The 55,941-nt window shown below is 58.4% G+C and carries 57 protein-coding genes and 1 tRNA gene (1 of these 58 only partly in view); 36 read left to right on the plus strand and 22 right to left on the minus strand.

Annotated features, from left to right (window positions below):
• Positions 1 to 1,085, minus strand: partial view of a cytochrome ubiquinol oxidase subunit I gene (locus BM254_RS15920; RefSeq protein WP_092006028.1) — the 5' portion only. It extends 343 nt beyond the left edge of the window; only the first 1,085 of its 1,428 coding nucleotides appear in the window; it begins with the start codon at positions 1,083 to 1,085; its stop codon lies off the left edge, out of view.
• Positions 1,086 to 1,271: 186 nt separating this feature from the next.
• On the opposite strand from BM254_RS15920, the gene BM254_RS15925 reads away from it, so the two are divergent.
• Positions 1,272 to 1,901, plus strand: a complete 630-nt coding sequence (locus tag BM254_RS15925) for a class I SAM-dependent methyltransferase (protein WP_092006031.1) — start codon at positions 1,272 to 1,274, stop codon at positions 1,899 to 1,901.
• A gap of 74 nt (positions 1,902 to 1,975) precedes the next feature.
• Positions 1,976 to 2,062 (plus strand) — tRNA-Leu (locus BM254_RS15930).
• Between the two features lie 12 nt (positions 2,063 to 2,074).
• Here the strand turns inward: BM254_RS15930 and BM254_RS15935 are convergent.
• The 3 genes from BM254_RS15935 to BM254_RS17800 are packed head-to-tail and all read right to left on the minus strand — an operon-like array spanning position 2,075 to position 3,680.
• A complete protein-coding gene (locus tag BM254_RS15935; protein ID WP_092006034.1) occupies positions 2,075 to 2,947 on the minus strand; it encodes a DMT family transporter in 873 nt (290 codons plus the stop codon).
• Positions 2,948 to 2,997: 50 nt separating this feature from the next.
• Positions 2,998 to 3,540: a nucleoside 2-deoxyribosyltransferase gene (locus BM254_RS15940; protein ID WP_092006037.1), complete on the minus strand. Its 543-nt coding sequence runs from the start codon at positions 3,538 to 3,540 to the stop codon at positions 2,998 to 3,000.
• Positions 3,537 to 3,680 (minus strand): hypothetical protein, encoded by a 144-nt coding sequence (locus tag BM254_RS17800; protein WP_175497289.1) that lies wholly within the window; start codon positions 3,678 to 3,680, stop codon positions 3,537 to 3,539. Before BM254_RS17800 ends, BM254_RS15940 begins: the two co-directional genes overlap by 4 nt.
• A 186-nt stretch (positions 3,681 to 3,866) precedes the next feature.
• On the opposite strand from BM254_RS17800, the gene BM254_RS15945 reads away from it, so the two are divergent.
• Entirely contained in the window at positions 3,867 to 4,658 is a 792-nt protein-coding gene (locus BM254_RS15945) for an enoyl-CoA hydratase (protein ID WP_092006040.1), read from the plus strand.
• On the opposite strand, the gene BM254_RS15950 is transcribed toward BM254_RS15945, so the two are convergent.
• The 3 genes from BM254_RS15950 to BM254_RS15960 are packed head-to-tail and all read right to left on the minus strand — an operon-like array spanning position 4,655 to position 6,858.
• Positions 4,655 to 5,155 (minus strand): DUF192 domain-containing protein, encoded by a 501-nt coding sequence (locus tag BM254_RS15950; protein WP_092006043.1) that lies wholly within the window; start codon positions 5,153 to 5,155, stop codon positions 4,655 to 4,657. The genes BM254_RS15945 and BM254_RS15950 overlap by 4 nt on opposite strands.
• Entirely contained in the window at positions 5,155 to 5,916 is a 762-nt protein-coding gene (locus BM254_RS15955; protein WP_092006046.1) for an ABC transporter permease, read from the minus strand. Before BM254_RS15955 ends, BM254_RS15950 begins: the two co-directional genes overlap by 1 nt.
• A 21-nt stretch (positions 5,917 to 5,937) precedes the next feature.
• Complete coding sequence (locus BM254_RS15960; protein WP_092006049.1) at positions 5,938 to 6,858, minus strand: ABC transporter ATP-binding protein; 921 nt, start codon at positions 6,856 to 6,858, stop codon at positions 5,938 to 5,940.
• 135 nt (positions 6,859 to 6,993) lie between these two features.
• Here BM254_RS15960 and BM254_RS15965 point away from each other — a divergent pair, with 135 nt between their 5' ends.
• Positions 6,994 to 7,452 carry a hypothetical protein gene (locus BM254_RS15965; protein ID WP_092006052.1) on the plus strand — a complete coding sequence of 153 codons (459 nt, stop codon included), beginning with the start codon at positions 6,994 to 6,996 and terminating at the stop codon, positions 7,450 to 7,452.
• Positions 7,453 to 7,457: 5 nt separating this feature from the next.
• Here the strand turns inward: BM254_RS15965 and BM254_RS15970 are convergent, their stop codons facing one another.
• The 4 genes from BM254_RS15970 to BM254_RS15985 all read right to left on the minus strand — a co-directional run bounded on the left by BM254_RS15970 (position 7,458) and on the right by BM254_RS15985 (position 11,167).
• A complete protein-coding gene (locus tag BM254_RS15970) occupies positions 7,458 to 8,021 on the minus strand; it encodes a hypothetical protein (protein WP_139227095.1) in 564 nt (187 codons plus the stop codon).
• 137 nt (positions 8,022 to 8,158) lie between these two features.
• Positions 8,159 to 9,625, minus strand: a complete 1,467-nt coding sequence (locus BM254_RS15975; protein ID WP_092006058.1) for a PhnE/PtxC family ABC transporter permease — start codon at positions 9,623 to 9,625, stop codon at positions 8,159 to 8,161.
• Between the two features lie 16 nt (positions 9,626 to 9,641).
• On the minus strand, positions 9,642 to 10,292 hold the full coding sequence (locus BM254_RS15980; protein ID WP_092006061.1) for an ATP-binding cassette domain-containing protein: 651 nt from the start codon (positions 10,290 to 10,292) through the stop codon (positions 9,642 to 9,644).
• A complete protein-coding gene (locus BM254_RS15985; protein WP_092006064.1) occupies positions 10,292 to 11,167 on the minus strand; it encodes a putative selenate ABC transporter substrate-binding protein in 876 nt (291 codons plus the stop codon). Before BM254_RS15985 ends, BM254_RS15980 begins: the two co-directional genes overlap by 1 nt.
• Before the next feature lie 154 nt (positions 11,168 to 11,321).
• Here BM254_RS15985 and senB point away from each other — a divergent pair, with 154 nt between their 5' ends.
• Positions 11,322 to 12,293, plus strand: a complete 972-nt coding sequence (gene senB / locus BM254_RS15990) for a selenoneine biosynthesis selenosugar synthase SenB (protein WP_245777461.1) — start codon at positions 11,322 to 11,324, stop codon at positions 12,291 to 12,293.
• Here the strand turns inward: senB and selD are convergent.
• From selD to BM254_RS16010, 4 genes are all read right to left on the minus strand, one after another.
• Positions 12,290 to 14,566: a selenide, water dikinase SelD gene (gene selD / locus BM254_RS15995; RefSeq protein ID WP_092006069.1), complete on the minus strand. Its 2,277-nt coding sequence runs from the start codon at positions 14,564 to 14,566 to the stop codon at positions 12,290 to 12,292. The two genes, senB and selD, sit on opposite strands and share 4 nt — an antisense overlap.
• Complete coding sequence (locus BM254_RS16000; protein WP_092006072.1) at positions 14,566 to 15,213, minus strand: helix-hairpin-helix domain-containing protein; 648 nt, start codon at positions 15,211 to 15,213, stop codon at positions 14,566 to 14,568. The genes selD and BM254_RS16000 overlap by 1 nt, the downstream gene beginning before the upstream one ends.
• 41 nt (positions 15,214 to 15,254) lie before the next feature.
• Positions 15,255 to 15,650 carry a hypothetical protein gene (locus BM254_RS16005; RefSeq protein WP_092006075.1) on the minus strand — a complete coding sequence of 132 codons (396 nt, stop codon included), beginning with the start codon at positions 15,648 to 15,650 and terminating at the stop codon, positions 15,255 to 15,257.
• Between the two features lie 165 nt (positions 15,651 to 15,815).
• Positions 15,816 to 17,348, minus strand: a complete 1,533-nt coding sequence (locus BM254_RS16010) for a bifunctional GNAT family N-acetyltransferase/carbon-nitrogen hydrolase family protein (RefSeq protein ID WP_092006078.1) — start codon at positions 17,346 to 17,348, stop codon at positions 15,816 to 15,818.
• Between the two features lie 186 nt (positions 17,349 to 17,534).
• Between BM254_RS16010 and BM254_RS16015 the strand changes: the two genes are divergently transcribed.
• Complete coding sequence (locus BM254_RS16015) at positions 17,535 to 18,095, plus strand: YiiD C-terminal domain-containing protein (RefSeq protein ID WP_092006315.1); 561 nt, start codon at positions 17,535 to 17,537, stop codon at positions 18,093 to 18,095.
• On the opposite strand, the gene recQ is transcribed toward BM254_RS16015, so the two are convergent.
• The gene (gene recQ / locus BM254_RS16020) at positions 18,092 to 19,960 is read right to left on the minus strand and encodes a DNA helicase RecQ (RefSeq protein WP_092006081.1); all 1,869 of its coding nucleotides are present in this window, start codon (positions 19,958 to 19,960) and stop codon (positions 18,092 to 18,094) included. The genes BM254_RS16015 and recQ overlap by 4 nt on opposite strands.
• Before the next feature lie 218 nt (positions 19,961 to 20,178).
• Here recQ and BM254_RS16025 point away from each other — a divergent pair, with 218 nt between their 5' ends.
• The gene (locus BM254_RS16025) at positions 20,179 to 21,357 is read left to right on the plus strand and encodes a 1-acyl-sn-glycerol-3-phosphate acyltransferase (RefSeq protein WP_092006084.1); all 1,179 of its coding nucleotides are present in this window, start codon (positions 20,179 to 20,181) and stop codon (positions 21,355 to 21,357) included.
• Here BM254_RS16025 and glgP (BM254_RS16030) read toward each other — a convergent pair.
• From glgP (BM254_RS16030) to glgB, 3 genes are read right to left on the minus strand one after another with little or no spacing between them, the layout of a single operon-like run.
• Positions 21,354 to 23,906, minus strand: coding sequence for an alpha-glucan family phosphorylase (gene glgP, locus BM254_RS16030; protein WP_092006087.1), 2,553 nt, complete (start codon positions 23,904 to 23,906; stop codon positions 21,354 to 21,356). The genes BM254_RS16025 and glgP (BM254_RS16030) overlap by 4 nt on opposite strands.
• Before the next feature lie 36 nt (positions 23,907 to 23,942).
• Positions 23,943 to 25,400 carry a glycogen synthase GlgA gene (glgA, locus tag BM254_RS16035; protein WP_092006089.1) on the minus strand — a complete coding sequence of 486 codons (1,458 nt, stop codon included), beginning with the start codon at positions 25,398 to 25,400 and terminating at the stop codon, positions 23,943 to 23,945.
• Positions 25,397 to 27,283, minus strand: a complete 1,887-nt coding sequence (glgB, locus tag BM254_RS16040; protein WP_092006092.1) for a 1,4-alpha-glucan branching protein GlgB — start codon at positions 27,281 to 27,283, stop codon at positions 25,397 to 25,399. The genes glgA and glgB overlap by 4 nt, the downstream gene beginning before the upstream one ends.
• A 195-nt stretch (positions 27,284 to 27,478) precedes the next feature.
• Between glgB and glgC the strand changes: the two genes are divergently transcribed.
• From glgC to glgP (BM254_RS16070), 6 genes are all read left to right on the plus strand, one after another.
• Positions 27,479 to 28,744, plus strand: coding sequence for a glucose-1-phosphate adenylyltransferase (gene glgC / locus BM254_RS16045; protein ID WP_092006095.1), 1,266 nt, complete (start codon positions 27,479 to 27,481; stop codon positions 28,742 to 28,744).
• Positions 28,734 to 30,464, plus strand: coding sequence for a glycoside hydrolase family 57 protein (locus tag BM254_RS16050; RefSeq protein ID WP_092006098.1), 1,731 nt, complete (start codon positions 28,734 to 28,736; stop codon positions 30,462 to 30,464). The genes glgC and BM254_RS16050 overlap by 11 nt, the downstream gene beginning before the upstream one ends.
• Positions 30,461 to 31,942 (plus strand): 4-alpha-glucanotransferase, encoded by a 1,482-nt coding sequence (gene malQ, locus BM254_RS16055; RefSeq protein WP_092006101.1) that lies wholly within the window; start codon positions 30,461 to 30,463, stop codon positions 31,940 to 31,942. The genes BM254_RS16050 and malQ overlap by 4 nt, the downstream gene beginning before the upstream one ends.
• Before the next feature lie 100 nt (positions 31,943 to 32,042).
• The gene (locus BM254_RS16060; protein WP_092006104.1) at positions 32,043 to 32,405 is read left to right on the plus strand and encodes a PilZ domain-containing protein; all 363 of its coding nucleotides are present in this window, start codon (positions 32,043 to 32,045) and stop codon (positions 32,403 to 32,405) included.
• Positions 32,406 to 32,425: 20 nt separating this feature from the next.
• Positions 32,426 to 33,196 carry an SDR family NAD(P)-dependent oxidoreductase gene (locus BM254_RS16065; RefSeq protein ID WP_092006107.1) on the plus strand — a complete coding sequence of 257 codons (771 nt, stop codon included), beginning with the start codon at positions 32,426 to 32,428 and terminating at the stop codon, positions 33,194 to 33,196.
• A 37-nt stretch (positions 33,197 to 33,233) separates the two neighbouring features.
• Positions 33,234 to 35,759 carry an alpha-glucan family phosphorylase gene (glgP, locus tag BM254_RS16070; RefSeq protein ID WP_092006110.1) on the plus strand — a complete coding sequence of 842 codons (2,526 nt, stop codon included), beginning with the start codon at positions 33,234 to 33,236 and terminating at the stop codon, positions 35,757 to 35,759.
• Positions 35,760 to 35,770: 11 nt separating this feature from the next.
• Here the strand turns inward: glgP (BM254_RS16070) and BM254_RS16075 are convergent, their stop codons facing one another.
• A complete protein-coding gene (locus BM254_RS16075; protein ID WP_092006113.1) occupies positions 35,771 to 37,183 on the minus strand; it encodes a TrkH family potassium uptake protein in 1,413 nt (470 codons plus the stop codon).
• A gap of 250 nt (positions 37,184 to 37,433) precedes the next feature.
• Between BM254_RS16075 and BM254_RS16080 the strand changes: the two genes are divergently transcribed.
• Genes BM254_RS16080 through BM254_RS16090 form a run of 3 tightly spaced genes read left to right on the plus strand, consistent with a single transcriptional unit; the run spans position 37,434 to position 39,178 of the window.
• Positions 37,434 to 37,973 (plus strand): porin family protein, encoded by a 540-nt coding sequence (locus BM254_RS16080; protein WP_092006116.1) that lies wholly within the window; start codon positions 37,434 to 37,436, stop codon positions 37,971 to 37,973.
• A gap of 33 nt (positions 37,974 to 38,006) precedes the next feature.
• Positions 38,007 to 38,579: an acyl carrier protein phosphodiesterase gene (locus BM254_RS16085; RefSeq protein ID WP_092006119.1), complete on the plus strand. Its 573-nt coding sequence runs from the start codon at positions 38,007 to 38,009 to the stop codon at positions 38,577 to 38,579.
• On the plus strand, positions 38,579 to 39,178 hold the full coding sequence (locus BM254_RS16090) for an ATP-dependent zinc protease family protein (RefSeq protein WP_092006122.1): 600 nt from the start codon (positions 38,579 to 38,581) through the stop codon (positions 39,176 to 39,178). Before BM254_RS16085 ends, BM254_RS16090 begins: the two co-directional genes overlap by 1 nt.
• A gap of 9 nt (positions 39,179 to 39,187) precedes the next feature.
• On the opposite strand, the gene BM254_RS16095 is transcribed toward BM254_RS16090, so the two are convergent.
• The gene (locus BM254_RS16095) at positions 39,188 to 40,138 is read right to left on the minus strand and encodes an MBL fold metallo-hydrolase (RefSeq protein ID WP_217647765.1); all 951 of its coding nucleotides are present in this window, start codon (positions 40,136 to 40,138) and stop codon (positions 39,188 to 39,190) included.
• Between the two features lie 316 nt (positions 40,139 to 40,454).
• Between BM254_RS16095 and soxC the strand changes: the two genes are divergently transcribed.
• The 12 genes from soxC to BM254_RS16155 all read left to right on the plus strand — a co-directional run bounded on the left by soxC (position 40,455) and on the right by BM254_RS16155 (position 49,545).
• The gene (gene soxC / locus BM254_RS16100) at positions 40,455 to 41,786 is read left to right on the plus strand and encodes a sulfite dehydrogenase (RefSeq protein ID WP_092006127.1); all 1,332 of its coding nucleotides are present in this window, start codon (positions 40,455 to 40,457) and stop codon (positions 41,784 to 41,786) included.
• Entirely contained in the window at positions 41,770 to 42,447 is a 678-nt protein-coding gene (locus tag BM254_RS16105; protein WP_092006130.1) for a c-type cytochrome, read from the plus strand. Before soxC ends, BM254_RS16105 begins: the two co-directional genes overlap by 17 nt.
• Before the next feature lie 51 nt (positions 42,448 to 42,498).
• Complete coding sequence (gene soxX, locus BM254_RS16110; protein WP_092006133.1) at positions 42,499 to 42,852, plus strand: sulfur oxidation c-type cytochrome SoxX; 354 nt, start codon at positions 42,499 to 42,501, stop codon at positions 42,850 to 42,852.
• Between the two features lie 19 nt (positions 42,853 to 42,871).
• On the plus strand, positions 42,872 to 43,360 hold the full coding sequence (soxY, locus tag BM254_RS16115) for a thiosulfate oxidation carrier protein SoxY (RefSeq protein WP_217647766.1): 489 nt from the start codon (positions 42,872 to 42,874) through the stop codon (positions 43,358 to 43,360).
• A 24-nt stretch (positions 43,361 to 43,384) separates the two neighbouring features.
• Positions 43,385 to 43,696, plus strand: a complete 312-nt coding sequence (gene soxZ / locus BM254_RS16120) for a thiosulfate oxidation carrier complex protein SoxZ (protein ID WP_092006139.1) — start codon at positions 43,385 to 43,387, stop codon at positions 43,694 to 43,696.
• 51 nt (positions 43,697 to 43,747) lie between these two features.
• Entirely contained in the window at positions 43,748 to 44,587 is an 840-nt protein-coding gene (soxA, locus tag BM254_RS16125) for a sulfur oxidation c-type cytochrome SoxA (protein WP_092006142.1), read from the plus strand.
• A gap of 25 nt (positions 44,588 to 44,612) precedes the next feature.
• Complete coding sequence (locus BM254_RS16130) at positions 44,613 to 44,918, plus strand: hypothetical protein (protein WP_092006145.1); 306 nt, start codon at positions 44,613 to 44,615, stop codon at positions 44,916 to 44,918.
• Positions 44,919 to 45,006: 88 nt separating this feature from the next.
• On the plus strand, positions 45,007 to 46,764 hold the full coding sequence (soxB, locus tag BM254_RS16135) for a thiosulfohydrolase SoxB (RefSeq protein ID WP_092006148.1): 1,758 nt from the start codon (positions 45,007 to 45,009) through the stop codon (positions 46,762 to 46,764).
• 3 nt (positions 46,765 to 46,767) lie between these two features.
• Positions 46,768 to 47,229 (plus strand): DsrE family protein, encoded by a 462-nt coding sequence (locus tag BM254_RS16140; RefSeq protein ID WP_092006151.1) that lies wholly within the window; start codon positions 46,768 to 46,770, stop codon positions 47,227 to 47,229.
• 28 nt (positions 47,230 to 47,257) lie between these two features.
• On the plus strand, positions 47,258 to 47,773 hold the full coding sequence (locus BM254_RS16145; protein ID WP_092006154.1) for a GlcG/HbpS family heme-binding protein: 516 nt from the start codon (positions 47,258 to 47,260) through the stop codon (positions 47,771 to 47,773).
• A gap of 29 nt (positions 47,774 to 47,802) precedes the next feature.
• Positions 47,803 to 48,567, plus strand: coding sequence for a thiol:disulfide interchange protein DsbG (gene dsbG / locus BM254_RS16150; protein ID WP_092006157.1), 765 nt, complete (start codon positions 47,803 to 47,805; stop codon positions 48,565 to 48,567).
• 42 nt (positions 48,568 to 48,609) lie between these two features.
• Entirely contained in the window at positions 48,610 to 49,545 is a 936-nt protein-coding gene (locus tag BM254_RS16155) for an MBL fold metallo-hydrolase (protein ID WP_092006161.1), read from the plus strand.
• A 407-nt stretch (positions 49,546 to 49,952) separates the two neighbouring features.
• On the opposite strand, the gene BM254_RS16160 is transcribed toward BM254_RS16155, so the two are convergent.
• Complete coding sequence (locus BM254_RS16160) at positions 49,953 to 50,309, minus strand: c-type cytochrome (protein ID WP_092006164.1); 357 nt, start codon at positions 50,307 to 50,309, stop codon at positions 49,953 to 49,955.
• 259 nt (positions 50,310 to 50,568) lie between these two features.
• Between BM254_RS16160 and BM254_RS16165 the strand changes: the two genes are divergently transcribed.
• The 8 genes from BM254_RS16165 to BM254_RS16200 are packed head-to-tail and all read left to right on the plus strand — an operon-like array spanning position 50,569 to position 55,929.
• Complete coding sequence (locus BM254_RS16165) at positions 50,569 to 51,033, plus strand: Na+/H+ antiporter subunit E (RefSeq protein WP_281248077.1); 465 nt, start codon at positions 50,569 to 50,571, stop codon at positions 51,031 to 51,033.
• Entirely contained in the window at positions 51,030 to 51,344 is a 315-nt protein-coding gene (locus BM254_RS16170) for an MrpF/PhaF family protein (protein WP_092006169.1), read from the plus strand. Before BM254_RS16165 ends, BM254_RS16170 begins: the two co-directional genes overlap by 4 nt.
• Positions 51,337 to 51,657, plus strand: a complete 321-nt coding sequence (locus BM254_RS16175; protein ID WP_092006172.1) for a cation:proton antiporter — start codon at positions 51,337 to 51,339, stop codon at positions 51,655 to 51,657. Before BM254_RS16170 ends, BM254_RS16175 begins: the two co-directional genes overlap by 8 nt.
• Positions 51,647 to 51,925 (plus strand): Na(+)/H(+) antiporter subunit B, encoded by a 279-nt coding sequence (locus BM254_RS16180; RefSeq protein WP_092006175.1) that lies wholly within the window; start codon positions 51,647 to 51,649, stop codon positions 51,923 to 51,925. The genes BM254_RS16175 and BM254_RS16180 overlap by 11 nt, the downstream gene beginning before the upstream one ends.
• Positions 51,922 to 52,623 carry an MnhB domain-containing protein gene (locus BM254_RS16185; protein ID WP_092006177.1) on the plus strand — a complete coding sequence of 234 codons (702 nt, stop codon included), beginning with the start codon at positions 51,922 to 51,924 and terminating at the stop codon, positions 52,621 to 52,623. Before BM254_RS16180 ends, BM254_RS16185 begins: the two co-directional genes overlap by 4 nt.
• Positions 52,620 to 52,970, plus strand: coding sequence for a cation:proton antiporter subunit C (locus tag BM254_RS16190; RefSeq protein ID WP_092006180.1), 351 nt, complete (start codon positions 52,620 to 52,622; stop codon positions 52,968 to 52,970). Before BM254_RS16185 ends, BM254_RS16190 begins: the two co-directional genes overlap by 4 nt.
• The gene (locus BM254_RS16195; RefSeq protein ID WP_217647767.1) at positions 52,967 to 54,436 is read left to right on the plus strand and encodes a complex I subunit 5 family protein; all 1,470 of its coding nucleotides are present in this window, start codon (positions 52,967 to 52,969) and stop codon (positions 54,434 to 54,436) included. Before BM254_RS16190 ends, BM254_RS16195 begins: the two co-directional genes overlap by 4 nt.
• Positions 54,433 to 55,929 (plus strand): complex I subunit 5 family protein, encoded by a 1,497-nt coding sequence (locus BM254_RS16200; protein WP_092006183.1) that lies wholly within the window; start codon positions 54,433 to 54,435, stop codon positions 55,927 to 55,929. The genes BM254_RS16195 and BM254_RS16200 overlap by 4 nt, the downstream gene beginning before the upstream one ends.
• Positions 55,930 to 55,941 lie beyond the last annotated feature (12 nt).

The following is a 55,941-nucleotide window of genomic DNA, read 5'->3' on the forward strand; positions in this document are numbered from 1 at the left end:
ATCACCCGCAATACCTGCAGGAACCAGGTGGACTGGAAGTAGCGGCCACCGCGACGCAGCGCCAGGCCGGTCAGACCCACCAGGATCATCAGGGTACCGATACCGACCATGATCCGGAACGTCCAGAACACGATGGCTACCGGCGGTTGTTCCTCACGCGGAACGTCCTTCAGACCCGGCACCACCCCATCCCACTCGTGGGTCAGGATCATGCTGGCCAGGCTGGGAATGCCGATCTCGAAATGGTTGGTCTGGGCTTCCTGATCCGGAATGGCAAACAACAGCAGCGGCACGTTGGAGGAGGTCTCCCAGTTGCCTTCCATCGCGGCCACCTTGGTGGGCTGGTGCTCCAGGGTGCTCAGGCCGTGGAAATCACCCACTACCAGCTGGGCCGGGGCGATGAACAGGATTAGCCACAGGCACATGGACAGCGCCTTGCGGTTGGCCTCCACCTCCCGGCCCCGGAGGATGTACCAGGCACTGACACCGGCCACCACGAAGCTGCCGGTGAGGAATGAGGCCAGGCCCATGTGCATGAACCGGTACGGGAAGGAGGGATTGAAGATCGCCTCACTCCAGGAGGTGACGTGGAATACGCCATTAATCAGCTCGAAGCCCGCCGGAGTCTGCATCCAGCTGTTGGCAGCGAGAATCCAGAACGACGAGATGAAGGTGCCGGTGGCCACCATGATGGCCGCGAACAGGTGCACGCCGGCCGGGACCTTGTTGCGACCGAACAGCAGCACACCCAGGAACGCGGCTTCCAGGAAGAAGGCGGTGATTACCTCATAACTGAGCACCGGCCCGAGGAAGTTGGCCGTGGCCTGGGAGAAGTTGCTCCAGTTGGTCCCGAACTGAAACGACATCACGATGCCCGAGACCACGCCCATGCCGAACACCACGGCAAAGACCTTGGTCCAGAAGCCCGAGAGTTTCAGCCACACCGGATTGCCGGTTTTGAAGCCCAGGGCTTCCAGTACCGCAATATAGGAGGCCAAACCGATGGTAAAGACAGGAAAGATGGCGTGAAATGACACCACAAACGCGAACTGGATTCGCGATAGTAAGAGGGGATCTAGTTCCATGGGAACCTCCGGTAAACCCACACATCACAATTAGAGCGAGCGCCACTGTCTCGCCCAGCCGCTGCCTTAGCTCATATTGTTATGTTGTAATTACCGGCAGATGAATACCATGCTACCCAATAGCACGGTAAAACCGATAGGGCAGATTGTCGCACCGCTTGATTTATAACAATTATGGTGACACCAATGAGCTTTTACGAAGACCGGATACTCCCACACATCATAGACAAGGCCTGCTCCATGGGCCAGGTGATGAAGTTGCGAAGCCAGGTGGTGCCACACGCGCGGGGAACCGTGCTGGAAGTGGGCATGGGATCGGCCATAAACCTGGAATTCTACGACACCGACAAAGTCGACCTGGTCTACGGCCTGGAACCCTCGGAAGGCATGCGCCGAAAAGCCCAGCCGAACCTGCAGCGCTCGAACATCAAGGTCGAGTGGCTGGACCTGCCCGGTGAAAAGATCCCGCTCGAGGACAACACCATCGACACCGTGCTGCTCACTTTCACACTGTGCACCATTCCGGACTGGCACGCCGCGCTGCAGCAGATGAAACGCGTCCTCAAACCGGGCGGCGAACTGATCTTCCTGGAACACGGGGAATCCGACCATCACGGCGTAAAGAAATGGCAGCACCGCATTACCCCGGCGTGGAAAAAAGTCGCCGGCGGCTGCCACCTGAACCGACACATCGCCGACCTCATCCGAGAAGCCGGCTTCGAGATCCGGGAACTGGAAAACCTCTACATCCCCAGCGCCCCGAAGATCGCCGGTTACATCTACAAGGGCAGGGCAGTGAAGCCAGCGGAAGCCTGACAGCACCCGGATTCAGAATTGCGTTACGCCACATGGCCTTATACAATTCTGCCCCTCAAAACCTCCCTCCGAATGCCCGGATGGTGAAATTGGTAGACACAAGAGACTTAAAATCTCTCGGCCGCAAGGCCGTGCCGGTTCGATTCCGGCTCCGGGCACCATAATTCTGTGGCTCATGCCACCCGCGTTTTGCGATACCGTTTTACTTCTATCCACCCATGAGCGACCAACGCTGAAAAAACAATAACGCCACCAACCAGACTAAGCCTCGGCGGCACTTCCCCCAAAAACAGCCAAACCAGAAAAGACCCCAACACCGTTTCCAGTAACAGCATCAGGCTGACTTCCGCCGCTGGTATGTAACGCGGCCCGATCTGAATCAGAATGCAGGCCATGGGCAGGAACACCAGGCACAGCAGGCCGATGAAAAAGGCGTCTCTTGCTGACAGGAGCTCGGCGCCGCCCATAAATGCCGCAACAATGGCCAGCGCCAGGGCACCAAACATCAGCATCACGCTCATGTCGCAGTCTGGGCGGGAGCGGGCGACGTTTAGGTTGGATGCGAGGGCGGTGGCGGCGATGCCGGCCATGATCAGGCCGAGTGGGTCGCCTTTACCCAGTTCGCCGACGGCCATGAAGGTTGCGCCTGTGACGCATATCAGGATAACAATCCAGGTTCTCCAGGGCAGGGTTTCCTTCCAGATCAGCCAGGCAATCAGGGCGGCGATCACTGGCGCGGTGTTGAGGATGACCAGTACGTTCCCGGCGGCTGTGTTTTTCATGCCTACGACAAAACCGAGGGTACTGATGGCGAAGGCTCCCGCGCAGAAGATGCCTTTCCAGCCGCAACGCCTGATTTCTGTTGTCAGGCGGTCACGGTACCTCAGCCAGCTGATCAGCCAGAAGCTGAAAGCCAGGAGCAGGCCTCGCCAGAACAGGAAGACTATCGGCGGTACCGAGGTGATTTTTACCAGCAGGGCGTCCGGGACAATAAACAGGACGCCCAGTGCGGCAATGGTCAGGCCTTTGATCCGCGTGGTCTGCACGAGGCTATCCTTTACTGCTTTTCGATGGGGTCTTTAACCATTATCCGGCTTCAGTTTTCAAGCGCCCGCGCGCACTTCTCAAACAGCTCCGCGTCAAAGAACTCCAACTCGGACCGGTGCTCGGCCACAAAAAGCTGGCCACCGGATTCGACGATTCCGCATTCAATCATCAGGTTATCCGCCAGGCCAAAATCCTCGATGGCATGGCCCAGGTCGTCATGGGTGCGGTTTCCGGCCCGGTGCCGATAGGTGAGGGGATTCAGGCTGTAGCCAATCGCCGGTTTACCCTGGCCGATCATGTATCCCACTTCGAACACGGTGCCGGGGTCGGCGCTGATGCCGCGAAAAGGCGTGAGATTGGCAATCATGGCATCGCAGCTGTCCATCAGCTCACGGTTGGCGTTGTAGATCCGGAAGCCGCGTTGTTGCGGGGATTCGGTATCGCCGAATTCCAGTTCGGTATCCAGGGGATCCACGCCTTCCCAGCCCAGTTCCCGGAGGATCCGTTTCTTCTCGGTCACGATGGTGTGGTGTTCGGTTGCCGGGAAGAAGACCTCCGGGCCGGCCAGGTAGACGCGTTTGGGTTGGGTCATGGGTTATCCTGTTCTGGCAGTGGCTGAATGCTGTTGATGTCGCCGGTGGGCGGCCGTGGTTCGTCTTTCATTATGACGAAAATTCCGCCACCGATGATGGCAATAGCCACGATGATCCTGAGAATCAGTGATTTGGACATCCGGTCCTCCTCCCGTTTTTAACGAGTGTCTACCTGTAATCCTGTGGATGGAAACAGCATTTGCAACCGTTAGCGGGTTAATCAGTGCCATCCGCGAATGAATCCGACCAAAGTCCCTTCGACAGAGCTCTACTCCTGGCTGATACTGAATCAAAAGAATGACAACACGTTCAGGAGGTTAATGTCATGACCGAGGTTAGCGATGCGTTGGTAACGCATTATTCGGAAAACGGTATCACTACGCTCACGCTGAATCAGCCGGAGCGCCGCAACAGCCTTTCCATGGCCATGCTGGAGGCCTTGTCGGAGGAACTTGAGCGGGTAGCGGATGATCCGGAGACCCGCGTCGTGGTTCTGGCTGCGCGCGGTAATGTGTTCTGCGCCGGGCACGATCTGAAAGAGATCCGGGACCAGTTCGACAGTCATGATTTCCAGCTGGGTCTGTTCAACCTCTGCAGCAAGGTGATGCAGCAGATTGTGCATCTGCCCAAGCCGGTGATTGCCCGGGTAGCAGGGGTCGCGACTGCGGCCGGGTGCCAGCTGGTGGCATCCTGTGACCTGGCCGTTGCCGCGGATACCGCGCGCTTTGCCACGCCGGGTGTGAACATCGGGTTGTTCTGTTCCACGCCGATGGTGGCCCTGTCCCGGAATGTCTCCCGCAAGCATGCGATGGAGATGCTGCTGACGGGCGAGCTGGTCAGCGCGCCGAGGGCGGAGCAGATGGGGCTGGTCAACCGCGTGGTGGATGAGCAGGTTCTGGATGAAACCGTCTATAAGATGGCGCGCACCATTGCGGAGAAATCCGGCCACACCCTGAAGATTGGCAAGAGCGCATTTTACCAGCAACTGGAGATGCCACTGGCGGAGGCCTACGAATACACCTCAACGGTGATGGCGGAGAATCTCCAGGCCAACGACGCCCAGGAAGGGATCTGTGCGTTCCTGGAAAAGCGCAAGCCCGAGTGGAAGGACAGTTAGTCTTCCGTCGGGCACTTGTCCCCATTGAGGACCAGCCGGTCACCCACGTCGATGCCGTTGGCGAGATAGAAGCCGGCATTCATCTCCACGGCGGACCAGTAAGGCACGCCTGCCGGGTAGATGGGGCAGCTCCTGCCTTGTGAGGCGGAGCAGGGCACCATGGCGCGGATATTGCGGATGGTGCCTTCCCGGTCCAGAAAAGCGATATCCAGGGGAATCAGGGTGCGGTACATCCAGAAACCGTTCCTTGGCTCCCTTTGGTCCTCATACTGGAAGAGCATGCCGTGGTTTGTCGGCAGTTCTGTTCTCCCCATGAGTCCTACCTGTCTCTGTTCCGAAGTGCTGGCCACTTCCAGTACTACGGAAACAGAATCCGAATCGGTCACGAAGCACGCATTGGTTACGGGCAGATCCGTCTGGGCCGGGGTTGCGCTTACTCCGCATCCGGTAACCAGGGCAAACGCCAGCGCAAGGCTGGCCCATCGAAAAGCGACCATCAGGAGCGCAACCGGTAGCCGGTTTTGAAGATCCACCAGACGGCGGTCATGCACAGGGCCAGGAACACCATGGTCATGCCCACGCTGATGCCCACGTGCACATCAGACACCCCGTAGAACGCCCAGCGGAAACCGCTGATCAGGTACACCACCGGGTTGAACAGGCTGATGGTCTGCCAGATCTCCGGCAGCATGTCGATGGAGTAGAAGGTGCCGCCGAGGAAGACCAGGGGCGTGACGATCATCATGGGCACGATCTGCAGTTTCTCGAAGCCATCCGCCCAGATGCCGATGATGAAACCGAACAGACTGAAGGTTATTGAAGTGAGCACCAGGAACGACAGCATCCAGAATGGATGCAGTACGGTGTAGTCCACGAACAGTTTGGCGGTGGCCAGGATGATCAGGCCAAGGATCACCGACTTGGTTGCGGCCGCACCGACATAACCGATGACCACCTCCACGTAGGAGACCGGTGCTGACAGCACCTCGTAGATGGTGCCGGAGAATTTGGGCATGTAAATGCCGAAAGACGCGTTGGAAATGCTCTGCATCAGCAGCGACAGCATCACCAGGCCCGGAATGATGTAGGCGCCGTAACTGATGTTGTCGATATCGCCCATGCGTGAGCCGATGGCCGAGCCGAACACCACGAAATACAGGCAGGTGGAAATCACCGGTGACAGTACGCTCTGCATCACCGTGCGCTTCATCCGGGCCATTTCGAACTTGTAGATTGCGCGGATACCGTAGAGGTTCATTCAATTCTCCGTCAGGTCGGGCTACTCGTGAACGAGCCCGACAAAAATCTCTTCCAGGGAGCTTTCCCGGGTTTGCAGATCCCGGTACTCGATGCCGAGGTCGCCCAAGGTGCGCAACAGCCGTGCCACACCGGCCTGCTCCTGCTGGGAATCGAAGGTGAAGATCAGTTCCCAGCCGTCGTTGGCCAGCTCCACCGGTTCCAGGGTGAGTTCCCCGGGCACCTGCTCGAGCTTGTGCTGGAGCTGGAGGCGGAGCTCCTTCTTGCCGAGCTTGGTCATTAGCTGAGCCTTGTCTTCCACCAGGATGATTTCCCCCTGCCGGATCACCCCGATGCGGTCCGCCATTTCCTCGGCTTCTTCGATGTAGTGGGTGGTCAGGATGATGGTGACGCCGTTCTCCCGCAACTTGCGTACCATCTCCCACATATCCCGGCGCAGTTCCACGTCCACACCCGCGGTCGGCTCATCCAGGAACAGGATCTGGGGTTCGTGGGAGAGTGCCTTGGCGATCATCACGCGCCGCTTCATGCCGCCGGAGAGGGACATGATCCGGTTGTTGCGCTTGTCCCAGAGTGACAGTGCCTTGAGGGTTTTCTCGATGTGGTCCGGATTCGGTGCCTTGCCGAACAGCCCGCGGCTGAAGGACACCGCATCCCAGACCGTCTCAAAGGAGTCGGTGTTCAGTTCCTGGGGCACGAGGCCGATGGTTTCACGGGCTTTGCGGTAATCCTTGACGATGTCGTAGCCGGCGGCCTTTACCTCACCGCTGGTCAGGTTGACGATGCCGCAGATGATGCTGATCAGGGTGGTCTTGCCGGCGCCGTTCGGGCCAAGCAGGGCGAAGATCTCGCCGCGTTCGATCTCCAGGTTGATGTCTTTCAACGCCTGGAAGCCATCACCATAGGTTTTGTTCAGGTGCCTGACGGAAATATCCGGTTGCACGGGCGTGTCCTGTGTCAGAAGGTGGAACCATAAGTTAGGAGGCGCAGTATTTTCTCACGACTGGCGCCTGTTTAGAAACCTTTGCCTTGGCAGGGGAAATACCCATAATGCGCCTTTGGCAAAAAGAGGTGGCTAATGATACGGGCGATTGCGGTTACAGGTTTGATTATCGGGTTGGTGGCGTTACTGGTATTTGGCCCCCGTTTCCTGAGTTCTCCCGAACCGGGTGAAGTGTCAGGCGCTGATCAGCCCCGCTGTGATCTGCTGGAGCGGGATTGCCAGTGGGAAGGGGAAGAGGGCAGCTGGCTGGTAGCACTGGAGCCACTCGGCGAAGGGGACCAGGGCACGGAGTTCCAGCTCACGGTAAATGCGCCTGAAGCTCCCAACCGTTTTCTCGCGGTATTGCGGGGTGAATCCATGTATATGGGCGAATACCCGATTCCCCTAAAGCACCAGGAGGGTGACATCTGGACTGCCCGGTTCACCGCACCGTTCTGTACCACCGGCTCCGAGATGGAATGGCGGATTGACCTGCAGAGTGCCGAAGAGCCCGTCGGTGGTAACCCGATGAAACTTACCTTCTGGGCCCGTTAGTTTCCCTAGATGAACGTGTGACCGGCAATCAGTTCACAAAGACCGGATTGACCGGGCACATGGTTGTGCTCCCGCCAGTGTCTGGCGCCGTCCAGACCGCCTCGGAAGCAGGCAAGATGGACACCGCTGGCCGTCAGTTCCTCGATGACCGAAAGAGCCTCTGCCCGGTCGATGCCGGTTTTCCGACTGACAATGTGCGCAATCAGGCCAGCGAGGGTTTTAGAGTGGCGATCGGATTCGTCGCACAGGGCACAACCGGCACCGTAGAGCCACGCAGTGGCGCAGGAACCGACGATCGCAGCCATTTCCGGCCGGTCGAAGCCCCGGTTCCGGCATTCCCTTTCCTGCAGTGCGGCCAGGATGTGTAGCTGCGTGAAAAGTTCCGTGCGATACCGACTATTTGAAGTCTTTCCGGCCTGCTCCCGATTATTCCCGGGAGTCCGGATTGGCTCATCGCTAACGCCCTCGACCAGCGCGCCCTCCCGTGACAGCCGGAACATCTGAACCCCGAGCAAGAGCAAAAGTGCAAACAAGCCCGCCTGTGTGAACGACACCAGCCAATACGACATATCCTCGACCACCTTGATTATCTCCCTGAACGAAGCGATTGTAACAATCTGTAACGACGGAAAACTGCCAACGGTTCAGCAATTTATCGAGGGTCGGGCAAAGGTTTGCCAACTTGTGACGCCGGTCTCAGGCGGCGTCAGCAGGTGGGCATGGTCTGCAGGGCGAGCTTACGGCGGATATAACGGCCCAGGGCATCAACGCCGATGTTAAGCAGCGCCGTAATCAGGATGAGTACCATGGCACGGTCAAAGCGGATGTTCTGGATGGCGCTGTCGACATAGAAACCGAGGGTGTAGATACCCAGGATCCCCAGGATGGCGGTTTCCCGCATGATGATTTCCCAGCGATAGAACAGGAAGGCCAGGAACGATCGGTAGACCCGCGGAACCAGCTCCCAGGTGTAGCGGTTGAAGCCGGTGATTGCATCGGGACGCAGCCGCAGGGTGTTGGTCTGACGGCCGATCAGGTGTCCGATAATGCCGCCATTATGGAGGGCCAGGGCAACCACGGCGGGCAGCATCGAGGGCCCCCAGAGTTGGAGCAGGATGTAGGCTAGGATGTATTCCGGGGTTGAACGGGCAATGACCAGGAATACGTGGCCACTGGTCCGGCGCACCGGCCCACCGAAATGATTGGAGATCAGGGGGAACGCGAGCAGCGCCAGGATACCGGTGGCAACCAGGGCAATCTGGGTCAGCAGGACGGTATTCCAGATTCCGGGCATCGCCTCGTTCACCATCAGGTCACTGAGCCAGGGCACCATCCCGGCCATACCTTCACCACTGCGGAGAGGCGCGGGAATGATGTCCTCGGTGAAGAAACGCTCCACATTGCCCCAGACAATGGGCAGGCCTTCGCCCAGGAAGAACGGTGCCGCCAGGATATAGATTGGCAGCAGTTTCGGGCGCACCCACAGGGGAATGGTGGCGATCAGCACGTAAAACAGGATCAGCATGGCCCCGGCATCAGAGTAGAGGCCTTGAGAGAATGAAGCCTCAAGGTAAAAACCAAGCGTGGGCAGGCCCACGAAACCGAGAATGGCACTGGAGCGCAGGCCGCATTCCAGGCGATAGGCGGTGTAGGTGCGCATCTGGTCCCAGACATCCGGGATGCGGGCATACAGGAACGCTGCAATCATGCCAGTGCCAGGCGGCAACAAGCGCCGTGGCTCCGGGTCGGCTTCTTCCAGGATCTCCGAGTAGACCTTGGCAAAGATCCCCGAATAGGGAATGGCAATGGCGAGCACCCCGGTCAGCGGGTGAAAGCCGAAGAATTGCAGGAATATCAGGGCCCAGAACAGCTCATGGATCGCCCGGATAAACGCACAGAAGATCCGTACCGGGAGGAGCCGATACACCAGTGCCAGCAGGAAGCCAAAGAAACTGCCCAGCGCCACACCCACGAAGGCAAAGGCCACGGTGCGCAACAGGGCGGTTAATAGCCCCTCGGAGCTGAAGAAGTTCGGCGTGACCACACCCAGGAAAAAGTTGCCCAGGTCCCGCCAGGGATTGGAGGCGGTGATGGCTATATCCGCAAACAACAGCCCTACGACCGCGACGGCAACAAAAATCAGGCTGGCTCTGACCGTGGGATAGGAAAGCATGGATCCGCCGATAACCTCAGTACAGGGACATGATGTCGGATGACGAGAGGCGGTCGCTGGGTTCGTCCAGCTCCACCAGGCCGTCCTGGATGCCGACAATCCGGTTGCAGTACTGCAGTGCCAGTTCTACATCGTGCAGGGCAATGACGCTGGTGGCAAACCGATCCCGAAGCAGTGACATCACCTGATGGGCCCTGGGGCCGTCCAGTGCCGAGACTGGTTCGTCCGCCAGCAGCAGACTTTCATTCCGGTAGATTGCCCGGGCGATGGCAACCCTTTGGCGTTGCCCGCCGGACAGGGACGCTGCGGGAATCCAGAGTTTCTCGGCCAGGCCGAGATCGTTCAGCAGGTCCTTCACCGCAGCCCGGTCGGCGGCGAAGGGCCGGATCAGGGTCAGGGTGTTGTACCAGGTGGAATGCTTGTCCAGTTGCCCCATGAACACGTTATGGAAAACGGGCAGGGCGTTGACCAGACCGAGATCCTGGGGAACCAGTGAAGAATTGCGGCCCACCTGCTCGTGGATCAGGCGGATCAGCGTGGATTTGCCCGCGCCGCTCTTGCCGACAAGGGCAACCTTTTCCCCTTCCCGGACACGAAGGGAGAGCGGCCCGAGGACGCGCTCTCCCCCGAATGAGGCCTTGAGGCCCGAGAGATCAAATCCGGACATCAATCAAGGATTCCAATCTCTTCAGCAGTCTTGCGGATGGGCTCATAGTCCTCGTTGGAAGCGGGGATAAAGCCGGAACGGGGGAAACTCTCCAGGAGTTCCTGATCATCCAGCGCCAGCAGGGCTTCCTTCACGCGTTCCTTGAAGCCATCGCCAAAGCGCTCATTCACATCGCCACGGATGGTCCACTGGTAGTCCGGATAGGCCGGGGTTTCCCAGATCACCTGGACGGCGTTGGTATCAATGTTGCCGTTCTCCAGTTCCTTTTCCCAGACCTGGAAGTTGAGGGCACCGACTTCATAGGTGCCGGCTTCGACCAGGCGCAGGGTTCGTGTGTGGTTGCCGCTGAAGCCGACCCGGGCGAAGAAGTCTTCAGGGGCCTCCTCGAAGGTCTCGCGGATATGGAATTCGGGCATCAGACGGCCAGAGGTGGAGCCCTTGGAGCCAAAGGTAAAGGTCTTGCCCCGGAGCTGGTCCTCAAGGGAGGCCAGATCTTCCGCCGGGTCAATGCCGGTGCTGGTGTTGGCAATGAAGTAGGTCTGGAAAGCTTCATCTTCCACGCCCTGAGCAATGGCCTCGGAACCGGGAACCAGACGACGGGCCTGAACGCCCGACAAACCACCGAACCAGGCCAGCTGAACCTGATTGTTCCGGAAGGCAGAGACCGCTGCTGCATAGGACTTTACCGGGATGTAGCGGACATCCACGTCCAGTTGCTCGGAGAGGTAGTCGGCCACGCCACGAAAGCGCTCGACCAACCTGGTCTCGTCTTCATCGGGAATCGCCGTGAACACAAACGTTTCTGCACTTGCAGAAGCGGCAGTTACGAACAGAAGGCTGGAAGCCACAAATTTCCGTATAAGTTTCAAAGCCATTTGAAATCCCTGTTTTGGTTGGATTGGTAGGGTAGTCAGGATACCTTGATTTACCTGAACTCTGAACAGCTATACGATTGACAGGCCCTATCGGCTCAGCCAAAAACTTCTTTCTTTCAGGTGATTACCAATACCGCAACCGATGAAAATAATAATGATTACTCCCGCCGCTCGGGGTTCCCGGGCCGGCAACCGCGCGACGGCGGAACGCTGGCAAAGATTACTTGAAAATGCCGGCCACCGGGTGGAGGTCGTTGCGGACTATCAGGGCGAATCCTGTGACCTTTTCATTGCGTTGCATGCCTGGCGAAGCCGCGAGGCGGTTGCTCGTTTCAGGGAGCTCTGGCCCAACATACCGCTGATCGTGGTGCTGACCGGCACCGACATATACCGCCATCAGATCGAAGTTCCAGAGCCAACCCTCGCGACCATGGACGCCGCTGATGCCCTCATTGGTCTGCATGATCGCGTGGCAGAAGACATTCCCGCCCGTTTTCGGGCCAGACTGGTCACCCTCTACCAGTCCGCCATTGCGCCACCTCCGGCGCCGCAGCACTCGATCGACCACTTCCGGGTCAGCGTTATCGGCCATCTGCGGGAGGAGAAGGATTCCCTGCGGGCAGCCCGGGCCGCCAGGCTGCTGCCTGAAGAATCCCGAGTCCGGGTGATTGCGGCAGGCAAGGCTCATAATGCTGAATGGCAACAAATGGCCGAACAGGAAACCGCCGAAAATCCACGATTCCAGTGGCTCGGGCAACTGGACGAGCAGGGTACCCGGGAATTGCTGACCGGCAGCCGGGTGATGGTTATCAGTTCGGTGATGGAAGGCGGTGCGAATGTGGTTTCCGAAGCCTGCCGTGCTGGTGTTCCGGTGCTCGCCAGCGACATACCCGGCAACCGGGGCCTGCTGGGAGATGACTATCCGGGCTATTTTCCGGTCCGGGACGAACACGCGCTGGCCACTCTCATTCACAAGGCCGAAACCGATCCCGAGTTTCTTCAGGACCTGGAATCCCGGGTGGCACGACTTGCTGCCCGTTTTACCCCGGACAGAGAGCAGGCGAGCCTGGAACAGGCGCTGGCGCTTGCCTGCCAGCGCTGTTCCGAACGAGTGGGTACCGGTTAATCTTTCAGACTGATCGGCTCGATAGGCCCGGATTCGTCCTGGGGCAGAACCCGGCCGATGATCGCGGTGTGCGGATAACCGAGAGCTTTCAATTCCCGTACGCAGGCCTCGGCCTGGTCAGCGGCAACGCTGGCGAGCAGGCCGCCGGCGGTCTGGGGGTCGAAGATCAGCGGGTAGCGGGGATGGTTCACCCATTTCTCCTGGTCCCGGATGCCGCGACGCAAACGGATGTTGGCCGGTTGCAGGGAGCTCAGGATGCCTGCGGCAGCCGTCTCTTCTGCCCCAGGTAATACCGGAATGGCGGAAAGGTCGAGTTCCGCATCCACGCCGGAGGGGCGGGTCATTTCCACCAGATGGCCCAGCAAGCCAAAACCGGTGACATCCGTGCAGGCCCTGGAGCCATAGCGCCGCAGGCACTCGGCCCCAAGCTTGTTGGACTGGATCATGGAGGCGAGGGCGGAATCGATCCAGCGTCCCTTGGCGGCAAGCCGGGCGTGGGCCGCGAACAGGGTGCCGGTGCCGATTGGCTTGGTAAGGATCAGAACATCGCCGGCCCGCAGGCCGCCCTTGCTCATCACTTCTTCAGGATCGATCAGGCCATTCACCGCGAACCCGAGTGCCAGTTCCTTGCCTTCGCCGGTATGACCGCCTACCAGGGCGCAGCCGGCCTCGTTCAGCACTTCCACGGCGCCGGACATCATCTGGTAAACAACGTCCTCCACCTTGGATTCGATACCGTAGGGCACCGTTGCCACGGCGGTCGCACTTTGGGCTTCCGCTCCCATGGCGAAAACATCGCCCAGGCTGTGATTCGCGGCAACCTTGCCGAACACGTAGGGATCGTCGATAAACGCCCGGAAGAAGTCCACGGTATGGACCACAGCCTTGCCGGGCGGTACCCGCAGAACGGCGGCATCATCCGGAGCGTGCAGGCCGATGATGATATCGTCCCGTTCAATGGGTTTGAGTTCATTCAGGGCGCGGGAGAGAACCGTACTGCCCACCTTGGCGCCGCAACCGCCACAACGCATGGCCACGGCGGAGATGGCCTGGGAGGCTTCCTCGGGGCTCTGGGCCGCTGCGGTATCCGGTAGTTTGGTGGACTCTTCCATGGCAGGAAGGTCACTGAAGTTGCGCATGAACCGCCGGTCAATCCAGTCTTTCCAGCGCCAGACCAGGCGGCCGTGGAATTCCATGTCACCCCGGGAAGCCACGGCGTACTTGTCGCCGGTGCTGATCAAGGCCAGCCATTTCTTCTGGGGATAGAAGTTGCGTGTGTCCTTGCCGGTGGCCAGTCGTTTCAGGTTGTCAGCCAGGGGCGGCCCCTGGCGCACGGCGAACACGCCGGCCTTTTCCCGGGGATGATTGATCACGTTCGCAATATCACCGGCGGCAAAGATGCTGTCGTCGTTTTCGCTCTGCAGGGTGTCCCGTACCCGGATGAAGCGGCCCTCGTCCAGTGCCAGGCCGGTTTCCTCCAGCCACGCCGGTCCACCGGCGCGGGTAACCCAGAGCACTTCGTCCACCTGCAGTGTTTCGCCAGATTCCGAAGTCAGTAGCCCCGACTCGACCCGGGAGACCGGGGAACCGAGATGCACCTTCACACCCCGTTCCGACAGTTTGCGCTCGAAGACCGAACGAACTTTCTCATTGTGAGTGGGGAGAATCTGGTCAGCGGCATCGAACAGATGGAAGTGCAGCTGATCCGGATCCTTGCCACGCAGTGAGAGCTCGTTCCTGAGCCGGAACTGCATAGCCAGGGTCAACTCCACGCCTCCGGCTCCGGCACCGACCACTGCGACTGACATTGGGCCCTCATGGTTCTCGATGCGCGACAGCAGCGACAGCCACCGCTGGTTGAAGCCGTTAATGGGCTTCACCGGTACGGCATGCTCCTCCGCTCCCTCAACTTCGCCCACCCGGGGCGAGGAGCCGATGTTGATGGAGAGAATGTCGTAGGGCACATTCGGCCGGTTCCGGCACAGGATGCGCTTGTTTGCCCGGTCGATACCGATGGCTTCGTCCCGGTAGAACCGGGCTCCGGCGTATTCCGCAAGCCGGCTCAGGTCGATATGCACATCGTCGTAGCTGTAATGGCCGGCCACATAGCCAGGCAACATTCCGGAGTAGGGGGTGTGGGTGTCGCGGCAGATGAGGGTCAGGCGCACACCGGGGACCGGGTTCATGGCGAACCGCTTGAGGACCCCGACGTGGCTGTGCCCGCCGCCAACCAGGACAATGTCCCGTAAAACAGGCTGGTCAGGCGTTTGCATCAGATAACTTTCTTGGCTTCGGCGGTCAGCTGGTCAAATCCCTTGATACTTTTGAAGGCTTTCAGTTTCTCGCTGTCAGCCGCCGACGGATTGGCGATCTGGTCGATGGAGGTGATGCCCGCGTCCTTCATCTTTTTCGCCGTTGCCGGGCCGATACCCTTCACCAGGGTCAGATCGCTCTTGTCCACGGGCTTGGCCGCCTTTTTGGCCGAAGACCGGGCCGGTGCCTTCTTGGCCGTAGTCGTGGACTTTGCCTTCGCAGTGCTTTTCTTTGAAGCAGTCTTCTTGGGCGCGGCCTTTTTGGCGGCAGCCTGGGCTTCCTTGTTGACTTCATCTGTCAGCTGCTTGACGTCGGAGCCGGCTTCTTTGGCTGCCACGCCGAGGCGCTCGAGAATGCTGCTCTGAAGCTCGTGGAACTCGGCAAGGCGGCGCTCGAATTCCTCGTTGAAGCGTTTCATTTCCCGTTCCCGGAGCTCGTTCACTTCCTTGAGCAGTTTGCGCACCGGCTCTTCGATCTGGGTCTGCAGGCTGTCGAACTGCTTCAGGGCATCGTTGACGAGCCCTTCAATCTGGGACGAGGTTTTCTCGAATTCCTTGTTGACCTTCTTTACGATCTTGTCGACGCTCGGTTTGGCTTTCTTCGCCATGAAATGTCTCCTTACGGATGGGTTGGAACGGACAGTAACGATCAGGCCATTTGCCGGAAGCCGGAGATGGACCCTGAGGATGTACGGCGGGATTTCAGAGACAGTTTTCTGGACAGCACTTCGCGAATCCGCTTGAGCTTGTCGCCGTTCGGCGATCCAGGTTCAAACTCTGAAAAATCAATAGAGTAGAAGAAATTGCTACAGTGCTTTCTACGCTCGGTCACCAGGCCGGACACGCTTTCGGCACAGATTTCTTCAAAGGGCATATCCATGACCAGGTCCAGGGTCAGGCTGTCGCCGGGCTCGAAGACCTTGTCGGTTTTCATCACGCAGCCGTAGCTGTCGAGTTCAAAGACGGAGGCCTCCACCAATTCCTTGCGGAAGAGCCCCTGCTTGATCCTGAAACGGGCAATAAGATCCGGTAGTGCTTCGTTCATGAATCCTGTTCTCTGCTAATATCCCTATCCACTGCGACCTGTCCACAGATCGGACAGGCTGGATAATGATTAAACAATAGACACTGTTTACGGTATTGGCAATTCCATCAGTGTCCTACGTTAACCCTCTCAGGCACTTCCTTAATAGTGAGAGGGCACGATTTTTTATTGGTCCGTGGATTTCACCCGAACTTCGTACATATCTTCCCGGCGGTCCTTCAGATTGTTTACCGACCCTTCGTTACGAACCAGTGTCAGTTTTTCCAGATCCATGTCCGAGAACATGATCATCTCGGTGTTGGGGGTGGTTTCGGCCATGACCGCATCGTGCGGGAAGGCAAAATCCGACGGCGAGAACACCGAAGACTGGGCGTACTGGACGTCCAGGTTCTCCACCTTGGGCAGGTTGCCGACACTGCCGGTAATTACGACGTAACATTCGTTTTCGATCGCCCGGGCCTGGGCACAATGACGTACCCGGAGATAACCGTTCTTGGTATCGGTCCAGAACGGTACAAAGATGATATCCACATCCTGGCTGGCTGCGATCCTTCCAAGCTCCGGGAACTCGATGTCGTAACAGATCAGGATAGCAACCCGTCCGGCATCGGTTTCGAACACCTCGAAGGTGTCGCCGCCCTCGATGACCCAGTCGCGACGCTCATGGGGCGTGATGTGGATCTTGCGCTGCTCGTCCACCCGGCCGTCCCGGTGGCACAGGTAGGAGACGTTGAAGAGGCGATCGTTCTCCAGCAGGGGCATGGAACCGGTGATGATGTTGATGTTGTAGCTGACCGCCATTTCCGACATCTCATCCCGGAACTGTTCGGTGAAACCGGCCAGGAAACGGATCGCACGGGTCTGATCCATCTGGTCAGTCAGGCCCATCAGGGGCGCGTTGAAAAACTCCGGGAACAGGGCGAAGTCGCTCTTGTAGTCGGAGAGGGCGTCCACGAAGTACTCCACCTGCTTGAGCACCTCATCCACCGAGGTGAATTCCCGCATCTGCCATTGCACGGCACCAAGGCGAACCTGGGTTTTCCGGACGTCCAGCACCGGGGAGGGCGGTGTATAGAGAATATTCCGCCATTCCAGCAGGGTGGCATAGCCCATGGATTTCTCGTCTTCCGGCAGGTACTTGTGCATCAGCCGGGTGACCTGGAAATCGTTGGAGAGCTGGAAGCTCAGGATCGGATCGTAGATTTCCTTGCGGTCCACCCGCTGGATGTACTCGGCCGGGGAGTACTGGTCCTTGTACTTGTAGTAGCTGGGAATCCGACCGCCGGCCAGGATGGCTCGCAGGTTCATGGAACGGCACAGCTCCTTGCGCGCCTCGTACAGACGCCGGCCAAGACGGTAGCCCCGATATTCCGGGTGGATGAAGACATCCAGCCCATACAGGGAATCGCCGTTGGCGTTGTGCCAGATCTTCTCGTTACGCAGGATCAGGTCGTCGTAGGTATGCGGGTTACTGAAACGCTCGTACTTCACGGTTACCGTCAGCGCGACGGCAACCAGTTGGCCGTTATCCTCAATACAGATCTGCCCGTCGGGAAACTGTTCGACCAATGCCTTGATTGTCTCTTTGGGCCAGGCCCCGCCAATGTCGTCATAGACCAGGTCCATCAGCTCCTGAAGCTGTTCGTAGTCGTCAAGCGTCAGGTTGCGGAGATTGAGATGCAGCTCATCATGGGGCATTCAGAGAGGCTCCCGTCGTCAGAAAAGAGTGAGTTTTGAGTCAGGCCAGTCGGCTTTTTCAGGAGTTTAACAGAAGGTGTGACAGACGTCGCAGATCGCCGCCCGGTTGTTGAAAAACTTTATCCGGGCTTGCGGTTCCGCCGGGTGATTGCAATGATCCGGTCAACCGAATCACAGGATACCCTTATGGCATTGATAGATAACATCATCGGAGCCACCGGCCAGTGGGTGGCATCGACGGACCCAAAAGCCACGCTCGCGCACCCCCTTGAATGGCTCAAGAAAACCGGAGGCTACGCGGCGGTCAACCGGATCATCGGCTTGTCCATTCCCTTTGCGCCCCGCAATGGCTTTCGCGTGGAAGAGGTCCGGCCGGGTTATGTTCGCGCCAGGATCCGGCTCAAGGGTAACAAGAACCACTTTGGCAGCCTTTATGCGGGCGCCTATTTCCTGGTGGCCGAGATTCCCGGTGGTGTTCTGACGCTATTCGATCTGGGCCCGTCCTACACGCCGATTCTTAAGGAAATGACCCTCCAGTTCCTGCAGCCGGCCAACTCGGATGTCACGGTGGAGTTTTCCCTGAGCCCGGAACAGGTAGCGGCCATCCGTGCCGATGCCGACGCCACCGGCCGGGCGAAGTTTACCCTGGAAGGCATGCTTACCGATCAGGAAGGCAATCACGTGGCGACGTCGATCGCCCATTATCGGGTCCGTAAAAAGGGCTTCCAGGCCGAAGGCAAGGCCTAAAGAGTCTCCAGTTCGGCGACGGCCTTGAGGAAGGTCTCGCCGTACTTCTCCAGCTTGGCGGCACCGACACCACTTATTTCGCCCAGTTCCTCGATGGTGCGGGGCCTGCGCTCCATCATTTCGAACAGGGTGGTGTCGTGAAAGATCACGTAGGGTGGCACACCCTGATTGTCGGCCAGGGCCTTGCGGCAGGCGCGGAGATGATCCCAGGCAGCCTGATCCACGATCTGGTCGGCCGCGAAGCTTTTGCGTCCTGAGCTACTGCGGCCGGAGGATGTCTTTTTCTGCACCGGGTCCTTACGCAGCCAGACTGTCTCCTCGCCCTTGAGCAGCGGGCGGCAGCGTTCGGTCAGCTGCAAGGCGCCGTAGCCTTCGGGGTCGGCCCTGAGGTAACCGTTGGCCACCAGTTGCCGGAACACCGATTTCCACTCGTTGGCGCTGAGTTCGGTGCCAATGCCGTAGGTGGACACCCGATCGTGGCCGGATTGCAGGATACGCTCGTTCTCCGAGCCCCGCAGTACATCAATCAGGTAGGTCACACCGAAGCGCTGACCGGTACGGTAGACGCAGGAAAGCGCTTTCTGGACTGCTACGGTGCCATCCCAGGTCTCGGGCGGATTCAGGCAGGTGTCGCAGTTACCACAGGGCTCTTGCAGGTCGTCACCGAAATAACGCAATAGCACCTGGCGCCGGCAGCTGGTGACCTCACACAGGCCGAGCATGGCATCGAGCTTCTGGCGTTCGACCCGCTTGAACTGGTCATTGCCCAGGGAGCCCTCGAGCATCTGCCGCAGTTTGATAACGTCCTGCAGGCCATACACCATCCAGGCGGTGGAAGGCTTGCCGTCCCGGCCGGCCCGGCCGGTTTCCTGGTAGTAGGCTTCCAGGCTCTTGGGCAGATCCAGGTGTGCCACGAAGCGGACATCGGGTTTGTCGATGCCCATGCCGAAGGCGATGGTGGCGACGATGATGACGCCGTCTTCGCGCAGAAAACGTTCCTGGTGCCTGGCCCGCTCCTCGGCATTGAGACCGGCGTGGTAGGGCAGTGCGGTGAAGCCCTTGTCCGCGAGCATGCGGGCGGTGGAGTCCACCTTGTTACGGGACAGACAGTAGACAATGCCGCACTCGCCATCGTGTTCGGCCCGGATAAAGTCCAGCAGCTGCTTGTTGGCGTTGGTTTTGGGAGCTATCCGGTACTGGATGTTCGGGCGGTCGAAACCGCTGACAAAATGCCGGGCTTGGGTCAGTGACAGCCGCTCGGCAATTTCCTTGCGGGTGCGTTCGTCGGCGGTGGCTGTCAGCGCAATGCGGGGAATACCGGGAAACTCTCCGGCCAGCATGCTCAGTTGCAGGTAATCCGAGCGGAAGTCGTGTCCCCATTGGGAGACGCAGTGGGCCTCGTCGATGGCGAAGAGTGAGATCGAGGCATTGTGCAGCAGCTCGATGGTCCGGGGCTGGATCAGCCGCTCCGGCGCGCAGTAGAGCAGGTCCAGTTCGCCGGTGGTGAGGGCGTACTCGGTAGCACGGGCCTGCTCCATATCCATGGTGGAATTCAGGAAGGCTGCTTTGACGCCAAGCTCCCTTAGTGCCGCGACCTGGTCCTGCATCAAGGCAATCAAAGGGGAAATGACAATCGCCGTACCGGGCCGCACCAGGGCCGGTACCTGGTAGCACAATGATTTGCCGCCACCGGTGGGCATCAGGACCAGGGCATCTCCGCCATTGACTACTTCGCGAACAATGTCACCCTGCAGTGGCCGGAACGATTCGTAACCGAAAACCTCGTGCAAAACCTGCTCGGGGTCTCTCCGGGTCGCGGTGGGCCTTTCTGTGGCGAGCTGTTCGAAATCCTGGTCAAGTTGCATAGCAAAGCCGTGTGTGTCGTCCGTGATGGGAAATAAAGATGACAGGGAGATGGCGCCATGTCCGTGGCGCGGATGGGATGATACCAGAATAATCCGGCAGGTTGGTCAAGGCGGCTTTCGGGTGAGGCAAAGCTGCCTCAGAAACGCTACAATACCGCCGTTTTTGAACCAGACATTTCCCGGCGTAATCCGTTAGATACGATAACAACAGGGTTTCAATGCAAGAATTTGATGCCATCCGTCCGTATTCGGACGAAGAAACCGGTCCGGCCATCCAGCGCCTGGTCAATGACCGGGAGTTTCTCGACATGGTCGGGCGTTTCAAGTCGCCCACTCTGGAGCGCTGGGCGCCTGCGGTACTGCGGTTTTTCCTCCGCCGCTGGCTGATCAGCAATTTCGGCCATTTCACCCGCGTGGATGACTTGCAGGCCAGACTGTCGTCTTATGTGGGTGAGCTGGTTGAGGGCACCACTACCCGGGTCACCACCAGTGGCCTGGAGAACCTGGACAAGCACAGCGCCCATCTGTTCATTTCCAACCACCGGGACATCGTGTTCGATCCCATGGTGGTCAACTACCTGTTGTTCCAGAACGGTTTCTACACCACGCGCATCGCGATTGGTGACAACCTGCTCCAGAACCGGGTATTTGCCGAAATGATGCGGCTCAACAAGAGCTTCGTGGTGCGCCGGAACATGACCAGCCCGCGGGAAATGCGGGACGCGTACATGACGCTATCCGCGTTCATCAATCACAGCATCGACACCAACCACAGCATCTGGATCGCCCAGCGGGAAGGTCGCGCCAAGGACGGTCTGGACTACACCGATCCGGCCATCATCAAGATGTTCTACATGAGCCGCAAGAAGAGCGGGCTGAGCTTCGGTGAGGCGATGAACCGCCTGCATATCGTGCCGGTATCGATTTCCTACGAGTACGACCCCTGTGATGTGGACAAGGCCAAAGAGCTGGAAACCCGGGCGCGGACCGGCAGCTACACCAAGACCGAGGGAGAGGACAGCGAGCAGATCGTGAAGGGCCTGACCGGGTTCAAGGGCCATGTGCATGTGCACTTTGGCGCGCCGATCGCGGATGCTCCGGAAAACCCCAAGGAACTGGCGAGCCGGATCGATCATGAGATGCACGCCAATTACCACCTGCATGCCTCGAACCTGGTAGCCTACCAGCAACGGGGACTCCATCCGGACGCCCACGCTACGCCGGAAACGGTGACCGAGTCGGTCGTGACTGCGGAAACCTGGTCACCGGCAGATATGGCAGCCGCAGAGGCAGAGATGGAACGGCGGCTGGAGGCCTGTGAGCCCGCCATCCGGCCCTACCTGCTGGATATGTACGCCAACCCGGTGGTCACCGCACTCCAGGCCAATTCCCGCTAGACCCAGAGCATTGAGCCCATCTCCAGCAGGTGGGTCAGGGCCGGGTGATAGGGATACATGCGCAGCCGGAGCGTCTGCAGGCCGGGATAGGGCGGTGGAACCCGTGTTGCAAACACGGTTTTACCGTCCTGCACGCTTTCCATGGTAAGCAGGAAGCGATCGGTACCGGGCGCATCGTGGCTGCCGGTGCATTCCGGCGTAACCAGGCATTCCACCCGGACATCCTCGGCGGTCAGGCCATTGAGCACCGCCTCGACCCGTAATTCGACCGTCTCATCATAGGCACACCGGCACTCCACGCAGCCAACGACAGAAATTGACACGCCCGGCCAGGCCTCGCGCACCCTCGCTTTCCACTCTGCCAGTTCACGGGCCGTGCTGGCGCCATCCGCCAGTAACCTGCGGCCCTGGGCGGAGGCCGGTTCGTAGTAGTTTTCCACATAGTCCATCACCATGCGCTGGCTGTTGAACCTGGGGGTTATGGTCTTCATGGAGGCTTTGGAGCGGGCTACCCAGCCCTTGGAATAGCCCTGGGAGGCGCGGTCGTAATACAGCGGGATGATCTCGAACTCCAGCAGGTCCAGAAGGTCCCGGGCTTCCTCCTCATTACGGAATTCCGGATCCAGACCAGTATCCCTGGGTGTGATGGCCCAGCCGTTGGTACCGTCATAACCTTCACCCCACCAGCCATCGAGAACGCTGAGATTCAGGGCGCCGTTGAGGGCCGCCTTCTCGCCGGAGGTTCCACTGGCTTCCTTCGGGTACTCCGGGTTGTTGAGCCAGACATCGACACCGGCGAGCAGGTAGCGGGCCATGGCCTGGTCATAATCCTCCAGCAGGATGATATGGCCCATCAGGGCGGGACGCATGGAGAGGTCGTGTATGACCTTGATCAGCTGCTGCCCGGGATTGTCTTTCGGGTGTGCCTTGCCGGCGAAAATCAGCACCACCGGATGATCCGGATCGGTCAGCAGGCGTTCGAGCCGTTCCAGGTCTGAAAAGATCAGGGTGGCGCGCTTGTAGGTGGCGAACCGCCTTGCAAAGCCGATCACCAGGGTGTCTTTTTCCGGTGAAACCAGCTGCCGCGTCATCCGTTCGGTTACCGAGTGGCCAGTGCCGTTGCGTTCGTGTTGCCGCGCCAGCTGCTCCACCACGAATTCGCCCATTTGCTGCTTCAGGGCCTTGTGCACACTCCAGTAGTGATAATCGGGAATGTGATCGACAAAATTCCAGAATTCAGGATTACGCAACTCGCTTTTCCAGGTGGGTGCCTGGATGTCGAACAGGCTTGCCCATTCCGGCGCCAGGAACGTGGGCACGTGGACGCCGTTGGTGATGTGACCGATCGGATTCTCGTTCGGTGGTACCTGAGGCCAGACATACCCCTCCATTTGCGATGCCACGCCACCGTGGATTCGGCTGACACCGTTGTGGAAACGGGAGCCCCGCAGCCCCAGGCTGGTCATGTTGAAGTTGTGGCCGCCATCCCGGGAACCGAGGGCAAAGACCTTGTTCATGTCCAGACCGGACTCTTCCAGGTAGGTGCCGAGGGCATGCTGGACCAGTTCCCGTGAAAAGATGTCGTGGCCGGCCGGTACCGGTGTGTGGGTGGTGAACAGGGTTGAGGCGGCAACGGCTTCCAGAGCCGCCGCGAATTCGATGCCTTGCTGCAGCAACTGCCGACACCGCTCGAGGATCTGGAAGGCGGCATGGCCTTCATTGATGTGCCAGGCGGAAGGTTGCAGACCCAGCGCCTCAAGCACCCGGGTACCGCCGATGCCCAAAAGCATTTCCTGGCTGATCCGGGTGGATTCGTCGCCGCCATAGAGCTGGAGTGTCAGGTTCTGGTCTTCGTCATTGTTTTCCGGGGTGTGACTGTCGAGCAGGTAGAGGCGGATGTGGCCGACCCGGGCCTCCCAGACCCGCGCGGTAACGGTCCGACCGGGGAAGGGCACGCTGACCTTCAGCAGTTCGCCATTCACCTCAACGGGCGAGATCGGCAGTTCGTCACTGGAATGGGATTTGTAGCGGGCGATCTGATGCCCCTGGGCGTCTATGGTCTGGATAAAGTAGCCTTGCTGGTACAACAGGCCTACGGCCACGAAGGGCAGGCCCAGGTCGCTGGCCGCCTTGCAGTGATCCCCCGCGAGAATCCCGAGACCGCCGGAGTAGATCGGGAAGCTCTCGTGGAAACCGAACTCGGCACAGAAATAGGCCACCAGGTCCCGCGTGGGATCCAGTATTTCGGTCACTTCAGGCCCTGGTTCAGACTCCACGTAGACATCGTAACTACTCAGAACCTGGCGGTATTCTGCAAGGAACGCCCGATCCTGTGCGGCATCATCCAGTCGCTCCTGCGCTACCCGGCGAAGGAACAGCTTCGGATTGTGCTCGACGCGCTGCCACAGTACCGGGTCAATTCGGGCGAACAGGTTCCTGACGCCGTGATCCCAGCTGTAGAACAGATCGTTGGCCAGCTCTTCCAGTCGTTCAAGACCTTCCGGAATCCTGGGGCGTGCTTCAAGCCGGAACTCAGTGGCCTTGCTCATGGTCGTCCTCCTGTAAAGGAACCTGCTGACGTGGCGTCAGTTTCGTTTGCATTGTTCGGTCAGAATCGACTGGTACAGGGCCAGATATTCACGGGCCCGGTACTTCCAGGAATAATCACCCGCCATGCCGTTGCGCTGCAGGTGTCGCCATTGTTTGCGGTTACTGTAGTACTCCAGAGCCCGGTCGATCGCATGCAGGAAGGCATCCTCGTTGGGGCGCTCGAAGCAGAAGCCGGTTGCGCGGGTGCCAGCTGCCTGGCCTGGATCCACCACGGTATCTTTTAGTCCGCCTACAGCATGGACAACCGGAATCGTGCCGTAGCGCAGACTGAACATCTGGTTGAGGCCACAGGGTTCGAAACGGGAGGGCATCAGGAACATGTCGGCTCCGGCGGTGATCCTGTGTGCCAGCGGCTCGTCATAACCCACGGTCAGGGACACCTGCTCCGGATGCTCCCGCGCCAGGGTCCGCAGGGGATCGGTATATCGCGCCTCGCCTGAGCCAAGAATGGCAAACTGGCAGCCCTTTTCAAGCAGCGGCGGAATGACAGCCAGCAGCCAATCGATGCCTTTCTGCTCCACCAGCCGTCCGATGGACCCGAACAGGGGCGCACCGTTCACTTCGAGCCCGAGCTGTTGCTGAAGGCGGGCCTTGCACTGGCTCTTGTTGCTGAGGCTGTCCGGCCCGTAATGAAAGTCGAGATACCGATCATCCGAGGGATTCCAGATCCGGGTATCGATGCCGTTGAGGATTCCGGAGAGGCGATCAGAGCGGTATCTCAGCAGGCCATCCAGACCATACCCGAACTCCGGGGTCTGGATCTCACGGGCATAGGTGGGACTGACCGTGGTGATCCTGTCGGCGTAAACCAGCCCGCCCTTGATAAACGACAGCTGGTCGTGGAATTCCAGCCGCTCAAAGCGCCAGAGTGAGTCCGGCAGACCCATCGCCCGGAAGGTCTCCTGGGAAAACAGACCCTGGTACGCCAGGTTATGGATGGTGAATACGGTGCCGGGCCGGTTGGGAAGATGATCCAGGAAAACCGGCACCAGGGCGGACTGCCAGTCGTTGCAGTGCACGATGTCCGGCGCCCAGCCAAGTCCCAGCTGGCCGCTGGCCATCATGGCCGCGACCCGGCAGAACAGCTGGTAGCGATGGGCGTTGTCCCACCAGTCCTGGCCTTCCTCGTTCTGATAGGGATTGCCCGGCCGGTCAAAAAGCGCGGGGCAGTCCACCAGCCAGAGGCTTACGGCGGTGCCGGGCAGCCGGGTGCGCCAGAGCGTTACATGGTACTGACCAATACTGAGTCGTGCCTTGCGCCGGCTGCCGGCGGTGCGTGCGGCCTCAAGAGCAGCCGGGTACCCGGGCAGAATTATCTGGATATCACAGTCCTGACGGCTCAGAGCCTCAGGCAGGCTGGCCGAGACATCCGCAAGGCCACCGGTCTTGATAACCGGATAGACTTCACTGGTAACGAAAAGAACCCGTTTCATGATTCCGGCCTGAGAACGACGGCTGCCAGCGGCGGCAGCGTGACTTCGAGAGAACAGGGGCGATCCATCCAGGGCACCTCACGGGCTTCCAGGCCGTATGGATTGCCGACATTGCTCCCTCCGTAGTATTCCGAGTCGGAGTTCAGCACCTCTACCCAACGCCCTCCGTACGGAACGCCGATTCGGTAGCCATAGCGGGGCACCGGGGTGAAGTTGATCACCACCACGGTGACCTCGTCCCCGGCACGGCGCAGGTAGCTGATGATCGACTGGGGTGAGTCGTGGCAGTCGATCCATTCGAAGCCATCGCCGTAGTAATCGCGGGCGTGCAGGGAAGCCTCCCGCCGATACAGGCCGTTGAGGTCCTGCACCAGTTTCTGCAGACCGCGGTGTTCCGGGTATTGCAGGAGGTACCAGTCCAGCTCGCGGGATTCGCTCCATTCCCGTCGCTGTCCGAATTCCCCGCCCATGAACAGCAGCTTGGAGCCGGGGTAAGTGAACTGGAAGCTGAACAGCAGGCGGAGATTGGCGCGCTGCTGCCAGTCGTCACCGGGCATCTTGTTGAGCAGGCTGGCCTTGCCGTGGACCACCTCATCGTGGGAGAGCGGCAGCATGAAGTTTTCGGAGAACGCATACAGCAAGCCGAACGTGAGCTTGTCGTGGTGATACTGGCGGTAGATGGGATCCTGCTGCAGGTATTCCAGGGAATCGTGCATCCAGCCCATGTTCCACTTCAGATTGAATCCCAGTCCACCGATTTCCGGCGGGCGCGTTACCCGCGGCCAGGAGGTGGATTCCTCGGCGATCACCAGTGTGCAGGGGAACCGGCTCTGACAGGTCTGATTCAGGCTTTTCAGGAAGTCGATGGCCTCAAGATTCTCATGACCGCCATGAATGTTGGGCAACCACTCGCCGGGATTGCGGGAGTAGTTGAGGTAAAGCATGGAGGCGACTGCATCCACCCGCAGGCCGTCGATATGGAAAGTGTCCAGCCAGTACAGGGCACTGCCGATGAGGAAGTTGCTAACTTCGTGGCGACCGTAGTTGTAGATCAGGGTGCCCCAGTCCTTGTGTTGTCCCCGGCGCGGGTCCTCATGCTCGTACAGCGCGGTGCCATCGAATTTGGCCAGAGCATGTTCATCTTCGGGAAAGTGGCCGGGCACCCAGTCCAGGATCACGCCAATGTCATTGCGGTGGCACTGGTCGATCAGGTAACGCAGATCGTCGGGCGTGCCGAAACGGCTGGTGGGGGCAAAGTAGCCGGTGGTCTGGTAGCCCCAGGATTCGTCCAGCGGGTGTTCTGTAACCGGCAGCAATTCGATATGGGTGAAGCCCTGTTCCCGGACATAGGGAATCAGCTGGTCCGCCAGTTCCCGGTAAGTCAGCCATCGCCCTGATCCATGGTGTTGCCAGGAAGCGGCATGCACCTCGTACACGGAGACCGGCGATTTCTGCCAGGCCCACTTGCTGCGCCGGGACAGCCAGTCGCCATCCCCCCAACTGTAACTGCCGCGTTGCACCACCACGGCCGCAGTGGAGGGGCGAAGTTCGAAAAACTGGCCGTACGGATCGGTCTTGAAGACTTGCTTGCCGGACCGGGTAGTGATGGCGAACTTGTACTGGCTACCGGCGCCGGCACCCGGAATGAACACGGACCAGACGCCGGAGGCCCCGTGAACGGTCATGGGGTGGTGCCCGGGAGTCCAGTCATTGAAGTCGCCAACAACGCTGACCGCAGTGGCATTGGGTGCCCAGACTGCGAACCGCACACCCTCGGTACCGTTCCGGGTTTGTATGTGGGCTCCCAGCACGTTGTAGATGTGCCAGTGGCGGCCTTCGCCAAAAAGGTATAAATCAAATTCGCTCAGGGTCGGGCTTTCCATAGACCACGCATCTTCCTTACCGGGTTCCCGGGTATTGAACGCCCGTATGCGCGTTCAAAAAATGACCTGTAACAATTCTACGTCATAATCCCGTGATATTGTTCTAATATTATTACGGCGGTAAGAAGACTGTCGATGTGCCGCAAAGGCTCACGGCAGTAAGCATCAAGCACGATGGCTTGCAGGGAAGGATTCATGCATACGGCTCAGCGTTTTGTCAGTCGCCTCACTCGCCAGACACTTGCTCTGGTACTCGCCGGGGGAAGGGGCTCCCGGCTTTACGATCTCACCAAATGGCGCGCCAAGCCCGCCGTTCCCTTCGGCGGAAAGTTCCGGATTATTGATTTTCCACTGTCCAACTGCATCAATTCGGGCATAGGGCAGGTCGGCGTAATCACCCAGTATAAATCCCATTCACTGATCCGCCACATCCAGCGCGGCTGGAGTTTCCTGCGCGGAGAGCTTGATGAGTTTGTCGAACTGTTGCCGGCACAACAGCGGATCGAAACCTCCTGGTACGAGGGTACCGCTGATGCGGTGCTGCAGAACCTCGACATCATTCGCAGCCACCATCCGGAATATGTCCTGATCCTCGCAGGCGACCACATCTACAAGATGGATTACGGCACCATGCTGGCCGCTCACGTCGAAAGCGAGGCGGACATTACCGTGGGCTGTATCGAGGTGCCGATCGAGGATGCCTCGGCCTTCGGGGTCATGGATGTGGATGAGGAGATGAGGATCCGTGAGTTCGAAGAGAAACCCGAGAAGCCCCGGCCCATGCCCGGCAGGCCGGGGAAGGCGCTGGCATCCATGGGAATTTACGTGTTCAGCACGCGGATCCTGTTCGAGGAACTGATCCGGGACCATCAGTTACAGGGCACGTCCTCCCATGATTTCGGGAAGGACATTATCCCGTCCGTGATTCGGCGGTTACGGGTCATGGCGTTTCCGTTCCGGGACCCGGTGCAGAACGGGCCGGCATACTGGCGTGACGTGGGCACCATTGATTCCCTGTGGCAGGCCAATCTGGAGCTGATCGGGGTGAGCCCGGAACTGAATCTGTACGATTCCAACTGGCCGATCTGGACCTACCAGGAGCAGCTGCCTCCGGCCAAGTTCGTTTTTGATGACGAAAACCGCCGGGGTACCGCTGTGGATTCGATGGTTGCCGGCGGCTGCATCGTTTCCGGAGCCATGGTAAAGCATTCGCTCCTGTTCTCTCAGGTAAGGGTGCACTCGTTCAGCGAGGTATCCGATTCGGTCATCTATCCGGATGTTGAAATCGGGCGGAACTGCAAGATCCAACGGGCCCTGATCGATCGAGGCTGCAAGATTCCGGAAGGCACCCATATCGGATTTGACGAGGAAGAAGATCGCAAACGATTTCACGTTTCCCCGAAAGGCGTTGTTCTGGTGACACCCGAGATGCTCGGACAGGACTATCCCCATGGCCTCTGATGCAAAGACGCCGGTGGTGCTGTGCTGGCACATGCACCAACCGGGCTACCAGGACCTGAAAACCGGCCAGTTCCTGTTTCCCTGGGTGTATCTGCATGCCATCAAGGATTACAGCGACATGGCCGCGCACCTGGAGGCGCATCCAAAGGCCCGGGCCGTGGTGAACTTTGCGCCGGTGCTGCTGGAGCAGATCGAAACCTACCTGGTCCAGATCGAGCGGTGGCGGCACGGGGCCGGGGCCATCGGCGATCCGCTCCTGGCGGCGCTGGTTGCCGAAACCCTGCCTGAAACCGGCAGCCCGGCCTTCCAGGACCTCATGAACAAGGCGCTGAGGGCCAACCCTGATCGGATTATCAAGCGTTTTCCCGCCTATGCCCGTCTTGCCGACCTGGCCGAGTTCTACCGCTCCAAACCGGACATCCAGCGTTATATCTCGTCCACCTTCCTGACCGATCTGCTGGTCTGGTATCACCTGGGCTGGATGGGAGAGATAGTTCGCCAGCGTAACGCCTGTATCCAGAGTCTCCAGGAAAAAGGGACCGGGTTCACCCTGGATGACCGGATTGCGCTACTGGATGTGATATTCGAGGTGATGGCCGGTATCGGCCCGCGTTACCGGCATCTGGCGAAGACCGGGCAGGTGGAGCTCTCCGTCAGCCCCTATACCCATCCGATCCTGCCTCTGCTGCTGGATCTCGAATCGGCCCGGGAGGCGATGCCGGATATCGCCTTGCCCTCACATTCCCGTTATCCCGGCGGAGACTTGCGGGCAAGCTGGCAGTTGCAGCAGGCTCGGGAAACATTCAAACGGTTTTTCGAAATCGATGCCAAGGGCTGCTGGGCATCCGAGGGCGGTCTCAGCCAGGCAACCCTGGCACAGCTTGGGAAACACGGGTTCCAGTGGACGGCGAGTGGTGATTCCGTCATTCACAACAGCATGAACCTGGCCCGGGAAAATGGGCAGCTACCCGAGCAGGCCGGTATTCATCAGCCCTTCCGCTTTGGCGACAACGAGGTAACGGTATTTTTCCGGGACGATGGCCTGTCCGATCTGATCGGATTCAACTACGCGGACTGGCACGCCGAGGATGCAGTGGGGGACCTCGTTCACCACATGGAAAATATCGCCGGGCATGCCAAGGGAAAACCACGGCCGGTCATTTCCGTCATCCTGGATGGTGAGAATGCCTGGGAATACTACCCGGAAAACGGCATCCATTTCCTCGACCGGCTTTATACGGTGCTTGAGGATCACCCGCGGCTGAGGCTGGCGACCTACAGTGAGCTGCTCGAACAACCGGTCACCGAACCGGTGCAGCTTCCACACCTGGTTGCCGGGAGCTGGATCTACGGCACCTTTTCCACCTGGATCGGGGATCCAGACAAGAACCGTGCCTGGGACCTGCTTTGCGAGGCAAAAACCCATTACGACCGGGTCATGGATAACGGCAGCCTGAACTCCGAAGAAAAGCACGCGGCGCAACGACAACTCGCATTGTGTGAAGGCTCTGACTGGTTCTGGTGGTTCGGAGATTATAACCCGGCGCAGATCGTCCAGGATTTCGAGCGTCTGTACCGGCGGCACCTGGTCAATCTGTATGAAAGGATTGGTTATCCGGCGCCACCGTCGGTGTTCCAGCAACTGAGCCAGGGTGGCGGGGAACCGGCGCGCGGCGGCGCCATGCGGCCCGGCCATGACAAAGATGCTGAGGCGCCATGAGTACGGAGGAGATATCGCAACGTCTTTTCGAGGCACGTCGCGCCGGGGTTTTGCTGCATCCGACAGCACTCGAGGGGCAGTATGGCATCCTTGGTGCCAATGCCCGACGCTTCGTGGATTTCATGGTGAAAAGTGGTCTGAGCGTCTGGCAGACCTTGCCGGTGGGCCCGACGCACAGTGATCTGTCACCCTACCAGTCGCTTTCCGCCCACGCCGGTAATCCGGATTTTATCGATCTCTCTGAGCTGGTCACGCTTGGTCTGTTACGGCGGGAGGAGCTAGACCCTTCCGCCGACAGGAGCAAGCGAGAACTGGTGAAACTGGCCGCCAGGCGTTTTTTCGACGGGGAAGGGCAGCTGGGCCACCAGGATTTCGAAGATTTCTGTAATAAACAGGATGACTGGCTCGAAGACTTTGCGATCTTTTGCGGCATCCGGGAGACGCTGCCGGGTATAAGCTGGCCCGAATGGCCGGCACCATTGCGTGATCGGCATCCCGAAGCGCTTGCGCAGTTTGTCCGGGAAAATGCGGAATCGGTGCAGACCATCCGGTTCGAGCAGTTCCTGTTCCACCACCAGTGGCACTCGCTGAGGGACTATGCTGCCGAGCGCGGCGTTCTGCTGTTTGGTGATATTCCGATCTTCGTGGCCCACGACAGCGCCGATGTCTGGGCGAATCGTCACCTGTTCAAGCTGGATGGCGAGGGGAACCCCACCGTAGTCGCCGGTGTGCCACCGGATTACTTCTCGCCTGACGGCCAGCACTGGGGCAATCCGCTCTATGACTGGGATGCCATGGACGAAGACGGGTACCAGTGGTGGCTGCAACGGCTGGAAAGCCAGCGCCAACTGTTCGACCTGATCCGGATTGACCATTTCCGGGGCCTGGAATCGTTCTGGGAGATTCCTGCAACAACCCCTGAACCACGGTTCGGCTACTGGGTTGCCGGCCCTGGCCGCAGGTTCCTTGAGGCCTGCTTTGAGCGATTCCCCGGATTGCCGCTGGTTGCGGAAAACCTGGGCATCATCAGTGACGAGGTCGAGCAGTTGCGTCGGGAGTTCAGGCTGCCCGGAATGACCGTCATCCAGTTCGGGTTTGATGGCAGCCCGGATAATCCGCACCTGCTGCATCGGCACGAACCGGGTGACCTCGTGTATACCGGCACCCACGATAACGATACCAGCCTTGGCTGGTACCTGAGCCTGGATGACCACACTCGGGATTACGTGAACCGGTATCTGGGTACCGATGGTACGGGAATGCCCTGGCCAATCGTGGATGCAGCGTTCCGCTCGGTGTGCTGGTTGGCCATGGTTCCGATGCAAGATTTTCTGCAGCTCGGCTCGGAGGCGCGGTTCAACACGCCGGGCACAATAGAGGGTAACTGGGTCTGGCAACTGGAACTGTCACAGTGCACGGACGAGCTTGCGGAAAAAATCCGGGAAGAGATCTCGAGGCATGAACGAATTCGGTTCTGATTGGTCATATGTTGACCAGTGTCAACATGCTGTCATCTTCGCTGGTGTATAAAAAACAGGCAATTCTTGATAGACGTCAAACCTGTTCAGGGAGGACCAAATGGAACACAGGCTTAGTAAACGCGTCCCGGGTAAACTTTCACTCCTGGTCTATAAACGTGGAATGCCGGTCGCCACCGGTCAGGTCCGCAATGCCTCACGCAGAGGCGTATTTGTCTCCACCGACTATGATGATGTAAATCTGAACCAGACCCTCGAACTGGAACTCTGCTACCCGGAGAAAACCGAAAAACCCCTTCGCAGGCTCAAGGCCCACGTCGTCCGGAAATCCGCCAAAGGGCTGGGCCTGGATTTTGACGGCGCTGACAATGATGCTCTGGGTATCTCCAAACTTCTCAACTGGCTGGCAAGCCACCACGCAACTTTCAACTACGATTCGTCCCCGAAATATCGGGTCTACTGATTGATTCTTCTGGAGTTGTTATGGATAGACTGAAAGGCAAGGTCGCCGTGATCACCGGCGGCTCACACGGTATTGGCGCTGCGGCGGTTACCAGGATGGTAGAGGAGGGCGCCGCGGTGGCGATCCTGGATTGCCTGGACGATGAAGGAAATGCCCTGGTGAAGAAGCTCTCCGGGGAAGGCCACCAGGTTGCCTACTGGCATTGCGATGTGGGTGACGAGGAGAATGTGAAGACTGCCATCAACGAGGCTGCGGACAAATTCGGCCACATTGATGTACTGGTGAACAACGCAGGCATCTCCGGCCCGAACAAGCCGACCCACGAATTGACCGAGGAGGAGTGGGACCTGGTCCAGAGGGTTAACGTTAAAGGCGTATTCTTCTGTACCAAGCACGTTATCCCCCACATGAAAAAGGCCGGGCGCGGCAGCATTATCAATATGTCTTCCATTTACGGCTTGGTCAGTGCGCCGGATATACCTCCTTACCATGCTTCGAAAGGTGCGGTACGGCTGATGACCAAGACCGATGCCATGCTCTACGCACCGGACAACATCCGGGCGAACTCCATCCACCCGGGCTTTATATGGACCCCGATGGTGGAAGGCCACCTGAAAACTACGGGGGACGACCTTGATGCCGCCAAGCAGGCAACAGCGGGGCTCCATCCGCTGGGACACATGGGTGAACCGGACGATATTGCCTGGGGTGTCGTGTTCCTCGCTTCCGAGGAATCCAAGTTCATGACCGGCAGTGAGCTGGTGATAGACGGCGGCTATACAGCGCACTGATTAATTGGCAAACAGCGACAAAGGGATTTGAACACCAATGACGTTAGCGGCCTACCGGCCAAGGCAGTTGCCTGAGGCCCTTAATGGTTTGTTCTCCCTTGCCCTGGACCTTAGATGGAGTTGGCATCACGGCAGTGACGTGCTGTGGCGTACTCTGGACCAGGAAACCTGGGACAGTACCCGGAATGCCTGGCTGGTGCTCAACAGTGCCTCGGGAGAGCGCCTGGACGAGCTCAGCCGGGATCCGGAATTTCTGGCCCGATACCGGGAACAGATGGATGCCCACGAGCTGTTCGTTCGCGCCAGAACCTGGTATTCCGAGCACTGCCGGGACGAACTGGACCGTGGCATCGCCTTCTTCTGCATGGAATACGGTCTGAGCGAGTCACTTCCGCTCTATAGTGGTGGTCTCGGCGTACTCGCCGGGGATTACCTGAAGGCAGCCAGTGACCTTGGCGTTCCTGTCACTGCTGTTGGCCTGCTTTACCAGCAGGGCTACTTCCGGCAGGCCATCAGTACCGATGGCGAACAGCTTGAATTCTATCCCTACAACGACCCCACCATGTTGCCGGTTTCACCACTACGGGATGAGGATGATCAGTGGCTGCGGGTGATTGTACCTTTGCCGGGTCGGGATGTGCGTCTCCGGGCCTGGGTCGGGCAGGTAGGGCATTGTGAGCTATTGCTCCTCGATAGCAACGACCCCCGCAACGAACCCGGAGATCGCGGTATCACCAGTGAGTTGTACAGTGGTGATCCGGAAAAAAGGCTGCAGCAGGAGATGGTCCTCGGCATTGGCGGCTGGCGTTTGCTCCGGGCCCTGGGACGGGACCCAGTTGCCTGCCATATTAACGAGGGCCACTGTGCGCTGGCCCTCCTCGAACGTGCTTTCGGGTGGGCCCATGACAACGAGCGGGACTTTGATACCGCCCGCATGGCAACCAGGGCAACCAACCTGTTCACCACCCATACCTCTGTGGCCGCCGGCTTCGACCGTTTTCCGAGACGGCTGGTGCAACTCTACCTGGACCCCTGGTTGGCCGGGCAGGATCTGACCGTGGACCAGTTGATGGACCTGGGGACCCACAACTCGGATCAGGACACCACCGGCGATCCGTTACTGAACATGGCTTGGCTTGCACTGAACATGAGCGGGCGCGTCAACGGCGTCAGCAGGATTCACAGAAAGGTCTCCCAGACGATTCTTCAGGACTTCTTCCCCCGCTGGCCTTCCGAAGACATTCCCGTGGAATATGTTACCAACGGTATTCACACGCCAAGTTGGGATTCCCCGGAGTCTGACGAACTGTGGACCCGCGCCTGCGGCAAGGATCGCTGGCGTCGACCGATGCAAGCCACTTGCCCGATGAGCGAGATATCCGATCAGGATTTGTGGAACATGCGCCTTTCCCAGCGGAAACGCCTGATCCACTACCTGCGTCGGCGCCTGGCGAGCCAGCACTGTGAACATAATCCGGGCAACGACCCCGCGGCGGCCTGCGGCCTGCTCCTCGACAACGAAACCCTGACCCTGGGCTTCGCCAGGCGCTTTACGGACTACAAGCGGCCAAATCTGTTGCTGAGTGACCCTGACCGTCTCCTGGCGCTGCTCAATCACCGGGACAAACCGGTACAAATCGTGCTGGCCGGCAAGGCTCACCCTTATGACAAGTCGGGCAAGGAGCTGATCCGGCGCTGGAAACAGTTTTCGAGAATGCCGGAAGCCGAGGGCAAGGTGGTGTTCATCGAGGATTACGATCTGGGCGTCGCGAATCAGCTGGTCCAGGGCGTGGATGTCTGTCTCAATACCCCGCGCCATCCGTGGGAGGCTTGCGGCACCAGCGGCATGAAAGTCCTGGTCAATGGTGGGCTGAACCTGTCCCAGTTTGACGGTTGGTGGGCGGAAGCCTGGAACCCGGATGTGGGCTGGGCAATCAGACCCGGTGCGACCTTCGAGGAACTCAGCCATACCAATGATCACGACGAATCCGATGCCCGGGAACTGTTCGATCTTCTGGAACAGCAGGTGGTTCCTGCGTTCTACCGGGTTGACCAGGAGGGTCGGCCACGGGACTGGATCACCATGATCCGGGCCAGCATGGACCAGTTGACGGCGCACTATTCCGCCAATCGGATGGTTCGGGAATACGTGGAGGATTTCTACCGACCGATGGTGGCGCTGGGCAGGCAGAGGGATCCGGATACCGCACACGCCCTGGTCCAGGAATCCCGCGAGATCAATGCTCACTGGTCCCGGCTCCGGTTTACCTCGATCGAGGTTGAAGAACAGGACCAGCAACAGACCTTCACGGTGGATGTCTATCTGGATGGAGTGCCGGCAGAACACATCGGGGTTGAGCTGATTGCGGAAGCCTCCGAATACGGACCAAGGCAGGTTCATCCCATGGAGCGCAAACAGGCCATGGAGGGTTCGGCCCGGGGCTGGATCTATCAGTGCACGGTTCCTGCCCGTCCGGAAGGCCACTACACGCCCAGAATCCGGGTGAGGGATGATCGCCTGAACCTGCCCCTGGAAAACGCCTCGGTGCTCTGGCTCCGTTAATCCGGTAGGGATCAGCCCCGCCAGAACGCCGGCGAGAGGACAATAATCACGCTGAGGATTTCGAGCCGGCCCATCAGCATCCCGACAGACAGGACCCACTTGGCTGCATCCGGCAGCGGGCCGAAATTGCCCGCGGGCCCGATGATCTCGCCCAGGCCCGGGCCGACATTGGTCAGGGAGGTGAGCGCGCCGGACAACGCCGTTACAAAATCGAGCTGCATCGCCGCCAGGGCGACGGTGATCAGAAGTAGACACAACAGGAATATGAAGGTGTAGGCGATCATCGAGGAGATGATCTCGTCACTGACCGAGCGGCCATTGTAGTTCCTGGTCAGCACCGCGCGGGGGTGCAGCAGGCGCATCAACTGTTCCCGAAGGATGATCAGGGACAACTGGAACCGGAATATCTTCATACCGCCGGCGGTCGAGCCGGAGCAGCCGCCCACAAACATCAGGAAGAAGAACAGCACGAACGCCAGCGGCCCCCAGGCACTGTAATCCTCGGAGGCGTAGCCGGTCGTGGTGACGACGGACGTAACGTTGAACAGGGTGGCGGCGTAATTGTGAATCGGATCGAACGGAACCGGCGAAACCCACCAGCGATAAAGTGTCAGCAAGGCTGGAACGATCAGCAGGATGGCCAGGAACATGCGCACCTGTTGGTCCCGGAACAACACCCCGTGCTGACCGTGCATTTCCCGTACGAACAGGAAAAAGGGCAGACTGCCGATAATCATGAAGAGCGTGGCTTCCATGAGGATCAGGTCATTGAACTTGCCCATGGAAAGATCAGAGGTTGAGAATCCCCCGGTTGCGATACTGGTCAACCCGTGGTTGAAGGCATCAAACAGGGTCATGCCGGAGGCCCAGTAGGTCAGGACCGCGATCACCGAAAAGGTAACGTAGACGACCAGCAGCCCCCGGCTCAGGGTTTTCATTCTCGGCAGGGCTTTGTCCGTCCACTCGGAGGATTCAGTGGCAAAGAGGCGCATCCCGCCCACCCGCAGGAACGGCAATACGGCAACGAACATGCCGATAATCCCGATACCGCCTATCCATTGCAGGATCGAACGCCAGAGCAGCAGATCCCGATCCATGTCGTCCAGCCCGCTTAAAACCGTTGCACCGGTCGTCGTTATGCCGGAGGTGCCTTCAAAAAAGGCATCGGCCGCTGAAATCTGCAGGTCGCTCAGGTAAAAGGGCAGGGACGAAAAGAGGGCGATGATAAACCAGCTGGAGACGGTGAGCACAAACATGAAGCGGGGCTTCAGATCCCGAGGCTGCTTATAGGTGGTGACAATACCGAGCACGCCGAGACCGCAGACAATCGCTGCCGATTCCGCAAACGCCATGGCATTGGGCGCTTCGGACCCGGCAAGAAAAATCACCGGTAACGTCATGAATATGCTGAGAAGCACAAACATAACGCTGACAATAAAGATGACAGGGCTTAGGTTTCTCAAAAGGATGCTCTAGCCAGCTGAACCGGAAGTCCGCGCCAGAATACCTGCAGGCCCCGTCTTCCGCAAGGCAGTCAAGGCCTTAGCATGCGATGAAGCCGAAATTAAATCGGCGTAAATAACAGGTAAATTCGGATCTTTACTATGGCAAACAGCGTGGGGTTGGTGCATTTTCAGTGATGAACACCGAAGAATCGGTTAAGGAGAACAAGCTATGACTCGTACAAAATCACTTGCACTGGCGCTGGCAACCCTTTCTGGCGGACTCCTGGCAACGGGCGCGGCCCAGGCTCAGGACATGTACAAATCCGGTGTTGGCGGGCTGTATGCCGGCTTGAATTATACCTTCATGAGCGCCGAGCTGGGGCCTTACGATGCTGATGTGGGCACCCTTTCCGGCAAGGTCGGGGTTATGGCAACCCCCTTCCTCGGCATCGAGGCCCGTGCCGGCTTTGGCGTTGACGACGACACGATCAACGGCGTAGATGTCTCCGTAGACAACTTCTATGGAGGCTACGCCACGTTCAACCTGGCCAATGAATCCCCGGTAACGCCGTATGCGGTCCTGGGTTTCACCCGGGTTGAGGCTGAAGTTGGTTCAGTAGAAGACGATGACTCCGATGTTTCCTACGGTATCGGCGCCAACATGGAGTTCGCCCCGAACCTGTCCGGTAACCTGGAATACATGCGTTACTATGACGACGACAATGTTGAGCTCGATGGCCTCGGCGTAGGCATCCAGCTTAATTTCTGATCGTTTCTCTGAGTTAGCGAATCGGGAGTTGATTTGAACCATCTTGCCCACGTATTCCTCGCACCGGATTCCCCGGAAGCCCGCGTGGGCAGCATTCTCGGTGACTTCACCCGGGGCGTCGAACTATCGGCGTTACCAGGCGAAGTTCACCGGGGAGTGCGGCACCATTTCTCGGTGGATACCTTTACCGATCGCCATCCCCAGGTTCTCGCTTCCAAACGGCTTTTCTCGTCACAGCGCAGACGGTTTGCCGGTGTCGCGCTGGACATACTCTACGACCATTTCCTGCTGAAACACTGGTACAGGTTCAGTGATCATGATTGCGACCGGTTTATCGAGCGCACCTACCGGGAGCTGAATGAAAATCGCCATCTGATGCCGCCACAAATGGCGCGCGTAACAGCGAGGATGGTGGACTACGACTGGTTCGGAGCCTATCAGGACCTTGAGAATATAGGACAGGCGCTGGACCGGGTCGCCTCCCGCATCCGGTTTGCCAACCGGTTTGAGGGGATGATTGAGGAAATCCACGATCACCGACCGGAGCTTGAAGAGCGGTTTCTTGAATTTTTCCCAGATCTTCAATCTATTGCGAAGGGATTTTAATGCGGTTTCTGACTACTGTTCTGCTGATGTTATCGCTGGCAGCTACGTCTGCCATGGCTGAGGAAAAAACAGGTAACGGCGACCGGGTTCCCGAAACCCTGGGGTTCGTCGAGTGGGTGGTCATGAAAGATACTCGCCTGAGACTCAAGGCCCGGCTCGACACCGGGGCGAAAACATCGTCTCTTCATGCGGTGAATGTCGAGGAATTCACCCGTAACGAGGAACGGTGGGTGAGCTTTGAAATTCCCTTGGGAGATCATGAGGATCAGCCAGCTGAGGGCGAGTTCAAGCATGACGATGTGGTGATCGTGCTGGAACGCCCGGTGCGCAGGACGGTACTCATCAAACGCAAGGGCGCACCATCCCAACGCCGCTATGTGGTCGATCTGGAGTTCTGCATCGCAGGAACAATGCACACTACCCAGTTCTCGCTGACCGATCGCGGTAAGTTCTCCTATCCCGTACTCCTTGGCCGCCGCTTCATGCGCGACGACAACATTCTGGTGGACTCATCCGACGGCTTCATCGCCAGTAAGGAGTGCGAGTACAGCACCCTGGAAGAGGTAGCCGCCGAGGAAGAGGCGAGAGTGGCTCGCTGATTCCAGGGCCTAGCTGCCGCCAAGTGCCGCTTTCTCCATTTCAAGGTAAACACGATAGGCGTTGGCCTTGTTGGATGCGTCAAAGGCCGGCAGGCCCTCGTAGCGGGACCAGTCGGTTGCTGCATAGGCTTCCTCGAACTGAACCCAGTTTTCAACTGCCGCGCCCATCTGCTCCCGCACATACGCCAGATAGTCGTAGGTGAAGTTGAGGGCTTCCATGGCATTCTCAGAAGCCTTGCCATGGCCTGGTATCAGGATTTTGGGATTCATCTCCCGAACCTTATCGATGGCTTCCATCCAGTTTCTGGTATCGACTTCGGAACTGGCGAGGTAGGGCACCCGCCCGTTCTGGATGATATCTCCGGAAAACAGTACACCGGCAGGCTGCACCATCATCAGGCTGTCATCGGTCGAGTGGGCGGGGCCGGCGTGTACGATGCTGAAGCTGTAGCTACCCGATTCCACCGACGTTTCGTCCTCGAAGGTTACATCCGGAGCGACAACTCTGGTGTTGTCATCAACCCAGGGTGAAAGTGCCTGTTTGCGTTGCTCAAGACGTTGCCCGGCATCGGGGCTATTGATATAGACACTGGACGTTTCCTGGGCAATAACCTGGGCATCGGTCAGATCCTTGAAAGCCTGGAGCCCATAAACGTGGTCTGCATGATAGTGACTGATCACCACGTGGGAGATAGGTAATTCCGTTTGTTCACGTATTTTATCGATCATCGCGGCGCCAAGGCTTGGTGTCCCCAGGGCGTCAAACACCACCACGCCGTCCTCGGTGATGACAAACCCAGCATTGGCGGTAAAGCCCTCATTCTGCTTCCCGGGAACCCCGGACTGGCCGGCAAAATAATAAACGTTGTCCACGCTGACCGGTTCGGCTTCGAACGGAATCGAGAGCGGGGCATAGCCGGAAGCAGATTCGGCGGCCATTGATCCGGACGCAATCATCATTGCGCTTACTAATCCCGCATTTTTGATAACTATTTCAAATTTTCTCGTCCTCATTTCGACACTCCTTTTATTGTTTTTGCCTGCCACGTAAGTGCCTGTATTCGCATTGATTCACGTCAATTCGATGGCAACTCAAGTAGCGTTTTTACGACGAACGTCCAATGAACCCGGATTCAAAAATCACTTGTAACGTCAAAAATACGGGTTTATAACTAAATTATATCCTTATAACAGAAACAACAAGACCGCCCCTCAGTCCCGCACTGATAGTCGGCCGACTGCCACCGAGAAGGCATCGAAGGAGGAGAAAAACAATATGCTCGGCAAACTCCGCCGACTCAACCAGGATGCGTCCAAAATAGCCCTGGAAGAGTCAGAACGCTTACCCTCAGAAGAACGCAGACGTTTTCTCAGAAGCGGACTGTTCACCGCAGGCGGTGCCATGGTTGGAGGTGCTCTGGCGGGCATCGCCCCGAAGGCACTGGCTTCGACACAGTTTCCGCCCGAGATTCCGCCGTGGACCCGCACCCTCGGGCCAGGTGTGGTCACCGATCCCTACGGTGTACCATCCCCGTTCGAGAAAGATGTCATACGCCGGAACGTACCCTGGCTAACGGCAGACAAAGTTTCTTCCATCAGCTTTACCCCGCTGCAACACCTCAAAGGCATCATCACTCCAAATGGTCTTTTCTTCGAACGGCACCACGCCGGTCGGCCTGAAATCGATCCCCAGCAACACCGCCTGATGATTCATGGTCTTGTTGACCGGCCGATCATCCTCTCCATGGAAGATCTGCAGCGATTCCCCAGTGTTTCCCAGATTAACTTCATCGAGTGCCCCGCCAATGGCGGCATGGAATGGCGTGGCGCCCAGCTCAATTCCCTCCAGTTCCTGCACGGCATGGTGAGCTGCGCGGAGTGGACCGGTGTCCGGCTCTCCACGCTGCTCCAGGAGGTTGGAATCAAGCCGGAAGGCAAATGGCTGCTCGCCGAAGGCGCTGATGGTGCCGCCATGACCCGGAGTATTCCTCTGGAGAAGGCTCTTGACGACGTTATTGTCGCCTATGCCCAGAACGGTGAGGCATTGCGACGGGAGCAGGGCTACCCCATCCGCCTGGTAGTGCCGGGCTGGGAAGGTAACACCCATGTGAAATGGCTGCGCCGACTGGAAGTGGGGGACAAACCCTGGATGCAGCGGGAGGAAACGTCCAAGTACACGGACCTGATGCCCGACGGCACCGCCCATGGCTTCACCTGGGTCATGGAAGCCAAATCGGTCATCACCTCGCCATGCCCTGAAATGCCATTGAAGAGCAAGGGGGTTTGTCAGATCGAAGGTCTCGCCTGGAGCGGCCGCGGCAAGGTGAAAGCTGTCGACGTTTCGGTTGACGGCGGCCAGAACTGGCAACAGGCGCAATTGCGTGAGCCGGTGATGTCCAAATCCCTGACCCGGTTCTCCCTGGAGTGGAAGTGGGATGGCAATCCCGCACTGCTGCAATCCCGGGTCATTGATGAGACCGGATATGTGCAACCGACGCTGGCCCAGCTAAAGCAGGCCCGCGGCACCAATTCGATCTATCACAAGAACGCGATCCAGACCTGGAAAGTCAACGGAGACGGGAGTGTGGTCAATGTTCAGCTTTCATAAAACACCACGCCTGCTCGCCAGTACCTGTTGTGGTGTGATCCTTGCCTCAGTGCCCATCCTCGGTGCGGCCGAGCAGACCGGATATTACGGCTATGGCGAACCTGCAACCGATGAACAGATTGCAGCCTGGGATATCGATGTGCGTCCAGACGGCATGGGGCTGCCTGAGGGCAGTGGCAGTGTCGATGAAGGCATGGCTGTTTTCGAGACCCATTGTGCCTCATGCCATGGCGCCTTTGGTGAGGGTATGGGCCGGTATCCCAAGCTTGCAGGCGGGGATGGCAGCCTCACCGAGGACCGTCCGGAGAAAACCGTGGGCAGTTACTGGCCTTACGCCTCCACGCTCTGGGACTACATCCACCGGGCCATGCCGTTCTTCGCGCCGCAATCCCTGACGGATGACCAGGTTTATGCCGTAACGGCCTATGTATTGAACCTCAACTACATAGTGGAAGCCGACTTCGTGGCTAACAAGGAAACACTCCCGCAGGTGGAGATGCCCAATCACGATGGCTTCATCTGGGAAGACCCGCGACCGGTGGTGAACAACGAGCGTTGCATGGAGAACTGCAAAGAGGAGGTCACTGTGTCCGAATCCGCTGCGGGCAAGAACCTGACACCAAGCACAACCGGGCCCCTCGACGAGGGGATTACAGAATAAGAAGGCTGAACCGGAGCAACAGCTCCAAAGAGTGCCGAGGAGGAATGCGTGATGCGAAAAGGGTTAATTTCCGTGTGCTTGACCACACTCGCACTGAGCGCCACAGCGCCGGTGTTCGCCGAACCGACCCAGGCTGATATCGATCGGGGCAAAGAACTCGCATACAGCCGGAAGGACGGCAACTGCCTGGCCTGCCACAAGATGGATGACGGCAAACTTACCGGGAACATCGGCCCTGAACTTGCCGACATGAAAGCCCGTTTTCCCGACCGGGAAATGCTGTTCAAACGCATCTGGGACGAGACCCAGTTCAACCCGATGACGGTCATGCCGCCATTCGGACGACACATGATCCTGAGCGAACAAGAAATCAACCGGATCATCGATTACCTGTACACGCTTTAAATGCGGAGGAGGAGTTACCGTGACTGACCAAAGGCGAAGAGGCTTTTTGAAGGGAATGCTGGGTGTCGGCGTTGCCGGCTTTGCACTGGGTTCCGGCATTGTGCCACTGCGAGTCGAGGCTGCGACTGCACCTGATGCATCTGAATGGCCGGAGAAGGCGTTCAAGACCCCCGGGGTGGATGAGACCATTGCCGAACTCTACGGAATGGAGGCCACTGAATCCGACCAGATCACCATGGATCTGCCAACGATCGCGCAGAACGGTGCAGTGGTACCGGTGAGCGTCGAAACCACACTTCCGAACGTGACTGGCATCGCGTTGCTGGTAGCCAAGAACCCGAATGCCCTGGCGGCCTATTTCGACGTTCCCGAAGGCACCCTGCCGTTTGTGTCCAACCGCCTGAAGATGGCAGAGACGACAGATGTGGTAGCGGTCGTTATTTCTGACGGCAAAGCCTACAAGGCCACCCAGAACGTGAAAGTCACCGTTGGCGGCTGCGGCGGCTAACAGTAAAAGGACAGGAGAACAATAATGGCGTCCAGTATCAGAGTACGTGCAGTAGAAAATAATGGTGTGACATCGCTGAAAGCCTTGGTCCGACACCCCATGGACTCAGGGTTTGTAAAGGATTCGGCAGGCAATGTCATTCCTGCCCACTTCATCAAGGTTCTGACCATTTCCCACAACGGCAAGAACGTGTTTGTTGCCAACTGGGGCCCGGCGGTATCCAAGGATCCATTCCTCGAGTGTCGATTCAAGGGAGCCAAGAAGGGTGACGAGCTCACCATCAGCTGGATCGATAACGAGGGCGCAAGCGATTCAACCACCGCAACGATCGCCTGAAGATGGTCGGCGGACAGGAACCTCCTGAGCCGCCGAAAAGGAGGATTGGACATGCTTAAAGCGAAAGTCATTCTGGTCGCTCTCGGGGCGGCGCTCGCGGTGCCCCAGGCACTGGCGGGAGCGACACCTGAAGAAGACCGGAAAGAAACGGTTGAATACTTCAAGCAGATGTTCCCGGATGTGCCATTCGAGGAATTCGTGAACGGCCAGTACGCGCTGAACGACGACCGCCGCAAACAGTGGGAATCCATGCAGGATTTCCCACCCTACGAATTTGCGGTAGCCGAAGGGCAGGAGATGTTCGAAACGCCGTTCGCCAATGGCAAGACCTACGCCAGCTGTTTCGAAAACGGTGGCATCGGTATTCGCCAGAACTATCCCTACTTCGACACAGAAAAGAACGAGGTGATCACGCTTGAACTCGCCATAAACCGGTGTCGAGAGGCCAATGGTGAGGAGCCCCTGAAATGGAAGAAAGGGGCCATCGCGTCGATTTCCGCTTACATGGCATCCACCTCCCAGGGCAAGCCCATCAACATCAAGGTACCGGATGATCCCGATGCGTTGGCTGCCTACCAGGATGGCAAGGAGTTCTATTACAGCCGGCGGGGGCAACTGAATTTCTCCTGCGCAAGCTGTCATGTGCAGAATCCAGGCAAGTGGATTCGGGCGGATTTCCTGTCACCAACCGTCGGGCAACCGGCGAACTTCCCGGTACACCGGGCCAAGTGGGGTGAGCTGGGTACGCTGCACCGGCGTTTCGCAGGATGCAACAACAACGTTCGTGCGGATCCGTTGCCGGCACAAAGTGAGGAATACCGCAATCTCGAGTATTTCCTGACCTACATGAGTAATGGCCTGCCAGTCGTCGGACCGGCAACACGGCCATAGTCAGGAACGCAGAGGGAGAAACGCAATGAAAAAACCTTTACTCGCAATCGGTATCTCGCTTGCTCTGTCTGTTCCGCTGGCCGCCCAGGCGGGTCCGAAAGAGGACTTTCAGGAGGTTTACTCGAAGGCCCAAAGCACCCATCAGGATGCCGGAACCTTTCAGTGGACCATCACCGGCGACCGTCTGAAAGCCGCGAAATCCGCGGCTGACAATGGCGATTATGAAAAGGCCATTGCCATGGCCGATGAGGCTCTGAAGCTTGCCGAGGAGTCCGTCGCCCAGCGTAAACAGCAAAAGGAGGCGTGGCGCCATGTCGCCATAGGTAACTGACGCCGTGAGCCGAACCTGACCGGCTTCCCGTTCAGTGACCCGGGGAGCCGGTCCCTCCAATAACTACAAAGAATGAAAGGAGAGTGCAGTGACAATTTCCCGCAGAGACTTCCTGATGGCAATGCAAGCGGCAGCCGTAGCCGGGCTTGCGCCGAAACTTGCTTTGGCAAAAGGCGGCGAGGGACTGTACAACGCACCGAAGTTCGGCAATGTCCGACTGCTTCATCTCACCGATATCCACGCCCAGCTGTCACCGGTTCATTTCCGCGAACCCAACGTGAACCTGGGGATTGGGGCCAACAAAGGCAAAGTGCCGCATCTGGTGGGACAACACTTCCTGGATCATTTCGGCGTTCCTCTGGATAGCCGTCGATCCCATGCCTTTACCTATCTCAATTACACTGAAGCCGCGCAGGAATACGGCAAGCTGGGCGGCTTTGCGCACCTGAAAACCCTGATTGACCAGCTCCGGGAGCAGGCCGGTGCCGGCAACTCCCTGTTGCTTGACGGCGGTGACCTCTGGCAGGGCTCCGGTACAGCCTACTGGACCAACGGCGAGGATATGGTCGAAGCCAGTAACCGTCTTGGCATCGATATCCTGACCGCGCATTGGGAATTCACCTATCCGGAAGAGCAGATCCGCAAGAATCTCAGTGCCTTCAAGGGCGAATTTGTGGCCCAGAATGTTTTCCTCTCCGATGAAGCCATGTTCATGGGCGCAGAGGCCTATGACGAGGCTAGCGGCCGGGTCTTCAAGCCATACACCATCCGCGAGCTCGGTGGTAAACGTGTTGCCATCATCGGCCAGGCCTTTCCCTATACACCGATTGCGAACCCGTCCTATTTCATTCCTGACTGGCGCATGGGCATTCGTGAGAACGAGATGCAGGCGCTGGTTAACGAAATCCGTGAGAACGAGAAGGTCAATGCGGTCGTGGTGCTCTCCCACAACGGCATGGACGTTGACCTGAAGATGGCCAGCCGCGTTACCGGCATCGATGCCATTCTGGGCGGCCATACCCACGATGCCGTGCCGCAGCCGACAGAAGTCAGCAATCCGGGCGGCAAAACGCTGGTCAGCAACGCCGGCACCAATGGCAAATACGTTGCCGTGCTGGACCTGGATATCGGCAATAACGGAGTTCGGGGCTATGAATACAAACTGCTGCCGGTTTTCTCCGATCTGATCAAGCCGGATCCCGACATGGTCAACTTTATCCAGGAAGTCCGGGCGCCATACATGGACAAGCTCGGTGAGAAGCTGGCCATCGCGGACGAGCTGCTGTACCGGCGGGGCAATTTTAACGGCACCATGGACCAGGTGATCTGTGATGCCCAACGCAAGGTGCTCGATGCCCAGATTGCCCTCTCGCCCGGTTTCCGTTGGGGGACCACGGTGCTACCGGGTGATCACATCACCATGGATGACGTGATGAACGCCACCGCAATCACCTATCCGGAAACCTACGTCCGGGAGATGTCCGGGGCGGATCTGAAACTGATCATGGAAGATGTGGCCGACAACCTGTTCAACAAGGATCCCTACTACCAGCAGGGCGGGGACATGGTGCGCGTTGGTGGCATGGATTACACCTGTGATCCCACCAGCTCCATGAACGGCCGTATCTCTGATATGCGTCTGGACAATGGCGAGCCCATCGAGGCCAACAAGATGTACAAGGTTGCTGGCTGGGCCACCGTGAACTCAAGGGCACCGGGCCGACCGATCTGGGATGTGGTCGCCGATTATCTGCGGTCAGAGAAGACCGTGAAAATTGACAAGTTCAACACCCCGAAGCTCAAGAATGTGGAGGGCAATCCGGGGCTTGAAGACTACGCAGGATAAGCCATGAACAGGAATTTCTTCGCCGGATCCAAGGCAGCGGTGCTGGGCCTGATGCTCTGTGTTGCCGCGGGCATACTCCACGCGGAACCGGTAAGCGAGAGCAAGCCGTTTGCCGAGAAATTCCTGCTCATGCAACTAAGTGATGGTGAACCTGAAAAGCAGAACAAGGTACTGAGCGTTGCCGCAAACCTCCTCGAATATTATGGCCCGGATGCGATTGATATCGAGATAACCACCTTTGGGCCCGGTGTTCGTCTGATGTACGCAGACAACAGCCGCCAGGAAAGAATTAACAGCCTCATGGCCCAGGGCGTCCGGTTCACCGTCTGCATGAACACAATCAACACCATCGAAAGGGAGTCGGGAACACGACCCGAACTTCATCCTGAAAGCATCCCGGTCGACGTGGGAGTTGCCCATATCCTGGACGTGGTCGAAGAAGGCTATGTGCTTGTTCGCCCATGATCGTCCCTCTATATAAAGGAAGCATGTCATGAAGACCAAGCTGTCAAAATCCCTGATGTTCGTCTCAGCCCTCGCCGCCAGTGGTATTGCCGGCGCCCAGGGCAGCGACCAGCCGGTCATGGTCGAGATCAAGAAACTGTCCATGGATACCGCCCTCACCATCGCAAAAACGGCTATCGATGCATGCCGGGAGGAGGGCGTTCAGGTTTCGGTAACAGTCGTTGACCGCGGCGGACATCCCCAGGTGGTTCTGCGGGATGTCCTGGCCATGGATCTGTCCCTCGAGGTCAGTTACCGCAAGGCGTACACCGCCATGACCTTCACCAGCCCGACTTCGGCGCTCGAGGACCGTTTCACCGGCCCGTTTTCGGTCGGCAAGGTGGATAACGTCTTGCTCTCGGCCGGGGGCGTTCCCATCCAGGCGAGCGGTGAAACCATCGGCGGTGTCGGCGTAAGTGGCGCACCTTCCGGGGAGACCGATGAAATGTGTGCCCAGGCCGGTGTCGCGGCCGTGGAAATGGACCTGGAAATGGCGTCCTTCTGATTGGTTTTCATTAAAACTCGCGGGGAATCATGATCCTACGAAGTATTCTGAAAGTTCTTTCCCCAGTACTTCTGCTGCCCACAATGGCGGTATCCGCGAGTTACCCGGATGCCGTACAGGTCCTGATTGATGAGGGCCTGAAGGTCGAGGCCAGCTTTGAAGCGCCGGGTGGCCTTAAAGGTTTTGTCGGCCGGAGGAACGGACATCCGGTTTCGCTATACCTCATGCCGGATGGCGAGCATGTGATTATCGGCAAGATGGTGGACGGGTTTGGCCAGGATCTGAGTGCGAACCACCTCAGAAACTGGCTCCCGAAACCGGACCTGACCGGAGCCTGGGAAACCCTGGCGGACGCCGCCTGGGTTTCGGAGGGACCCAGTGATGCCCGGCGCATCGTCTATGTCTTTTCCGATCCCAACTGCGGTTATTGCGTCGCGTTCCGTGAAAAAGCCCAGCCATTTCTGGAGCGCGGTATCGAGTTGCGCCACATCATGGTCGGCATCATCCAGCCTTCCAGCCTGGCCAAGGCAGCCAGCGTACTTGGGGCGGAGAACCCGGTGCAGAAGCTTGAATTCCATGACAGCCAGTTCCCCAGGGACTGGCTGGAATCCGAAGAAAATGTGCCGAAAGACCTGAGGGAAAAGGTTCAGAGCAACAATCAATTGATGGAGACGCTGTCGGTGGCAGCGACTCCATCGGTCTTCTACAAAGATCCGGACGGAGAAATACGCAAGATCGTCGGCCTGCCTGATGACTCGGCGTTATCCGAAGCGGTTTTCAGGTATCCGGAATAGAGTGGCTATTCGCTCCGGATTGTTAGTACAAGGAGAATAACAATGGGTTTTCGAGGACTGTTACTGGCGTTATTGATCATTCCCGGATTTGTCAATGCAAGCAATGGCATTCCCGAGCAACTGGAACTCACCAAAGTTACCGACCGGGTCTACTCGGCCATCGGTGCAACCGCGCCGGGCACCTACGAAAACCACGGCCATAACAACAACCTCAGCTTTATCATCACGGAAAAGGGTGTGGTGGTCTTCAACGGCGGTGATAACTATCTACTGGCCAAATCCTTCCATAACTCCATTCGCAGCATCACCGATAAAGACGTCAAATACGTGGTGAATGAGAACGCCCAGGGACACTCGATGCTGGGCAACAGCTACTGGCGAGACCAGGGAGTGTCGATCATCGCGCAGAACGAAGCCATTGCCGAGTTCGAGCATCAGGGCGAAGTGAAACTGGCCTCCATGCAGCGCCGGATGAAGGACAAGGCTGAGGGAACCTACGTTGCCGTGCCCGATATTGGGTTTGATGAGCGTTACGACCTGGAAATGGGGGACGTAACCATCGAACTGCACTATTTCGGCCCGGGCCACGCGCCGGGAGACATTGCTCTTTGGTTACCCGCGGAAAAACTGGTGATCACCGGCGACCTGGGCTTCCATCAACGCCTGCTCGCTGTGTTTGAGGATACCGAGACCGGCGCCTGGATCGAATCTTTCGACAAGATGACCGAACAACTGGACCCGGAAATCGTGATTCCTGGGCATGGCGAGCCGACCACCATCGATGTGGTGACCAAGGAAACCCGTGGCTACCTCGTCTTCCTTCGTAACGCGGTGATCGAGATCCTGGAGCAGGGCGGTGGACTGGACGAAGCCTACAACATCGACCAGTCCGAGTGGTCCTACCTCGATACTTTCGAGGAACTGGCCGGCAAGAATGCCGGGCGGGTTTACCAGGATCTCGAGTTTGAGTATTTCTGACCCAGGGATGATTTTAGTAGGTACTAGCCGGTACTACTTCCGCCACGAAGGCCGGAAGTAGTGGTTTCTAAGCATCTGTTTAGAAAAAGGTAAGCATTAGAATAGTTCCCTAATGACTACCAAGGCACGATTCGCTTGCCGTAACACTAACAGGATGATTAGAGACCATGAAAACAGCTGCTACCTGGTTCAAAGGTTGGCGTATGAAGCGCAAATTTGTACGCCTCGTAGAGAACACCGACCCCCGTCTGCTTCTGGATGCAGGCGTTTCGCCGGAAGTTGTTGAAGCAAGACTTCGGACACCGTTCTGGAAGTTTTGACTGCCGCTTTTTGTTGGGCGGAAAAGAGAAGGCCGGAGCAGTGAATTTGCCTCCGGCCTGATTCCTTTGCCCAATACCCCCGGATATTCACATTTTTTCTGAGCGCATATCCAGAATCCAGTTCACCAGTTTTCTTGCCTCTTTCTCACTCACTTCTGCACGGGCATCCATCTCGGGCATTTCCGCTGAGCCCCAGTGATCCTCACCGCCCGTAAGAACGACCTGAACAAGTCGGTCTGCATCGTCCTTGGTATATTTCTGGGCGATGCTCTGGAAGGAGGGCGCACGGGGAACCTCTTCACTGGTGGTATGACAAGCCATGCATTGTTTTTCTTCAGCCAGTTTCATAGTGCCTTTTCCGTGGGAGTCAGCCAGTACCGTCACTGAGCCAAGGGAAAGGCAAACGCAGCCTGCCAGCGCGATTGATAAGTTGGTCCGTTTCATATCTGCTTCCTTTCGTTTAATCCTGGTTTAATCGTCCGAGATTACTACCAATGGTATTGACCAAGACTGCGACCTCTTGACTAAAATTAGATCAGGAACCCCCGTTATTCCAGCCGGTGCCGCCATCCAACCTGACTGTGTTAGGCTTTTGGAGGTTATGACAGGGAGCTAGCGAACCCGAACCTCTGACAAGGTAAAAGGAGTACCTATGCAGCCGGCGCCGGCGTCACCTATTGCGACCTTTGCCGCCCGTGCAGTTATGCTCGCCGTGGTGTGGTGGATGTTAACCGTTGGGGACCCCTCGGCCTGGGGATTCGGCGCGGTAGTGATTGCATTGGTCGCCGCATTATCCGTGCTGCTGTTTCCCCCTTCCATCCATCGGCTTCGACCGCTGGGACTGTTGCAGTTTATGGCCTACTTCCTCGGCCATTCCGTGATCGCCGGCGTTGATGTGGCGAGGCGTCTGCTGACACCGTCACTGCCCATCAAACCCGGAGAGATCACGCTCTCCCTCCGTCTGCCGGAAGGCGGCCCTCGCTGGTTGCTTGCAAACACCCTGTCGCTGATGCCGGGAACTCTCAGCGTACACCTGGAAGAGAACCAGCTGACCGTCCACTGCCTGGATACCAGTGATGCGATCGAACCTGGCGTTCGTCAGGCTGAGTTTCAGGTCGCACGAGCCTTTGGAATCACGCTTGATCCGCCGGAAGGAGTCAGAGCATGACCGTGGTCCTGTTGGGCGTTGCTGCCTTTCTTCTGCTCACGTTGCTCCTTGCCCTGATCCGTATCTGGCGTGGTCCGGAGGCAGCAGACCGGATGCTGGCGTCCCAGTTATTTGGCACCACCGGCGTTGCCTTGTTGCTGGTACTGGCATATGCCCATTCGTGGCCGGCGCTGATGGATGTGGCGTTGATCCTTGCCGTATTGTCGGTTCTGGCCGTGGCAGCCTTTGTCACCCGAGTGGTCAGGATTGACCGGGAAGACACGGCAGAGGAGTCGGGCAATGCTGAGTCCAGGGAGGAGCCCCATGTTTGACGGATTGGTGATTGCGGTTCAGTTGGTTCTGCTGGTCGCGGGCTGCGTGTTTTTTGCACTGGGCAGTCTTGGTCTTTTCCGTTTCCCCGATACCCTTACACGTATTCATGCGCTGACCAAGGCAGATAACCTGGGGTTGGGCTTCATTGTGCTGGCGTTACTGCCTCTGGCGCCTTCTTTTGCCGCCGGCTTCAAGACACTGCTGATCTGGGTTGTGGCATTGGCAGCCAGTGCCACCTCTGCGCATCTTGTAGCGCGGGCGGTACGGGGCAATACCTCAGGCGGCCCCAGGACAGAGGACGATGATGGCTGAATGGTTGCTGGATGTTCTGCTTGTCATAGCTCTGTTGGTAACGGCCGGGAGCGTCCTGTGGTCCCGTGACCTGTTCCGGGCTGTTGTCTTCTTTATTGCTTTCGGTTTGCTGATGGCCCTGGCCTGGGTACGCCTGCATGCACCCGATGTTGCGCTTGCCGAAGCAGCCATTGGGGCCGGACTGACGGGGGTGCTGCTGTTGGACGCTGCCCGCCATCTTTCGAACGGCAAGTCCGGAGGCGATGACAACAAGGAAGAACCGTCATGAAACGCATTCTGACCCTGTTGCCTGCCACCGCGGTTTGTCTTGCTTTTGTGTCTGGCCTGGCCTATTCGATCTGGCAGATTGCGATAACCACCACATCGGTCGATTTGCCCGGTTTGCTGGGAGAAAACCTTGACCAAAGTGGTGTCGAGAACCCGGTCACCGCGGTGCTTCTTAATTTTCGAAGCTACGACACGCTGCTTGAAATCGGTGTCCTGGTGATTGCCGGCATTGCCGGGATCTCAGTGGCCAGGACTTCATCGCTGGAAGATCCGGAGCTTCGAACCTCGGATACCTTGTTGTATGCGCTTCAACGTTGGTTAATCCCACTGATGCTGTTGCTGGCCGGATATCTGCTGTGGGCCGGGTCCGATCGGCCCGGCGGCGCCTTTCAGGCCGGAGCCGTTCTGGCGGCGAGCGGGGTTCTGATGCGACTCGGCGGCATTCCGATGGACTTTCTGCGCCCGGGCATAATGCTTCGGCTCGGACTTTCACTGGGTTTCGCCGTGTTCCTTCTTGTTGCTGTCACCAGTGCTCTGCACGGAGGCGAGTTCCTGGCGTACCCTCCCGAATTGGCAAAGACTCTTATCGTTGTCATCGAGACGGTTCTGACGCTCTCCATTGCCATGGTACTGCTCGCGCTGTTTGTCTCCGCTCCGGTCAATAACGCAGAGGAACCGGAAGAGGGCGGTTCCGGATGACGCCTTCCTTGTTGTACGCCTTCGCAGGAGCCGCTTTGTGCGGCATTGGCCTATTCGGTTTTATCGTAATCTCGCACCTGTTGCGTAAGCTGCTGGCTTTCAATCTCATGGGTTCCGGAGTTTTCCTGGTATTGGTCGGCCTCGCCCAGCACCGCTCCGGACCGGATCCGGTGCCCCAGGCCCTGGTGCTCACCGGCATCGTGGTTGCCATTGCTGCCACCGCACTGGCAGTGGTCTTGATCCGGCGCTATTTCCATCTCTCCGGAAAGACCGCTCTTGAAGATCCTGCCCGGGACACTCTCCCGCACCAGGGGCCTCGCGAGGTCCGGGAGGCTCCACGCGAATGACCCTGTGGTTGATGGCCGGGCTGTTGTTTACGCCGCTTGCCTGGGCAGTCCTGACACTACTGGCCGGATTCAGGCGGGGCCGGGTAGTAACGTGGCTTGGAATAGCGATTCAGGTATTGGTATCACTGGCGCTCTGGGCGGTTGTTGTCAGAGACGGAGGCTTTCAGTATCCGCTGGGTGGCTGGCAGGCGCCCCTGGGTATAGAGCTACGGGTGGATGGCCTGGCGGTGACGTTTGTTCTGCTGACCGCGCTGGTGGCTGCGGCCTCCGGGCTGCACGCAGGCTTCTACCTGGATCCGGATAAACAGTGGCACCGGTATTTCTGGCCGCTGTTCTGGTTTCTCTGGGCTGGCCTGAATGTCGTCTGGCTGGGCAACGATCTATTCAACCTGTACGTGGGCCTGGAGCTGATAAGCCTGTCGGCGGTTGGCCTGGTTGCGCTTGGCGGGCAGTCGGAAGCCTTAAGGGCTGCTCTTCGTTACCTGATGGCCGCTTTGCTGGGTTCCCTGGCTTATTTGTTGGGCGTCGCTCTGTTCTATGGTGAGTTTGGCAGCCTCTCGCTCTCGGGAATTGCATCCGCATTGGGTCAGGACAGCTCCGGGGATGGCACTGGTTTCGCCCTGGTACTGATGCTTTTTGGTCTAGCTCTGAAAACAGCGCTGTTTCCGATGCACCGCTGGTTGCCACCGGCTCACGGTATCGCGAGATCTCCGGTCAGCGCTCTGCTGTCAGCACTGGTGGTGAAAGGGTCGTTCTATATCGCGGCACGGCTCTGGCTCGAACTGGGTGCCCCCCTGGGTTCACTTGCCCTCGCTCAGTTGCTCGGATTACTGGGAGGTATGGCGGTGTTCTGGGGTGGTTGGCAGGCGTTGCGGCAGCGGAAGCTCAAGCAGGTTGTGGCGTACTCGTCGGTCGCGCAGATCGGTTACCTGTTCCTGTTGTTCCCGCTGACCTGGAATACCACGGAGGCCGCGGCACTTCAGGCACAACAGGCCATGACCCTGCAGGTGATCAGCCACGCCCTCGCCAAGGCAGCGATGTTTCTCTCCGCCGGGAATCTGATCATGTCGGTAGGTAGCAATCGGGTGAATGCGCTGGCCGGAGTCAGCCATTTTCTGCCGTTTTCCCTGTTTTCGTTTGGCCTGGCAGGGGTATCGCTAATGGGCTTGCCACCGACCGGCGGTTTCGCCGCAAAATGGCTATTCCTTCAGGCAAGCCTCGCCACCGGCCAATGGTGGTGGCTGGTGGTGCTTCTGGGTGGCGGATTATTGTCTGCTGCCTATGTATTCCGGGTGTATCGAGCCTCATTTGTCGAAGACTCCAATATCGATCATTTCTTTCATCCTGCCCGGCGCCTTGAGATCATCCCGATGATTTTGGCGCTGCTTTCCCTGGGACTTGGCCTGATGGCCGAGCCGGTACTTTCCGTGATGGCCCTGACGTTCGCCAACGGGGAGGGCACATGACTACCGGCGCCTTGCTACCGGTTTTTGCACTGATGACCTCCCTTACTGCGGCCGTCATCATTTTCACCTTGCCCGAACAAAAGCACCAACTCCGAACCGCCGTAAACCTTATCGCCGCAGTACTGAAGCTCCTGCTGGTCGGCCTGATGATCTGGGGTGTGTTTCAGGGCAGGGAGTACGGGATTTCTTTCCCCATGATCCCAGGGGTGGAATTCGTGCTCCGTGCGGACGCCCTCGCCATGTTGTTTGCGGGACTGTCTGCATCATGGTGGCTGCTGACCACGGTTTATGCGGTGGGTTACCTGGAAGACTCCCCGAATCGAAGTCGATTCTTCGGTTTTTTCAGCCTGTGCGTAGCCAGCACCATGGGGATCGCCCTGGCGGGCAACCTGTTCACCTTCTTTCTTTTCTACGAGATGCTCACGCTCTCCACCTATCCTCTGGTGGTACACCGCGGAACCCAACAGGCATTGCGGGCCGGGCGCACCTACATTATCTACACGCTCACCGGAGGCGCGGTTCTGTTGTTCGGGATCGCCATGCTCCACGGTTTTTCCGGTGACCTGCCGTTCCGGCCGGGCGGTCACTTTGCTGATATGTCACCGGATCTGCAGGCGCCCCTGACACTTGTTTTCGTGATTCTGATTGCCGGTTTAGGCGTAAAAGCCGCCATAGTGCCGCTGCATGGCTGGTTGCCAACGGCCATGGTGGCACCGGCGCCGGTCAGCGCGCTGCTGCATGCCGTGGCTGTGGTAAAAGCAGGGGCTTTCGGCATTGTCCGGGTGGTGTTCGAAATCTACGGCCTGGAAACAGCAAATGCGTTGGGTTTGTTATGGGGATTGGCCGCCATTGCTGCGTTCACGATCATCTATGGCTCTGCAAGGGCGCTGAGTCAATCCGACCTGAAACGACGACTGGCGTTCTCAACCGTCAGTCAGGTGTCTTATATCATTCTGGGACTTTGTTTGGCCGGGCCGGTGGGCGTAGCCGGCGGCCTGGTCCATCTGGTTCATCAGGGCGTCATGAAGATCACACTGTTCTTCTGCGCAGGCAACTACGCCGAAACACTGGGCATACACCGAATCGATGAACTTGACGGTGCGGGGCGGCGGATGCCGGGTACTTCTGTGGCTTTCACCCTTGCCGCGTTCGGCATGATCGGAACACCACCACTGGCGGGATTCATCACAAAATGGACCATGGGAACCGGAGCTCTAGCAGCTGGCATGGATTGGGTGATTGCCGTGCTGGTGATCAGTAGCCTGCTCAACGCCGCGTACTTTTTGCCGGTACTGAACAGAATATGGTTCCGCGAGCAGAAAAACGCGTGGCCCGAGGAACGTCAATGGGGCCGCTTTGAAACCAGCGCCTGGCTGCTATGGCCCCCGCTGATTACTGCCGGCTTCCTCGTGCTGGCCGGCTTGTTGGCCTCGGCTTCGTTCAGCCCGTTGGGATGGGTCGAACTGATTGTGGCAAGGGAGGTGGACCTGTGATGATTGCCTCTC

Origin of the sequence: Marinobacter pelagius (assembly GCF_900114925.1) — a bacterium.
Taxonomy (GTDB): domain Bacteria; phylum Pseudomonadota; class Gammaproteobacteria; order Pseudomonadales; family Oleiphilaceae; genus Marinobacter; species Marinobacter pelagius.

Bases quoted from the DNA above. Each gene is read 5' to 3' on its own strand.
- BM254_RS16080 (WP_092006116.1), top strand. From the start codon at position 37,434: ATGACTCGTACAAAATCACTTGCACTGGCGCTGGCAACCCTTTCTGGC.
- BM254_RS15955 (WP_092006046.1), bottom strand. From the start codon at position 5,916: ATGAACCTCTACGGTATCCGCGCAATCTACAAGTTCGAAATGGCCCGG.
- BM254_RS16065 (WP_092006107.1), top strand. From the start codon at position 32,426: ATGGATAGACTGAAAGGCAAGGTCGCCGTGATCACCGGCGGCTCACAC.
- BM254_RS15945 (WP_092006040.1), top strand. From the start codon at position 3,867: ATGACCGAGGTTAGCGATGCGTTGGTAACGCATTATTCGGAAAACGGT.
- glgB (WP_092006092.1), bottom strand. From the start codon at position 27,283: ATGGAAAGCCCGACCCTGAGCGAATTTGATTTATACCTTTTTGGCGAA.
- BM254_RS15970 (WP_139227095.1), bottom strand. From the start codon at position 8,021: ATGTCGTATTGGCTGGTGTCGTTCACACAGGCGGGCTTGTTTGCACTT.
- BM254_RS16190 (WP_092006180.1), top strand. From the start codon at position 52,620: ATGACGCCTTCCTTGTTGTACGCCTTCGCAGGAGCCGCTTTGTGCGGC.
- BM254_RS15950 (WP_092006043.1), bottom strand. From the start codon at position 5,155: ATGGTCGCTTTTCGATGGGCCAGCCTTGCGCTGGCGTTTGCCCTGGTT.
- BM254_RS17800 (WP_175497289.1), bottom strand. From the start codon at position 3,680: ATGTCCAAATCACTGATTCTCAGGATCATCGTGGCTATTGCCATCATC.
- BM254_RS16090 (WP_092006122.1), top strand. From the start codon at position 38,579: ATGCGGTTTCTGACTACTGTTCTGCTGATGTTATCGCTGGCAGCTACG.
- BM254_RS16015 (WP_092006315.1), top strand. From the start codon at position 17,535: ATGGCATTGATAGATAACATCATCGGAGCCACCGGCCAGTGGGTGGCA.
- glgC (WP_092006095.1), top strand. From the start codon at position 27,479: ATGCATACGGCTCAGCGTTTTGTCAGTCGCCTCACTCGCCAGACACTT.
- BM254_RS15965 (WP_092006052.1), top strand. From the start codon at position 6,994: ATGATACGGGCGATTGCGGTTACAGGTTTGATTATCGGGTTGGTGGCG.
- BM254_RS16155 (WP_092006161.1), top strand. From the start codon at position 48,610: ATGGGTTTTCGAGGACTGTTACTGGCGTTATTGATCATTCCCGGATTT.
- BM254_RS16170 (WP_092006169.1), top strand. From the start codon at position 51,030: ATGACCGTGGTCCTGTTGGGCGTTGCTGCCTTTCTTCTGCTCACGTTG.
- BM254_RS16005 (WP_092006075.1), bottom strand. From the start codon at position 15,650: ATGAACGAAGCACTACCGGATCTTATTGCCCGTTTCAGGATCAAGCAG.
- BM254_RS16010 (WP_092006078.1), bottom strand. From the start codon at position 17,348: ATGCCCCATGATGAGCTGCATCTCAATCTCCGCAACCTGACGCTTGAC.
- BM254_RS16075 (WP_092006113.1), bottom strand. From the start codon at position 37,183: ATGTTTGTGCTTCTCAGCATATTCATGACGTTACCGGTGATTTTTCTT.
- soxC (WP_092006127.1), top strand. From the start codon at position 40,455: ATGCTCGGCAAACTCCGCCGACTCAACCAGGATGCGTCCAAAATAGCC.
- BM254_RS16140 (WP_092006151.1), top strand. From the start codon at position 46,768: ATGAACAGGAATTTCTTCGCCGGATCCAAGGCAGCGGTGCTGGGCCTG.
- BM254_RS16025 (WP_092006084.1), top strand. From the start codon at position 20,179: ATGCAAGAATTTGATGCCATCCGTCCGTATTCGGACGAAGAAACCGGT.
- BM254_RS16000 (WP_092006072.1), bottom strand. From the start codon at position 15,213: ATGGCGAAGAAAGCCAAACCGAGCGTCGACAAGATCGTAAAGAAGGTC.
- dsbG (WP_092006157.1), top strand. From the start codon at position 47,803: ATGATCCTACGAAGTATTCTGAAAGTTCTTTCCCCAGTACTTCTGCTG.
- BM254_RS16130 (WP_092006145.1), top strand. From the start codon at position 44,613: ATGAAAAAACCTTTACTCGCAATCGGTATCTCGCTTGCTCTGTCTGTT.
- BM254_RS16060 (WP_092006104.1), top strand. From the start codon at position 32,043: ATGGAACACAGGCTTAGTAAACGCGTCCCGGGTAAACTTTCACTCCTG.
- malQ (WP_092006101.1), top strand. From the start codon at position 30,461: ATGAGTACGGAGGAGATATCGCAACGTCTTTTCGAGGCACGTCGCGCC.
- BM254_RS15975 (WP_092006058.1), bottom strand. From the start codon at position 9,625: ATGCTTTCCTATCCCACGGTCAGAGCCAGCCTGATTTTTGTTGCCGTC.
- BM254_RS16165 (WP_281248077.1), top strand. From the start codon at position 50,569: ATGCTCGCCGTGGTGTGGTGGATGTTAACCGTTGGGGACCCCTCGGCC.
- soxZ (WP_092006139.1), top strand. From the start codon at position 43,385: ATGGCGTCCAGTATCAGAGTACGTGCAGTAGAAAATAATGGTGTGACA.
- glgP (WP_092006087.1), bottom strand. From the start codon at position 23,906: ATGAGCAAGGCCACTGAGTTCCGGCTTGAAGCACGCCCCAGGATTCCG.
- BM254_RS16145 (WP_092006154.1), top strand. From the start codon at position 47,258: ATGAAGACCAAGCTGTCAAAATCCCTGATGTTCGTCTCAGCCCTCGCC.
- glgA (WP_092006089.1), bottom strand. From the start codon at position 25,400: ATGAAACGGGTTCTTTTCGTTACCAGTGAAGTCTATCCGGTTATCAAG.
- BM254_RS16105 (WP_092006130.1), top strand. From the start codon at position 41,770: ATGTTCAGCTTTCATAAAACACCACGCCTGCTCGCCAGTACCTGTTGT.
- BM254_RS15980 (WP_092006061.1), bottom strand. From the start codon at position 10,292: ATGTCCGGATTTGATCTCTCGGGCCTCAAGGCCTCATTCGGGGGAGAG.
- BM254_RS15940 (WP_092006037.1), bottom strand. From the start codon at position 3,540: ATGACCCAACCCAAACGCGTCTACCTGGCCGGCCCGGAGGTCTTCTTC.
- BM254_RS16195 (WP_217647767.1), top strand. From the start codon at position 52,967: ATGACCCTGTGGTTGATGGCCGGGCTGTTGTTTACGCCGCTTGCCTGG.
- recQ (WP_092006081.1), bottom strand. From the start codon at position 19,960: ATGCAACTTGACCAGGATTTCGAACAGCTCGCCACAGAAAGGCCCACC.
- BM254_RS16175 (WP_092006172.1), top strand. From the start codon at position 51,337: ATGTTTGACGGATTGGTGATTGCGGTTCAGTTGGTTCTGCTGGTCGCG.
- BM254_RS16200 (WP_092006183.1), top strand. From the start codon at position 54,433: ATGACTACCGGCGCCTTGCTACCGGTTTTTGCACTGATGACCTCCCTT.
- BM254_RS16185 (WP_092006177.1), top strand. From the start codon at position 51,922: ATGAAACGCATTCTGACCCTGTTGCCTGCCACCGCGGTTTGTCTTGCT.
- soxA (WP_092006142.1), top strand. From the start codon at position 43,748: ATGCTTAAAGCGAAAGTCATTCTGGTCGCTCTCGGGGCGGCGCTCGCG.
- selD (WP_092006069.1), bottom strand. From the start codon at position 14,566: ATGCAAACGCCTGACCAGCCTGTTTTACGGGACATTGTCCTGGTTGGC.
- BM254_RS16050 (WP_092006098.1), top strand. From the start codon at position 28,734: ATGGCCTCTGATGCAAAGACGCCGGTGGTGCTGTGCTGGCACATGCAC.
- BM254_RS15925 (WP_092006031.1), top strand. From the start codon at position 1,272: ATGAGCTTTTACGAAGACCGGATACTCCCACACATCATAGACAAGGCC.
- senB (WP_245777461.1), top strand. From the start codon at position 11,322: ATGATTACTCCCGCCGCTCGGGGTTCCCGGGCCGGCAACCGCGCGACG.
- BM254_RS16160 (WP_092006164.1), bottom strand. From the start codon at position 50,309: ATGAAACGGACCAACTTATCAATCGCGCTGGCAGGCTGCGTTTGCCTT.
- BM254_RS16180 (WP_092006175.1), top strand. From the start codon at position 51,647: ATGATGGCTGAATGGTTGCTGGATGTTCTGCTTGTCATAGCTCTGTTG.
- BM254_RS16095 (WP_217647765.1), bottom strand. From the start codon at position 40,138: ATGATGATTGCGTCCGGATCAATGGCCGCCGAATCTGCTTCCGGCTAT.
- BM254_RS15985 (WP_092006064.1), bottom strand. From the start codon at position 11,167: ATGGCTTTGAAACTTATACGGAAATTTGTGGCTTCCAGCCTTCTGTTC.
- glgP (WP_092006110.1), top strand. From the start codon at position 33,234: ATGACGTTAGCGGCCTACCGGCCAAGGCAGTTGCCTGAGGCCCTTAAT.
- soxX (WP_092006133.1), top strand. From the start codon at position 42,499: ATGCGAAAAGGGTTAATTTCCGTGTGCTTGACCACACTCGCACTGAGC.